General features: G+C 53.2%; 58 protein-coding genes (1 of these 58 cut by a window edge). 20 read left to right on the top strand and 38 right to left on the bottom strand.

Annotation, left to right across the window (positions count from 1 at the left end):
- Positions 1-731: the 5' portion of a DMT family transporter gene (locus B4N58_RS08425; protein ID WP_291748105.1), read on the bottom strand. 145 nt of this gene lie to the left of the window's left edge; only the first 731 of its 876 coding nucleotides appear in the window; it begins with the start codon at positions 729-731; its stop codon lies beyond the left edge, outside the window.
- A gap of 74 nt (positions 732-805) precedes the next feature.
- On the opposite strand from B4N58_RS08425, the gene B4N58_RS08420 reads away from it, so the two are divergent.
- Positions 806-5,791: a PAS domain S-box protein gene (locus B4N58_RS08420; protein WP_291748102.1), complete on the top strand. Its 4,986-nt coding sequence runs from the start codon at positions 806-808 to the stop codon at positions 5,789-5,791.
- 75 nt (positions 5,792-5,866) lie between these two features.
- Positions 5,867-6,211, top strand: coding sequence for a PepSY domain-containing protein (locus B4N58_RS08415; RefSeq protein ID WP_008248369.1), 345 nt, complete (start codon positions 5,867-5,869; stop codon positions 6,209-6,211).
- On the opposite strand, the gene B4N58_RS08410 is transcribed toward B4N58_RS08415, so the two are convergent.
- From B4N58_RS08410 to B4N58_RS08295, 24 genes are all read right to left on the bottom strand, one after another.
- Entirely contained in the window at positions 6,208-7,518 is a 1,311-nt protein-coding gene (locus B4N58_RS08410; RefSeq protein WP_291748097.1) for a sensor histidine kinase, read from the bottom strand. The genes B4N58_RS08415 and B4N58_RS08410 overlap by 4 nt on opposite strands.
- Entirely contained in the window at positions 7,515-8,183 is a 669-nt protein-coding gene (locus tag B4N58_RS08405; protein ID WP_291748094.1) for a response regulator transcription factor, read from the bottom strand. The genes B4N58_RS08410 and B4N58_RS08405 overlap by 4 nt, the downstream gene beginning before the upstream one ends.
- Positions 8,184-8,188: 5 nt before the next feature.
- Positions 8,189-8,497, bottom strand: coding sequence for a PepSY domain-containing protein (locus B4N58_RS08400; protein ID WP_291748090.1), 309 nt, complete (start codon positions 8,495-8,497; stop codon positions 8,189-8,191).
- A gap of 48 nt (positions 8,498-8,545) precedes the next feature.
- The gene (locus tag B4N58_RS08395) at positions 8,546-9,394 is read right to left on the bottom strand and encodes an EamA family transporter (protein WP_291748088.1); all 849 of its coding nucleotides are present in this window, start codon (positions 9,392-9,394) and stop codon (positions 8,546-8,548) included.
- Positions 9,391-10,158 (bottom strand): phosphonate metabolism protein PhnP, encoded by a 768-nt coding sequence (phnP, locus tag B4N58_RS08390; protein WP_291748085.1) that lies wholly within the window; start codon positions 10,156-10,158, stop codon positions 9,391-9,393. Before phnP ends, B4N58_RS08395 begins: the two co-directional genes overlap by 4 nt.
- Positions 10,149-10,715: a phosphonate metabolism protein/1,5-bisphosphokinase (PRPP-forming) PhnN gene (gene phnN / locus B4N58_RS08385; RefSeq protein ID WP_040512270.1), complete on the bottom strand. Its 567-nt coding sequence runs from the start codon at positions 10,713-10,715 to the stop codon at positions 10,149-10,151. Before phnN ends, phnP begins: the two co-directional genes overlap by 10 nt.
- Complete coding sequence (locus B4N58_RS08380; RefSeq protein WP_291748081.1) at positions 10,708-11,907, bottom strand: alpha-D-ribose 1-methylphosphonate 5-triphosphate diphosphatase; 1,200 nt, start codon at positions 11,905-11,907, stop codon at positions 10,708-10,710. Before B4N58_RS08380 ends, phnN begins: the two co-directional genes overlap by 8 nt.
- Complete coding sequence (gene phnL, locus B4N58_RS08375; protein ID WP_008248386.1) at positions 11,904-12,614, bottom strand: phosphonate C-P lyase system protein PhnL; 711 nt, start codon at positions 12,612-12,614, stop codon at positions 11,904-11,906. The genes B4N58_RS08380 and phnL overlap by 4 nt, the downstream gene beginning before the upstream one ends.
- Positions 12,615-12,629: 15 nt before the next feature.
- Positions 12,630-13,460, bottom strand: a complete 831-nt coding sequence (locus B4N58_RS08370; protein WP_291748077.1) for an ATP-binding cassette domain-containing protein — start codon at positions 13,458-13,460, stop codon at positions 12,630-12,632.
- Complete coding sequence (locus B4N58_RS08365; RefSeq protein WP_291742532.1) at positions 13,457-14,395, bottom strand: alpha-D-ribose 1-methylphosphonate 5-phosphate C-P-lyase PhnJ; 939 nt, start codon at positions 14,393-14,395, stop codon at positions 13,457-13,459. The genes B4N58_RS08370 and B4N58_RS08365 overlap by 4 nt, the downstream gene beginning before the upstream one ends.
- Positions 14,382-15,512 (bottom strand): carbon-phosphorus lyase complex subunit PhnI, encoded by a 1,131-nt coding sequence (locus B4N58_RS08360; RefSeq protein WP_291748074.1) that lies wholly within the window; start codon positions 15,510-15,512, stop codon positions 14,382-14,384. Before B4N58_RS08360 ends, B4N58_RS08365 begins: the two co-directional genes overlap by 14 nt.
- Positions 15,512-16,075, bottom strand: a complete 564-nt coding sequence (gene phnH / locus B4N58_RS08355) for a phosphonate C-P lyase system protein PhnH (RefSeq protein ID WP_291748072.1) — start codon at positions 16,073-16,075, stop codon at positions 15,512-15,514. Before phnH ends, B4N58_RS08360 begins: the two co-directional genes overlap by 1 nt.
- A complete protein-coding gene (gene phnG, locus B4N58_RS08350) occupies positions 16,068-16,538 on the bottom strand; it encodes a phosphonate C-P lyase system protein PhnG (RefSeq protein WP_291742541.1) in 471 nt (156 codons plus the stop codon). Before phnG ends, phnH begins: the two co-directional genes overlap by 8 nt.
- Positions 16,539-16,548: 10 nt before the next feature.
- A complete protein-coding gene (phnE, locus tag B4N58_RS08345) occupies positions 16,549-17,574 on the bottom strand; it encodes a phosphonate ABC transporter, permease protein PhnE (protein WP_291748068.1) in 1,026 nt (341 codons plus the stop codon).
- Between the two features lie 23 nt (positions 17,575-17,597).
- Positions 17,598-18,401, bottom strand: a complete 804-nt coding sequence (gene phnC / locus B4N58_RS08340; RefSeq protein ID WP_008248407.1) for a phosphonate ABC transporter ATP-binding protein — start codon at positions 18,399-18,401, stop codon at positions 17,598-17,600.
- Between the two features lie 11 nt (positions 18,402-18,412).
- Positions 18,413-19,357: a phosphate/phosphite/phosphonate ABC transporter substrate-binding protein gene (locus B4N58_RS08335; protein ID WP_291748062.1), complete on the bottom strand. Its 945-nt coding sequence runs from the start codon at positions 19,355-19,357 to the stop codon at positions 18,413-18,415.
- 29 nt (positions 19,358-19,386) lie between these two features.
- Positions 19,387-20,115, bottom strand: coding sequence for a phosphonate metabolism transcriptional regulator PhnF (phnF, locus tag B4N58_RS08330; protein ID WP_105027854.1), 729 nt, complete (start codon positions 20,113-20,115; stop codon positions 19,387-19,389).
- Positions 20,116-20,281: 166 nt separating this feature from the next.
- Complete coding sequence (locus B4N58_RS08325) at positions 20,282-20,797, bottom strand: hypothetical protein (RefSeq protein WP_291748058.1); 516 nt, start codon at positions 20,795-20,797, stop codon at positions 20,282-20,284.
- A gap of 101 nt (positions 20,798-20,898) precedes the next feature.
- Positions 20,899-24,033, bottom strand: coding sequence for an efflux RND transporter permease subunit (locus B4N58_RS08320; RefSeq protein WP_291748055.1), 3,135 nt, complete (start codon positions 24,031-24,033; stop codon positions 20,899-20,901).
- Positions 24,030-25,679 carry an efflux RND transporter periplasmic adaptor subunit gene (locus B4N58_RS08315; RefSeq protein ID WP_291748052.1) on the bottom strand — a complete coding sequence of 550 codons (1,650 nt, stop codon included), beginning with the start codon at positions 25,677-25,679 and terminating at the stop codon, positions 24,030-24,032. Before B4N58_RS08315 ends, B4N58_RS08320 begins: the two co-directional genes overlap by 4 nt.
- Complete coding sequence (locus B4N58_RS08310; protein ID WP_198006788.1) at positions 25,676-27,001, bottom strand: TolC family protein; 1,326 nt, start codon at positions 26,999-27,001, stop codon at positions 25,676-25,678. The genes B4N58_RS08315 and B4N58_RS08310 overlap by 4 nt, the downstream gene beginning before the upstream one ends.
- Before the next feature lie 94 nt (positions 27,002-27,095).
- The gene (locus B4N58_RS08305) at positions 27,096-27,401 is read right to left on the bottom strand and encodes a hypothetical protein (protein WP_291748048.1); all 306 of its coding nucleotides are present in this window, start codon (positions 27,399-27,401) and stop codon (positions 27,096-27,098) included.
- A gap of 47 nt (positions 27,402-27,448) precedes the next feature.
- On the bottom strand, positions 27,449-28,795 hold the full coding sequence (locus B4N58_RS08300) for an ATP-binding protein (protein ID WP_291748045.1): 1,347 nt from the start codon (positions 28,793-28,795) through the stop codon (positions 27,449-27,451).
- On the bottom strand, positions 28,792-29,520 hold the full coding sequence (locus tag B4N58_RS08295) for a heavy metal response regulator transcription factor (RefSeq protein WP_050771112.1): 729 nt from the start codon (positions 29,518-29,520) through the stop codon (positions 28,792-28,794). Before B4N58_RS08295 ends, B4N58_RS08300 begins: the two co-directional genes overlap by 4 nt.
- Positions 29,521-29,707: 187 nt before the next feature.
- On the opposite strand from B4N58_RS08295, the gene B4N58_RS08290 reads away from it, so the two are divergent.
- Both B4N58_RS08290 and B4N58_RS08285 read left to right on the top strand, forming a co-directional pair.
- Positions 29,708-30,019, top strand: coding sequence for a hypothetical protein (locus B4N58_RS08290; RefSeq protein ID WP_008246881.1), 312 nt, complete (start codon positions 29,708-29,710; stop codon positions 30,017-30,019).
- Positions 30,020-30,129: 110 nt separating this feature from the next.
- Positions 30,130-31,449 carry an ABC1 kinase family protein gene (locus tag B4N58_RS08285; protein WP_291748041.1) on the top strand — a complete coding sequence of 440 codons (1,320 nt, stop codon included), beginning with the start codon at positions 30,130-30,132 and terminating at the stop codon, positions 31,447-31,449.
- 6 nt (positions 31,450-31,455) lie between these two features.
- Here B4N58_RS08285 and chrA read toward each other — a convergent pair whose 3' ends face one another.
- Positions 31,456-32,817, bottom strand: a complete 1,362-nt coding sequence (chrA, locus tag B4N58_RS08280) for a chromate efflux transporter (protein WP_291748038.1) — start codon at positions 32,815-32,817, stop codon at positions 31,456-31,458.
- A 2-nt stretch (positions 32,818-32,819) separates the two neighbouring features.
- The gene (locus B4N58_RS08275) at positions 32,820-33,695 is read right to left on the bottom strand and encodes a chromate resistance protein ChrB domain-containing protein (protein ID WP_348680645.1); all 876 of its coding nucleotides are present in this window, start codon (positions 33,693-33,695) and stop codon (positions 32,820-32,822) included.
- A 185-nt stretch (positions 33,696-33,880) separates the two neighbouring features.
- On the opposite strand from B4N58_RS08275, the gene B4N58_RS08270 reads away from it, so the two are divergent.
- From B4N58_RS08270 to B4N58_RS08240, 7 genes are all read left to right on the top strand, one after another.
- A complete protein-coding gene (locus B4N58_RS08270) occupies positions 33,881-34,231 on the top strand; it encodes a DUF3147 family protein (RefSeq protein ID WP_291748033.1) in 351 nt (116 codons plus the stop codon).
- Positions 34,232-34,309: 78 nt separating this feature from the next.
- Positions 34,310-34,663 (top strand): hypothetical protein, encoded by a 354-nt coding sequence (locus B4N58_RS08265; protein WP_291748029.1) that lies wholly within the window; start codon positions 34,310-34,312, stop codon positions 34,661-34,663.
- A gap of 45 nt (positions 34,664-34,708) precedes the next feature.
- A complete protein-coding gene (locus B4N58_RS08260) occupies positions 34,709-35,962 on the top strand; it encodes a TolC family protein (protein WP_291748027.1) in 1,254 nt (417 codons plus the stop codon).
- On the top strand, positions 35,959-36,582 hold the full coding sequence (locus tag B4N58_RS08255; protein ID WP_291748024.1) for a hypothetical protein: 624 nt from the start codon (positions 35,959-35,961) through the stop codon (positions 36,580-36,582). Before B4N58_RS08260 ends, B4N58_RS08255 begins: the two co-directional genes overlap by 4 nt.
- Before the next feature lie 2 nt (positions 36,583-36,584).
- Positions 36,585-37,730, top strand: coding sequence for an efflux RND transporter periplasmic adaptor subunit (locus tag B4N58_RS08250; protein ID WP_291748022.1), 1,146 nt, complete (start codon positions 36,585-36,587; stop codon positions 37,728-37,730).
- A gap of 13 nt (positions 37,731-37,743) precedes the next feature.
- Entirely contained in the window at positions 37,744-40,848 is a 3,105-nt protein-coding gene (locus B4N58_RS08245) for an efflux RND transporter permease subunit (protein WP_291748019.1), read from the top strand.
- Between the two features lie 19 nt (positions 40,849-40,867).
- Entirely contained in the window at positions 40,868-41,239 is a 372-nt protein-coding gene (locus B4N58_RS08240; protein ID WP_291748016.1) for a hypothetical protein, read from the top strand.
- Positions 41,240-41,262: 23 nt separating this feature from the next.
- On the opposite strand, the gene B4N58_RS08235 is transcribed toward B4N58_RS08240, so the two are convergent.
- Both B4N58_RS08235 and B4N58_RS08230 read right to left on the bottom strand, forming a co-directional pair.
- Positions 41,263-41,544 carry a thioredoxin family protein gene (locus B4N58_RS08235; RefSeq protein ID WP_291748012.1) on the bottom strand — a complete coding sequence of 94 codons (282 nt, stop codon included), beginning with the start codon at positions 41,542-41,544 and terminating at the stop codon, positions 41,263-41,265.
- A complete protein-coding gene (locus B4N58_RS08230) occupies positions 41,544-42,113 on the bottom strand; it encodes a carboxymuconolactone decarboxylase family protein (RefSeq protein WP_291748009.1) in 570 nt (189 codons plus the stop codon). Before B4N58_RS08230 ends, B4N58_RS08235 begins: the two co-directional genes overlap by 1 nt.
- A gap of 98 nt (positions 42,114-42,211) precedes the next feature.
- Here B4N58_RS08230 and B4N58_RS08225 point away from each other — a divergent pair, with 98 nt between their 5' ends.
- Positions 42,212-43,078, top strand: a complete 867-nt coding sequence (locus B4N58_RS08225) for a helix-turn-helix domain-containing protein (RefSeq protein WP_291748006.1) — start codon at positions 42,212-42,214, stop codon at positions 43,076-43,078.
- Positions 43,079-43,150: 72 nt separating this feature from the next.
- On the opposite strand, the gene B4N58_RS08220 is transcribed toward B4N58_RS08225, so the two are convergent.
- Entirely contained in the window at positions 43,151-43,558 is a 408-nt protein-coding gene (locus tag B4N58_RS08220) for a MerR family transcriptional regulator (protein ID WP_291748002.1), read from the bottom strand.
- A 71-nt stretch (positions 43,559-43,629) separates the two neighbouring features.
- Between B4N58_RS08220 and B4N58_RS08215 the strand changes: the two genes are divergently transcribed.
- Positions 43,630-43,944: a mercuric transporter MerT family protein gene (locus tag B4N58_RS08215; protein WP_291747998.1), complete on the top strand. Its 315-nt coding sequence runs from the start codon at positions 43,630-43,632 to the stop codon at positions 43,942-43,944.
- Positions 43,945-43,960: 16 nt separating this feature from the next.
- Complete coding sequence (locus tag B4N58_RS08210) at positions 43,961-44,170, top strand: GDCCVxC domain-containing (seleno)protein (RefSeq protein ID WP_291747995.1); 210 nt, start codon at positions 43,961-43,963, stop codon at positions 44,168-44,170.
- A gap of 221 nt (positions 44,171-44,391) precedes the next feature.
- Here B4N58_RS08210 and B4N58_RS08205 read toward each other — a convergent pair whose 3' ends face one another.
- Entirely contained in the window at positions 44,392-44,865 is a 474-nt protein-coding gene (locus tag B4N58_RS08205; RefSeq protein ID WP_291747993.1) for a MerR family transcriptional regulator, read from the bottom strand.
- 27 nt (positions 44,866-44,892) lie between these two features.
- Positions 44,893-45,699: an MBL fold metallo-hydrolase gene (locus B4N58_RS08200; RefSeq protein WP_291747991.1), complete on the bottom strand. Its 807-nt coding sequence runs from the start codon at positions 45,697-45,699 to the stop codon at positions 44,893-44,895.
- A gap of 106 nt (positions 45,700-45,805) precedes the next feature.
- Between B4N58_RS08200 and B4N58_RS08195 the strand changes: the two genes are divergently transcribed.
- On the top strand, positions 45,806-46,762 hold the full coding sequence (locus tag B4N58_RS08195; RefSeq protein WP_008246898.1) for a GlxA family transcriptional regulator: 957 nt from the start codon (positions 45,806-45,808) through the stop codon (positions 46,760-46,762).
- Between the two features lie 12 nt (positions 46,763-46,774).
- Here B4N58_RS08195 and B4N58_RS08190 read toward each other — a convergent pair whose 3' ends face one another.
- The 3 genes from B4N58_RS08190 to B4N58_RS08180 are packed head-to-tail and all read right to left on the bottom strand — an operon-like array spanning position 46,775 to position 50,653.
- Entirely contained in the window at positions 46,775-47,437 is a 663-nt protein-coding gene (locus B4N58_RS08190; RefSeq protein WP_291747985.1) for a cation transporter, read from the bottom strand.
- 33 nt (positions 47,438-47,470) lie between these two features.
- On the bottom strand, positions 47,471-48,745 hold the full coding sequence (locus B4N58_RS08185; RefSeq protein ID WP_291747982.1) for a DsbA family protein: 1,275 nt from the start codon (positions 48,743-48,745) through the stop codon (positions 47,471-47,473).
- A 33-nt stretch (positions 48,746-48,778) separates the two neighbouring features.
- A complete protein-coding gene (locus tag B4N58_RS08180) occupies positions 48,779-50,653 on the bottom strand; it encodes a B12-binding domain-containing radical SAM protein (protein WP_414673824.1) in 1,875 nt (624 codons plus the stop codon).
- 154 nt (positions 50,654-50,807) lie between these two features.
- Between B4N58_RS08180 and B4N58_RS08175 the strand changes: the two genes are divergently transcribed.
- Complete coding sequence (locus tag B4N58_RS08175; protein ID WP_291747979.1) at positions 50,808-51,185, top strand: cupin domain-containing protein; 378 nt, start codon at positions 50,808-50,810, stop codon at positions 51,183-51,185.
- A gap of 1 nt (position 51,186) precedes the next feature.
- Positions 51,187-51,831: a trimeric intracellular cation channel family protein gene (locus tag B4N58_RS08170; RefSeq protein WP_291747976.1), complete on the top strand. Its 645-nt coding sequence runs from the start codon at positions 51,187-51,189 to the stop codon at positions 51,829-51,831.
- Positions 51,832-51,840: 9 nt separating this feature from the next.
- On the opposite strand, the gene B4N58_RS08165 is transcribed toward B4N58_RS08170, so the two are convergent.
- The 3 genes from B4N58_RS08165 to B4N58_RS08155 are packed head-to-tail and all read right to left on the bottom strand — an operon-like array spanning position 51,841 to position 53,931.
- The gene (locus tag B4N58_RS08165; protein ID WP_291747973.1) at positions 51,841-52,332 is read right to left on the bottom strand and encodes a flavodoxin family protein; all 492 of its coding nucleotides are present in this window, start codon (positions 52,330-52,332) and stop codon (positions 51,841-51,843) included.
- On the bottom strand, positions 52,329-53,672 hold the full coding sequence (locus tag B4N58_RS08160; protein ID WP_291747970.1) for a type II toxin-antitoxin system HipA family toxin: 1,344 nt from the start codon (positions 53,670-53,672) through the stop codon (positions 52,329-52,331). The genes B4N58_RS08165 and B4N58_RS08160 overlap by 4 nt, the downstream gene beginning before the upstream one ends.
- A 1-nt stretch (position 53,673) precedes the next feature.
- Positions 53,674-53,931: a helix-turn-helix domain-containing protein gene (locus tag B4N58_RS08155; protein ID WP_291747967.1), complete on the bottom strand. Its 258-nt coding sequence runs from the start codon at positions 53,929-53,931 to the stop codon at positions 53,674-53,676.
- A 77-nt stretch (positions 53,932-54,008) separates the two neighbouring features.
- On the opposite strand from B4N58_RS08155, the gene B4N58_RS08150 reads away from it, so the two are divergent.
- From B4N58_RS08150 to B4N58_RS08140, 3 genes are all read left to right on the top strand, one after another.
- Positions 54,009-54,557 carry a tlde1 domain-containing protein gene (locus B4N58_RS08150; protein WP_291747964.1) on the top strand — a complete coding sequence of 183 codons (549 nt, stop codon included), beginning with the start codon at positions 54,009-54,011 and terminating at the stop codon, positions 54,555-54,557.
- 46 nt (positions 54,558-54,603) lie between these two features.
- The gene (locus B4N58_RS08145; RefSeq protein WP_291747961.1) at positions 54,604-54,948 is read left to right on the top strand and encodes a hypothetical protein; all 345 of its coding nucleotides are present in this window, start codon (positions 54,604-54,606) and stop codon (positions 54,946-54,948) included.
- A 335-nt stretch (positions 54,949-55,283) separates the two neighbouring features.
- Positions 55,284-55,619: a hypothetical protein gene (locus tag B4N58_RS08140; RefSeq protein ID WP_291747958.1), complete on the top strand. Its 336-nt coding sequence runs from the start codon at positions 55,284-55,286 to the stop codon at positions 55,617-55,619.
- The last annotated feature ends 5 nt before the right edge of the window (positions 55,620-55,624 follow it).

Here is a 55,624-nt window from a genome sequence, read left to right as displayed (position 1 = left end):
CTGGCACTGCCGCGCTCCAGCAGGTTAAACCACAGCTGATAACCGGTAATGGACACCACCAACACCAGCCAGGCAAATGCACCTGCGAATGATGGCGTCCAGGCGATTGCAGACCAGTCCTCCATGAATAGCGCCACAGGCAACAGCAACAGACCACTGAGAATGATCTGAAAACCGGTTCCGGTGACGATGTCGGTGCGCACGGGCCATTTTTTATACAGCACGGTACCGAAAGCCAGGGTTAACAAAGCCGCCAATACCAGCAAGAAACCCTCAAGGGTGTCTGTAGTAGAGCCGATTCGGTTGCGAACAATAAAGGCCACACCCAAAAAACCCAGAGCCAGACCCAGCACCTTTTGGCGGGTGAGGGGTTCGCGCAACAAAAACGAAGACAACACGGCAACCACAATAGGGTTTGCACTAATAAGAATGGTGGACAAACCCGAGGACAGGCTGCCCATGCCGGTCCAACTCAGACCCAGATAAAGCGCATGATTCAACAAACCCAAGGCACTCAACACGCCCAACTCTTGCAGGGTTAACTTGCGAAGTGTTCCCCGCCAGTGTGCCCAGGCCAGCATCAAAGCCCCGGCCACCAAAAAACGCAAGGTTAAAAAGAGCAGTGGCGGGCTGTCGATCAAACCAATTTTTGCAGCGGGAAAGGCGCTGGTCCAGATCAGGACGAATGGAAACGCCAATGAAGCGTTTCTCAAAAGAGGGTATTGATTCATTCAAGGAAATCCAGTAATTGTGAGACATTGTAATCAGCGAATCTGCTAAACCTAGCCGACGACCGGAGTTTTAGATGCTCGAGCAGTTCCGAATAATCGTCGTGGATGATGAAAAACCCCAACTTGAAGCGCTGTGCTCGCTGCTGCAGGACGCGGGATTTGAAGTCAAAGGGTTTTCTGAACCAGCCCCCGCCCTGAAGCACCTGAAAAGCCAAAGCTTTGACGTGCTGCTCACCGATCTACGCCTTCCCGGCATGGACGGCATTGAGCTGGTGCAGCGTGCGCGCCAAATCGATCCTGATTTGAGTGCAGTGCTGATGACCGGCCACGGCAGCATTAAAACGGCTGTAGACGCCATGAAACTTGGGGTGCTGGATTACATCCTGAAACCTTTCAAGGTCAGCGAGTTGATGCCGGTGGTGAACCGTGCCATTGAGGTGCGCAAACTAAAACTTCAGAACACGCAGTTGATTCGCGATCTTTCCAGCAGCAATTCACGCTTGCTGGAGATGAACCATGAACTGGACCACTTTGCCGGGCGTGTTGCTCACGACCTGAATTCACTTTGTCACATTATTCAGGGATTTGCGGGCAGCCTGACGCGTCGGGCTCAAAGCAAGCTTGACGAACAGGAGCAACGCTACCTGCTGCGTATCAACGAGGCCAGCGCACGCGGTGGTCAGTTGGTGTCTGATCTTCTGGCTTTTGCGCGACTAGGCTCGGGCGAGTTGAAGTTCAACCAAGTGGTGTTGAACGAGGTAGTGGAAAAAGCACGGGCGTTGGTTGAATCGACCGAAGGTTTGAGACAGGCCGACTGGAGTATTGCCAAACTGCCCGACATTGAAGGCGATGAATCGCTGCTGGAGCAGGTGTTTGTCAACCTGTTTTCAAATGCCCTGAAATTCAGCCAGATCCGCGAACTTCCAGCCATTGTGGTTGAAGCCAATATTCTGAATGACGCTGTTGAAATCAAGGTGATTGACAACGGCGCAGGTTTTGACCCTGACCGGGCCGACGGTCTTTTCAAGCCCTTTCACCGCCTGCACAATGCCCATGATTTTGAAGGGCACGGCATGGGTCTGGCCAATGTCAAACGAATCATTGAACGGCATGGCGGCCACATCAGTGCCGTGTCCGCACCCGACAAGGGCGCCGTGTTTACACTGACCCTGCCAATACTCCGCAGCAACACCAACCCGCACGTGGCCATTGCTGTGGCGGAAACACCAAGCCTGGAGTTGGCCAACACAACTGACGAAAAAATTGACCCGCAACGCTCGGAATTGTTGGGGGCCTGCATAGAACGGCTCAATGACATCGTGATGATTACCGAGGCCACGCCAATTGATGCACCAGGCCCTCGCATTGTGTATGTGAACTCTGCCTTTGAAAAAGTAACGGGCTACCACCGCGATGAAGTGGTTGGCAAAAGCCCGCGCTTGTTACAAGGCCCCGAGACCGACAAAGCCGAGCTGGAAAAAGTTCGAGCTGCCCTGCTCAAGAAAGAATCGGTGCATGTTGAACTGATCAATTATGGCAAAAGTGGCAAGCCCCACTGGCTTGAAATGGACATTGTGCCGGTGGTGAGCTCGAACGGCGAGGTGCCCTACTTTGCATCGATTCAACGCGATGTGACCGAGCGTCGCCGAGCGGAAGACAAACTGAAACGCAACGAAGCGCTGCAGCGCATTGGCGGTCGCCTGGCCAAACTGGGTGCGTGGGCCATTGAATTGGGGCCGGTGCCCCGGCTTTACTGGTCAGAAGAAGTATTCGATATTCTTGAAATTGCCAAAGGCCAACTGCCCACAAGTTATGACGATGCCCTGCGCCATTACCACGGCAAGTGGAAGAAAATTGTAGAGGCTGCGCTGGCCCGCTGCTCAACAGAAGGACTTCCATTTGCGCTGGAGCCTGAAATGCGCTCGGCCAGTGGTCGACGAATTTGGGCGCGTGTGGTGGGCGAGGCTGTGCGCAACGAGAAAGGTGAGATTGTTCGGGTACAGGGTGCCTTTCAGGACATCACCGATTCCAAGCTCGCGGTACTGACCTTGATGCACATGAACCGCTTGCTGGAAGCCCAGCACCGCGTGAACGAAATTACGACCACCCTGGACAAGCCCGAGAAATTGCTTCAAGAAGTGTGCAGCGTGTTTTGCTCGCTCGGTGGACTGCCCTTGGCTTGGGTGTGCGAATTTGGCAAGGATTTAAGCGATCTGAAAGTGACTGCCGCCGACGGATCTCAGCAAGAGTTTGTTTCGCAAATCATGAAGACCACCACCTTGCCCCGCGATCATGAATTGGTGGATCGCCTGCGTGCCGGAAAAATGCACATTTGCCAAAACGTGGCCGAAGAACCGCAAGCGAGAATGTGGCACAAACAGGCCATTGAAGAAGGACTTGAGTCATTTGCCATACTGCCCATTCATGCGCAGGGCAGACTGCGGGCGAGCTTGGTGTTGTTTGGAGCAGGCGTTCATTTTTTCACCAACGAAGTGCGCCAGTTGCTGAAAACTGTGGCCAAGAATTTGTCTTTCGCCTTCGAGAATCTGTTGTTTGCCGAGGAACGAGGCCGCAACGCCGAGCGACTGAAGTTGCTTGAAACCTGTGTGGAACGCCTCAACGACATTGTGCTGATTACAGAGGCCGAGCCTGTGGATGGCGACGGTCCTAAAATTCTCTATGTGAATGATGCTTTCGTCAGACGCACTGGATACTCAAGAGAAGAAGCAATCGGGAAAACACCCCGAATTTTGCAAGGAGAACTCACGCAGCGCGATGCATTGAACCGCATACACAGTGCCTTAAAGGACTGGAAACCAGTTCGTGAAGAACTGATTAACTACACCAAGAGTGGCGAAATGTTTTGGCTGGAATTGGAGATTGTTCCGGTTGCAGACGAAACTGGCTGGTACACCCACTGGGTTGCAATTGAACGTGACATCACGGAAAGAAAACAAGCTGAAGCAGCACTGAAAGAAGGATCTGAACGGTTCCGGTTGTTGGCCAGTGCATCCAGAGATTGCATCTGGGACTGGAATCTGGTCACGGACGAGATTTGGTGGAATGAAGGGTTTGAAAATCTGTTTGGCTTTGACCGAAGCAAAGTTGAACCCAGCAATGACTCGTGGATTAACCGAATTCATCCGGATGATCGGGAACGCGCTGTAAAAAGTATTTTTACCGCAATTAATTCAAGTGTTGAGAGCTGGCAAGATGAATATCGTTTCGCACATGCGAATGGGAATTGGCTGGACGTCATGGATCGAGGTTATGTGATCAGGGACGAACAGGGCAAAGGCATACGCATGATTGGCGGAATGACCGATATGACCCATATTCGACAGGCTGAGCGACGAAGCAATGCCCAGCTGACTCGAATGAGTTTGCTCAATGAAATTACGCGAGCCATAGGCAACCGCCACGATCTGGACAGTATTTACCAGGTGGTCACCAACAGCATTGAAAAAGAATTGCCCGCCGATTTTTGTCTGACTGCGTCGTACTCCCGACAGGACGGCACCATCGCATTCCGCTCACTGGGAAATGTCACTGAGGTTTCTGCAAATCGAATCGGGTTTTTCCTGCACGAGTCGATTCCCGCCAGAGGAGTTCATCTGGAACGAGCATTGTTGGGCGAGTTTGTGTACCAGCCGGACTTGGGTGGCAGCATGTGCCTGACCGGCGAAGGTATGCATGAGCTTGCAGGGCTGGACAGCATGGTGATTGCACCGCTGATGCATGAAAACAAGGTGCTGGGCATTATTACCACAGCGCGCAAAGGGCTGGACGCATTCTCGCCCGACGAACTTGAGTTTCTGCGCCAGCTTGCCGAACACGTGGCCTTGGCATTGGCACAAACCGCCTTGCTTCAGGAGTTGCAGGAAGCCTACTTGAACTTGCAGCGTACGCAACAACTGGTGTTGCAGCAAGAACGACTGCGCGCATTGGCAGAGATGGCGGGTGGCATTGCACACGACATCAACAATGCGATTTCGCCCGTGGCTTTGTACACGGATGCCTTGTTGGGTTCAGAAGTGAATTTGAGCGAACGGGGCCGCAAGCAATTGCAAACCATTCAACTGGCCATTGATGACGTGGCCCGAACTGTAGACCGCATGGGGCAATTTTCCCGACGGCAAGAGGAAGGCGTAGAACTGACACGCGTGAACCTGACCCAGGTGTGTGAACAGGCCATGGAACTGACCAAGGCGCGATGGCATGACATCCCCTTGCGCAACGGTATTTCAATTGATTTTAAGCTGTCGTTCGGCGAGAACGTACCGGACATTGATGCCTCGGAACCCGAGTTGCGAGAAGCGCTCACCAATCTGATTTTCAATGCTGTGGATGCCATGCCCAAAGGAGGTGCCATTACTCTGTCGACCCGGCTGGAAAAAAACAGCGATCATGACCAGGTGGTGATTGAAATACGCGACACCGGCGTAGGCATGAACGAAGAAACGTTAAAGCGATGCCTGGAGCCCTTCTACACCACCAAAGGCGAACGCGGCACAGGCCTTGGGCTGGCCATGGTATACGGCATTGTTAAGCGGATGCGCGGGCAAATAGAAATTGACAGCGAAGAAAATCGCGGTAGCACAGTGCGAATTTTGCTACCCACCGGGTGTCGACAACACAAGGTGCAACCACCTGAGAATCAAGACAAGGAGTTTAGTAATTCGTTTCATGTTTTACTGATTGATGACGACACCAAAGTGCTGGGTGCACTACGCGACGGTTTAAGTGCCAGTGGCCACCGCATTCAAATTGCCAGTTCAGGGCCACACGGTATCGAGCTGTTTACCAAAGCGATTGCAGAGAGTAACCCGTTTGATGCCGTGATTACTGATTTGGGCATGCCAGGCATGGATGGTCGCCAGGTGGCCGAGGCCTTGAAAAATATCAACAAGCAATGCCCTGTCACCTTGCTGACCGGTTGGGGAAAGCAACTGGATGCGCAAACGGCAGTGATACCCCATATTGATGCAGTGTTGGCCAAGCCACCCAAAATTTCTGAAATCCAGGCTTTGCTGCGCAGTCAAATTAAACCAAACAACTAGGCGCTGAATTTTCAGCTTCAATTCATCTCGCTTTTCTACACTGGGAACACATTGAACCCACACTGGAGAAACAAGATGATTCGACGCCCTACCCCCACACTGTCCGCCCTGGCTGTTGCCTTGCTGATTGCAACATTCATCGCTTTGCCCAAAGCCTCCCATGCTGGCGATGATCACCAGGACATGACTCGGGACACTGAAATTGTGAAAGCCTTTGGTTTGATCAATGCAGAGCAGGCCCGCGAAATTGCACTGAAAGAAGCCCCTGGCGTTGTGACTGAACTTGAACTGGACGACCGCGACTATGCCAAAGGCTGGAAGTGGGAAGTGGAAGTTGTGAATGCCGATGGCCGCGAGGTTGAAGTGGACCTGGATGCGAAAACCGGCAAGGTGTTGAAGGTTGACAAAGACTGGTTTTAAATCAAAGTGCCCGGCTTGAAGGTGATACGCACCACAAGCCCGGGCGAGTTGTTGGCAAATTCGAGCGCTGCGCCATAGGTACCTGCAATGTCTTGTGCAATCGCCAAACCCAAACCACTGCCCGGTGTGTTTTCATCTGCACGAAAACCGCGCTGCGTGATTTCGGCCAACATGCCGGGGGGGCAACCCGGGCCGTCATCGCTGATTTCGACGGTGGTGCCCTGAAGTGAAATAAACACCTGCGTATTGGCCCATTTCGATGCATTGTCAATTAAATTACCGAACAGTTCGAACAGGTCTTCGCGATCACCAAGCAGGGTGGCGCCATGGGGTACTTGAACGACAAAGTTTAGTGCCTTGTCACGATAAAGCGCTTTGCAACTGCCCACCAAAGCATTCAGTATTTCAAGCAAGTCAACTCGCTGGCCTGGTCGCAAATCACCCACCACCCGCACGCGGGCAGTTTCGCGATCAATCAGACGAGCCACTTCAACAGTCAGGGTTTGAACTTCTTGAACAAAGTGCTTGCGGTCTGATTCATCGCTGAGTTGCGACAGGCGGGCGAGCCGGGTTTTCAAGGCGTGGGCCAAATTGCCCATGCCCTCGCGGGAACGTTTCAAACGTTGATCGATCGCGGTGAGCAAACGGTTCAGTTCAACAACCAAGGGTTTGATTTCATCGGGTCCCTGAAATTCGAGCTGCGTGATTTCACCTTGTTGCAAACGGGCCAATGCAGCTTGCACCCCACTGAGCGGTTTTAAAGTGTTGATCACAATCCAGCGTTGAATCAATACCAACGCCAATAAAAAGAGGGCCGAGAAACCAGCGTTGGCCAGTTGGTATTGCGCAAGGTTGTTGCGCAACGGTGTAATGTCGCGCGCCATGGCAATCGTGAATTGTTGATTGTCTTTTTCATAGTTGCGGGCATGAACCAAGAGGTATTGACTATCAGGCCCTGGCTGGCGGGTGGTGAATACTTCTGAACCACTGGGTGTTGGCACACTGAAATCAGCATCCCAAAGCGAACGTGAATAGCGAACATCCGCCTGGTGTTGCAGGGCAAAGTAAGTACCTGAATAAGGCTGTTGATAGGCGGGTACCAAACCGCTGGTGCTCAACGCCAGGGCACCAGTGGCATCAAACTCAACACCGGCCAACAAGGCTTCGCTGTCTTGCTGCAACTGGTCGAGCAATTGTTTTTCCAGCAGGTTTTCAATGGCCCTTGATGAAAGCCACCACTGCGCCAGCAACAACACCATGAGGCTGACAATCAAACCAAACGACAAACGGTTGCGCAGTGAATTCATGGTGCGGGCTCGCCAAACACATAGCCTTGCCCTTTGCGGGTTTGTATCCACTGCGCGCCGATTTTCTTGCGCAGGCGATTCACATACACCTCCATCACATTGCTGTCTTTGTCGGCGTCGTATTCATACACATGCTCGGTCAACCTTGTTTTGCTCAAGGGCTGCCCGGGGTGCAACATGAAATAGCGCAGCAAGCGGAATTCTGTGCCGGTGAGTTGTTGGGGTTCTTCATTGTCGACCTTCACGGTTTGCAGTGTTTCGTCGAGCAGCAGTCCTTTGGCCTTGAGTGACTCGGGTGCAGTGCCCACGGCGCGTTTCAGAACGGCACCAATGCGGGCCAGCAGTTCTTCGGTTTGAAAGGGCTTGGGTACATAGTCGTCGGCGCCGGCATTAAAACCTTCCACTTTTTCCTGCCAGGTGCCCCGTGCGGTCAGCACGATGACTGGCAACTTCAGGCCTTGTGCACGCCAGCCTTTCAACACATCCAAACCTGATTTTCCTGGCAGGCCCAGGTCGAGCACCACCAAATCATAAGGTTCGATGCAGCCTTGCGCCTCGGCCTCGGTGCCATTTTGCACCCAGTCGGCGGCGTACCCAGCCTTGCCCAGTTGTTTGTGCAACTGGGCGCCCAATACCGGGTCATCTTCTACCAACAGCAATCGCATGGCGCTTAATCGTCCTGTTCCAGTTGCAGAAGTTCACCCGTGCGGGCATCGAACTCCATTTCCCACACCTTGCCACTGCTTTCAAGCAATTCTATTTCATAGAGGTAACGTCCATCGTCTTTGTCGAGATCGACATCGACGATGCGCCCTGGCTTGACCTTGCGTGCCCGATCAAAAATTTGCTCAAGCGAGAGAATTTCGCCACTGCGCTGCAGTTGGCGAATACGTTTGTCGTCATCTGCATGCGCAAAGGGCGATAGCGCCGAGGCAGAGCAGAGCAGAACAAGCAGAAAAGTGAGGGCACGGGCTTTCATGATGAAAGTAATGTACCCGATTCACCTGAATTGAAACTTAAAAAGTGCCTAGAAACGCAACACCACCAAACCACCGACAATAGTTGCCGCAGCGGCCAAACGCATTTTCCAGTGTGCATTTTCCTTGAACAGGAAGATGGACGCCAAAGTGGCCAACACGATGCCCGCATTGGTGAAGGCCACCACCACAGCAGCAGGCATGCTGCGCATGGCCGCGATGACCAACACATAAGCCAGGCCCACACACAGGCCACCCACTGCAATCACCCACAGGGGAGGACGCTCCGCAGGAACCCAACGACCTGTGCTGTGTTTCAGTTCAAGGGTAAGCACCAACCATGCAGCAAAATAGCCAAACGACACAAAGCCCAAAAGCCCTGCAAAGCTGTCGATGTGTGCCGTGGCGAACTTGTCGCTGAGCGAATACACGCTGGTGCAGAGCATGGCGAGAAAGGCCCAAGGCAATGCAGATTTGTTGGCACTGCCGCGCCCGGTGTCGGCGAGCAAGGCCAAACCCAAAACACTGATGGCAATGCCCACCCAGGCGGCCATGCTGAGTTGCTGATCAAACAGCCACAAGCCCCACAAGGCAATTAGCAAGGGCGAGCTGCGCACCAAGGGATACACCAAAGCGACAGGCGCATGGTCGTAGGCCTTTTTCAAACCCAGAAAGTACAAGGCGTTGGCTGAGGCTGAGGTGGCGGCGAGGGCAAGAAATTCAGGCGTGAAACGGGTGTGCTGAAACAGCGTGTAAAGCCCCCACGGAGCAAGAAGCACCAAGTGACCGATTAACACCCACCACAGCACATAACGCGCTTTGGGCTGCTGGCGGGCCATGAGGTTCCACACCACATGCATGCACACCGAAAGGCCAATGAACAGGGCGGCCTGGGTCATTGAAGTTCGATGATGGCATTGTCGCAGGCCACCTGCACCCCTTGCGGCAACACCGGGTTATTCAACATTTGCCAGGTGTCGCTGCGGTGATTCAGGTGGGTTAGCCACGCACGTACCGGTTTGATTTGTTCAATCAAGGTCAGCGCCTGATTCCAGTCGTTGTGATTGCCGCCAGGCGCACTGGCGTTGTTGCTGGGCGGGTCGGTGGCATCAATCGCCAAACCTTGCGGTTTGCTCTGTTGAAGCAATTCCAGTGTTTTGGGTGGCAGGCCCACTGTATCGGTAAGGTATGCAAAGCGAACACCCTGGCGATTTTCGATCAAGTAACCGAAAGTGACTTTGGAATGAATCAAGGGCAAAGGTGTGAAAGTCAAAGACCCGATTAGAAAAGGCTTGAACTTGGTTTGAGGTTTGAACTCGAGAATGCCCGGATGCTTGAACAGATCAGCACATCCTTCAGAGTCGGGTGGACAGTACACAGGCACCTGACCCGACACACCCCAACGCAGGTGAAACAAACCCTGCACGTGATCGGGATGAAAGTGGGTGAGTACGATTGCGCTGTAGCTGCCCAGTGGAAAACGATCGTGCAGATTCATTAAACCGGCATCGAGTACCACGCGTGTGTCTTCATCTTCGATCAGGGCAGAACAGGGCCTGCGCACAAACACACGGTTGTTTTCGGCACGCTCGCAGGCTGCGCAGTTACAACCGTAACGCGGCACACCACCGGCTGCGCCGGTTCCCAGATAAGTTATTCGCACAAGGTCACCTTGCTGTGTTGTTCGATCAAATTGACCAATGCTGCGCCTGCATCTTCAAGTGATCCATTGTTGGACACAGTGATGCCCGCCGGGTGGCTAAGCTGCAGAATCATGTTGCGGCTGATTCGCGCATCAATCTCGGCTTCAGATTCGCGAGCGCGTTGCATCAAACGCGCTTTCAAAACATCATGCGCCACCTCGATGGTGACCGGCAACAGTTCGGGGTAGTTCTGCATGGCCTGGGGCAGGTATTCACGTGAACCATTCACCACCACGGTGATGCCCTTGCTCAGCCATTGATTGATTTCAGCGCCAATGCCGTAGCTGTTGCCATGGCTGTGCCAATACATGGCAAACAAGCCTGCCTGAATGCGGGCATTGAATTCAGCCTGCGACAGGGCAATGTGATTTTCACCCCCTGAATTGGCTGGCCGCGTGATGTAGCGGTGCGCAAACTGCACCATGGGCTGCCCGGCAAGCTGCGCACGGGCATGGGCCATGATGGAATCTTTCCCGCTGCCGCTGGGCCCCACCACATAAAGCAGGCGGTTAGACAAGCGAATGCTCCGCACTGGGTACTGGGTTGACTACGGGGTGCAGGTTGGCGAACTGTGCGCTGAATACGGGTTTGCCGGCCACCCACACGCGTTCCACTTGCGGCAAGTTGTCGGGGTGGGCCACTGCAATCAAATCGGCCCGCTTGCCCACAGCAATTTGCCCACGGTCATTCAGGCCTGCCGCGCGCGCGGGGTTCAATGTAACCAATGCCACGGCTTCGCTGATTGAAATACCCGCCAGTGCAGGCAAGGCCAAAGCCGCTGGCAGCAAGGCTGCAGGTGAGTAATCGCCACACAAACAATCGGCCACCTTGTTGATGACTGCATCGAGTGCGCGCATGGAACCCGATTGCGATTTGCCGCGCAGAATATTGGGTGCACCAAACAAAGTGGCCAAGCCTTTGGCTTTCGCAGCCTGCGCAGTTTCCAGATTGATTGGAAATTCGGAAATAACCGCACCCAGGCTGTGAACAATGCTGACCTTCTCAGGGCTGTCGTCGTCGTGGCTGGCAATGGAAACACCGTGGGCTTTTGCCACACTGGCCAATGCTTCCATGCGGGCCGTTGCACCCTGTGCTGCTTTCAATTTTTGTTGCAGTATGGCGTCGAATTCTTCATCGCTTTTTTTGTAGGTTTTGCCCAGGTAATTGCGATAGGCCTCCACGCTTTTGAACTGACCCTGACCAGGTGTATGGTCCATGAAAGAAATCAAATGTGCATCGCCATGCACCAGCAAATCGGTGAGCACTGGCACCGCAGTTTCGTCGGTGACTTCATAACGGGCGTGCACGCGATTGTCGACCAAGGCATACTTTTGCCAGGCATGCACGGCGCGGGCCAGTTCGGCTGCGAAGGTGTTGTTGCGCACCCCCAGCTCGTGATTGGCAAATGACAGGGAATGGTAAATGGTGGTGACACCCGCTGCAGCATTGCGCTTGTCGGCCTGTGCACAGGCAAAATTCACTGGAAAGTGCACACCCGGTCGTGGCTCCACTTCTTTTTCAAGTGCGTCGCAGTGCAAATCGACCAGACCAGGCATCAGCATGGCGCCCTTCAGGTCAATGGTTTGTGCGCCGCTTGTTGAATCAGGATCCAGGGCAGTAATCACCCCGTTTTCGATCAACACGGCCATGTTGTTGAATACACCGTGTGGCAGCACCACGCGGGCGTTGATTAAAAGTTGCTTGTTCATGCGTGTAACTCCAGTGTGTGTTTGGCCATGGCCAGTTCAACCACGTTGTCGGCCAGGCGTTCAACCAGTGCCGGGTGGTGAAAAATTGCCAACATGGCCACGCCTTGTTGTTTAATGCTGTTCAGTAAATCGACCACACGGTCGGTGGTGTCGGGGTCCAGGCTGGCCGTGGGCTCATCCAGCAACAACAAGCGTGGCTTGGCAATCAAACCACGGGCCAGGTTGACGCGCTGTTTTTCTCCACCCGAAAACGTGGCCGGTGGTACGTTCCACAGCCTTTCCGGCACATTCAGTGTGCTGAGTAATTCGCATGCCTTGTTGCGTGCACTGCTCGCGCTTTCGCCCTGCCGCACCAGTGGTGCTGCCACAATGTCAACAGCAGCCTTGCGCGGCAGGCAGTGCAGAAACTGGGTGACAAAACCAATGTCACGTTCGCGAAGCTGAAGCATTTCACTTTCGCTGGCACCGCTTAAATCAATGGTGCTTCCATCTTCTTGCGTAAAAAGCATGCTGCCGCTGCTGGGCAAATAGGTGCGATAAACACACTTCAACACCGACGACTTGCCGGCGCCTGTGGGGCCCACCAAGGCGGTCAACTGCCCTGGCGTTGCGCTTAAATTCACCTGGCTGCACGAGGGTATTCGCGTACCCTGTTCATGCAAGGTGAAGTGCTTGCTGAGGTTTTGAATGTCAAGAATCGGATTCATGTGTATTGCCAACCTTTACAAGGCAGAAGCCACCAGGCGTTGCGTATACGCATGCTGGGGGTCTTCAAGAATTTGATCGGTCAGCCCGGTTTCAATCACGCGGCCGTACTTCATGACCATGGCCCGGCTGGTCAACAGGCGGATCACGCCCAAATCGTGAGTGACCACTACCATGGCGGTTTTCAGTTCCTGCTGAATTTCAAGAATCAAGTCGAGAATGCGGGCTTGAACAGAAAGATCCAGACCCGTGGTGACTTCGTCGAGAAACAGCAGGGGCGGTTGTGTGGCCAGGGCCTTGGCAATTTGCACACGCTGCTGCATGCCACCTGAAAACTTCTTCGGCGAATCGTCGATACGGTCGGCCAGTACTTCCGTACGGGCCAGCAAATCGAGCGCGCGTTCGCGAATGGCTTTGTAGTTCACCAGGTCGCTCATCAACAAACGCTCTGCGATATTGCCACCGGCTGACACATTGAAATTCAAGCCCAGGTGTGGGTTTTGATACACCATGCCGAAGCGGTGGTTGCGCAGCCAGCGGCGTTGCGCGGCGTTCAGGTCGAACAGGTTCCATGCATGGTCGTGCTCAAAAAATTGCGCCGAACCCCGGGTGGGTTCTTCATCGAAGAACAGGGTTTTCACCACAGTGGATTTGCCACTGCCCGACTCGCCCATGATGCCCAGAATTTCACCGGGGTGAAGCTCGAAGCTGACATCGTGCGCCGCCACCACCGAGCCACACCAACTGCAAATATTGGTCTCTTGCTCGGGGCCTGTGGTCTCGATGCACTTGGAGCAACCACGGCCATGAATTTTGCTTAAGCCTTGAACACTGAGAATTGGCTTCATGCATTGACCCCTTCAGCCTGATTCAACTTGAGCACCGCCAGTTGATCGTTGCAGTAATCGCTGTCAGAACATTGGTACTGACGCTCGCCCTGTTCACTGATTACTTCATCCAGAAAACTGTGTGTACAGCCACACCGCATGCAAGCATGGCGATTTCCCTGCGAATCCAGAAAGTTTTCCGTGCGGAACGGCACGTCTTCGAATGCCAAAGGCACTGCGCTTGTGTAAGGCGGTACTGCGTATATTTTCTTTTCGCGACCAGCGCCCAGCAAAACCAGATTGGGGCAATGGTGCAAACGCGGCACGTCGTATCGCGGAATCGGGCTGGGATCGATGACGTAATGGCCATTGATTTTGGTGGGGTAGCGGTGCGAAATCGTGATCTCGTTGAACTGCACAATGTCTTCGTACAGCTTGGTCAACAGGCGCGAGTAATCACCCTCGCCGTGCATGGTTTTGCGTTTTTCTTCAGAAGGCTCAACCACCACCAGTGGGTCGGGGTACGGTACTTGTAACACCAGCACCTGGTCTTCGCGCAACATCACTTCGGGTATGCGGTGGCGCGATTGAATAATGGTGGCTTCCACAGTGCGCTCGGTGGTCGAAACACCGGGACAGGTCAGTTCAACAAAATGCCGCAGGTTGACGGCATTCACGGAATCATCTGCACCTTGATCAATCACTTTCAAATTGTCATTTTGACCGATCAGCGACAAGGTAAGCTGCAAGCCGCCGGTACCAAACCCACGCCCCATTGGCATTTCACGACTGGCGTAAGGTGTTTGGTAACCGGGAATGGCAATGGCCTTCAAAATGGTGCGGCGTACTTCACGCTTGGCATATTCATCCAGAAAACCAAAGTTGTAGGCAGTGCCCTCATGCAGGTCGCTGTCTGCCTCTTGTTCGTCAATTGCGGGCAGTTCATAGTGGCGCATCGTGCAGGTCTCCTCTTGCTTTCATCTGTGTGGCGCGCAGGCGGTCCATGTCACTTTGGAAGGTGACGTAGTGCGGCATTTTGTAGTGGTTGGCAAAACCCATGGAGTCCACACCATCGATGTGAAGCAGCACAAACTCTGGGTCTTCCGACGGGTTGGATGGGCCATCGCGCATGCCTTTTTGCAAGGCACGGTCCAGAATAGCCATGGAAATGGCCTTGGTTTCGTTGTGACCCAGGCAAGCGCCGTAACCCAGTGTAAAAGTGGGCAGTTCGCCCGGCTCGGCACCTTCGTACATGGCCACCACTTCGCATTCGGTGATCAGCACTTCGCCCGCCTCGGTGGGCTCTCCAGTGACCGGGTGGGGCAGCAACACGGGCAGATAGCCCACGCGCAGCTCGGCAATGGTGGGGTGAATGTCGCCATAGCCCCGCATATTGGAATAGGCCATGGCCAGCAGTGAACCTGTTTCTGCACGCGCCATGGTCGCCAACGCAGCAGAGCGATTAACCGGAAACACCAAAGGTTCGCGCGTAATGTCGAACGCCTGTTCAGGCCTGTTTTTTGAAGCAGCACTGATTCCTGGAATCAGTCCTTCGGCGCGCAATGAATCGAGCACTTTGGGAAACGTGTCGGGCAAGCTTGCATGGGCTGCATGGTTTTTCAAGAACCGGCGTGCCATGTTCTGAAACACCTCGGCACTTTCATCCACCAGATCAAGCCGCATCAGGCGCAAAGCATAATCGGTTGTGGGGCCCAACATTTGGCCACCTGGAATGTCTTTGAATGCGCTGGAGATGCGGCGAATCAATCGCATACTGCCGGTGCTTTGCACGGGTGTTTCAAGCACGCGCGGTTTCGTCGAACGGTAGGCGCGCAATGCAAATGCGGCCTCCAGCGTATCGCCCTGCATTTGCTTGATGGCCAATGCAGCCAGACGCGGGTGGTACAAGCCACCTTCAGACACAATGCGACTGGTCAACAGGCGCAGCTGGTTTTCAATGGCATTAAGGCTGATTGGTGTGCCTTGTTCGCCTTCGGCGGTGCGCAGTGCTTCAAAGGCCAGTTCGGCGCCTTCAATGGCTTTTGCGCCACCTTTAATGGCCACATAACCCATCAGAATTCTCCTTGAACTTGTGTGGTGCGTGGCAAGGCCACCACCTGGTTTTCACCCACCAGAATGAAATCCACACCGGTGGGAAAAGCAGCGTTCCAGAATGCCCTTCGTTGCAACCAGGCCTCATTCAAGCCAGTCACGTGCAGTGTGTTTTCCTGCTCAATGCCGGGGCCTTTCAACACCATGGGGAGGGCCGCATCCGAGTTGTCAAAACCGTGCACCTGCAAAATCAGGGTGGCACCGTATTCGGGTTCTTCCAGCGTGCCCAGCATGGGCTGAAATGCCGGCGACTTACCGCCGTTGCAAACCACAAAATTTGCGTGGTCTGCCACAACCATTCTGGCCTCCAGCCGCATGCGAACATCCCCATTCAGCAAGGCATCGGGATCGGCCAAACCAACTTCGCCATCAATCAAGGTGGCCAGCACCTGTTCCAGCGCTGGGCCCTGGCCATGCAGGTTTTGAATACGGCCCGGATAGGCAAAGGCATTCATCAAGGCTTTGAAATTGAGCTGCTGCAGTTGAGGTGTGTAGGTTTTCAAAGCATCCGGATTTTCAAACATGCTCGTCCTCGTCCAGGGTGCTTAACAATGAAAAGTCCACCTTGGTGGCACTCAAATTGGCACGGCGAAGTGCCGCATCGGCCTGTACCTGGGTTGCGCCTACCTGCAGGCTGTGTTCAACCAGTTCCCAGCCGGGTAGTTGTGCCGCCAATACACCATCGAGAATTGCCATGGCGCGGGTCAGGCCCACACGGTCGTCCATGCAAATGGCCGCACCTTCTGCCACTTTGCCGTTCGGGCTGTGAATGCGGACATGCGCTTTGGTCACCGGAATTTCGCCCAGAAAATAAGCATCGCCCATGGCGCTGTCGCGCAGCTGTAGCAAGCCCAAACCTGCTTTCGGAATGTGAAGGTCGGTGATGGTGCAAGCGGCACTCACTTCTTTGGCCAAAGCCTTGATGCGTGCAGGCTCGCTGGCCTGCCACATGCGCAACCACTGGCTGCGGGGAATGTTGTTCGTCATGTCGCTTCCCTTAAATCAACTTGGCGCGAATGCGTGCCGACAATTGATCGAGCACAAACACGAAGATGAAAATTGCAATCAAAATGGTCATGACATGGCCATACTGGAACAGATCAAATCGGCCTTTCAGTTCCTGACCAATACCGCCGGCACCCACCAAGCCAATTACAGTGGCCATGCGCAAATTGCGATCCAGAATGTAGGCGGTGTAGGCGATGTACTGTGGAAACACTTGTGGAATCACGCCGTACCACAAGGTTTTCAACTTGCCGGAACCAATCGCCTCGAGCGCTTCCTGAGGTTTACGGTCTGCATTTTCAATGTCTTCTGCGTAAAACTTGCCCAAAAAACCCGCTGCATGAAAACCCAGGGCCAGTACCCCGGCGATAGGGCCGAACCCGTAAGCCAGCACCAAAAAAAGCGCCACAATGAGTTCGGGCATTGATCGCAACAAACTGATCAGGCCACGTGTTGCCGTGTATGTGAATTTGTTGGGGCTGTAATTCACCGCCGCGAAATAAGCCAGTGGAATGGACAGCACCACAGAAATAATCGTGCCCCAAAACGCAATTTCCAGTGTTTGAATCATTTTCACAAACACGTCCCACACATAACCCAATGGGCGCACCAGCACCTCTCGGGTTTCTGTCACGCTTTCCATTTCCAGCGTGTCGGTGTTCATGCGTTGCGTGGTAATTTCCTGCGTTTCAATGTACGCAAAGCCGGGTAAGTTCTCGCGATCCAGATCGGGCAGGCGGTTGGTTTCTTCCTGCGTGGCCACAACGGGTGGCCACATCACCTCGCCCACGCGGGAGAAGCCGCGCACCACTTGGGAATCGTCGTTGAATCCCATCAAATTGCCAAAAGCCTGGCTGGTCATGTTGACCATTTTGTCCATCTCGGTGCGGTGGCCGGTCACCAACAACAAAGCGAACACACAAATCAGAATCAACAGGTGTTTGGCGCTGTAGGGGGCTTCAAGCCGCCAACGCAGCTCCGTACCCGGGGGCGGCATGGGAATGGGTTTGCTACTCATGGTTGTTTTTCCGTATGGGGTATTCAAGCAGTGGCCAGGCGCAAACCCGGGACTTGCAGTTCAATTTCTTCATCATCGGCAGGGGTATCTTCCCAACGCGCGCCGTGGTACAGGTCGTTCACTTTGGCATCGGTGAATTCAGCCGGGGTGCCATCAAACACCACCTTGCCGTTGCGCATGCCCACAATTCGATCGCCAAACTCACGTGCCAAATCCACTTGGTGCAAGCTGCACAACACCGTGGCACCGCGCTCGCGTGCAGCGTCCCGAATCAGGCCAAGAATGTCGGCAGAAATTTTCGGATCCAGACTGGCCACGGGTTCATCGGCCAATACCACTTCGGGATCCAGCATGAAGGCGCGGGCAATGCCCACGCGCTGCTGCTGCCCGCCCGACAAATCGCCTGCACGGCGGGTCAGGTGTTCAGGCCTTAAGCCGACTTGCTCAACCAGTGCGCACGCCTTGTCGCGTTGTTCAGGTTCAAACCAACCCGACAATGCACGCGCCATGCTGACCTTGGGCAACATACCTGCCAACACATTGGAGGCCACGCTTAAACGGGGCGACAAATTGAAGTGCTGGTGAATCATGGCCACACGTTGGCGCAACATTTTTTCCGTACTTGAGTTCAACACCTCGCCATCAATTTTCACAAAACCCTCTGTGGGCTTGACCAAGCCGTTGACTGCACGCAGCAAAGTGGATTTGCCCGCGCCGGAAGGGCCGAGAATGACGCAAAACTGACCTTTTGGAATCTGCAAGGAAATATTGCTCAGTGCATGCGTGCCATCGACCCACTGCTTGGAAATGGTGTTGAACTCAATCATGGTGTACTCCTTTATCGCTTGCTGGCCTTGGCCATCAGGTCTTGCTTCACGTTCTCGGTAACCAGGTCGAACAACTTGCCGGCGTTGGCCATGTCTTCTTCGCTCACCTTCGAGGTGTAGGCATCCACACGCGTGCCGCCGTAACCGCGGATTTGGTCTTTGGTAATGCCGGGCATGGTATGCACGGTGTCAAATGCGGTGCGAAGCTTGGTCTTCACATCGGCATTCACCTTTGGGTGAATGGCCAGTGGTGGGTAAGGAATGGGCGCGCTTTTGGCGACCACCTTGAATTTGTTGGGGTCGATGGCCTTGGCGTTCACCGCTTTTTCGAATGAATCAAAAGAAGCACCACCCACATCGGAAAGACCTTCATTCAAGGCATTCAGCACATTGGCGTGGCTGCCCGCCATGTTCACGGTTTTCGCATCCAACCAAGGCTTCACGCCACCTTGCATCATCATAGCCACTGGCACGTTAAAGCTTGAAGTACTGTTCACATCACCCAGCGCAATGCGTTTTCCTTTGATGTCGGTGATGCTGTTCACATTGGCGTCTTTGCGCGCAAAAATGCCGCTGTAGTACACCGATCCACCGCCACGTACAGCGAGTGCCAACAACTCGGCACAATTTCGCGCTTTGGCTTGCAGGTAAGTGGCCGGGCCATAAAAGGCAATGTCGGCCGCGCCACTGCACATGGCCTCTACAGCAGCGGAATAGCTTTGCCCCACCTTGATGTCAAAGTTGATGCCAGTGGCCTGTGTAATTGCGCTGAACACGGGTTGGAAGTCTTTCTTGGTGCCGTCTTCGGTACCGCCATCGGCGGGAATCAAAACCACACGCAGGGGTTTGTTGGCGCTGCCGTCGTTTTGAACCTGGGCCGTGGCCAAGCCAGGTGCAAAGGTTGCTGCAACAGCCAGCGCGGTGAGTGTTTTCAGGGTGTTGCGTTTTGAAATCATGAAAGTTCTCCGGGTTTAATAAGGAGTGATTAAGGATTAATGCGCAGTTGAATTCGATCCGCGCGGAATCGCGTGATGGCGTACTCCACGGGTTCACCGGTTTTGCTACACAGGTTCAGGCTTTTCACGCGAAGCACTGGGCGGTTTTGCGGCATGCTTAACAGCCGTGCGTCATCGCCTTGGGGCAACACGGAAGTCACCAAGCTTTCAGTACGGCGCGGCGTGCAGCCATATTCTTTTTTCAGCAAGGCGTGCAGCGACCCGCCCTCGTACAGGTTTTCAAGATTCGGAAATTTTGCGGCGGGTAAAAAATGTGAAATCACACATAGCGGGCGCCCTTCACCAGTGCGGACAGATTCAATCCACACCACAGGGTCGGCCACTGCAATGTTCAAACGCTCGGCGACACGGTGAATGGCAGGTATCACTTGTCGTTTGTGAACAATGTCCTCGGCCTGCATGCCATGCGCCGCCAGGTTCTCGGTAAACCGGGTGCCCTGCCCAATTTGGTAATCAAGATAGGTGTCGAGCACAAAAACGCCCTTGCCATGGCGACGCTCCAGAAGACCCGAATCAACCAGTTCATCAATGGCACGGCGCAGGGTATGGCGGTTGACGCCGTAGTTTTTTGCCAGCTCGCCCTCGGCGGGCAAACCATCACCGGGTTGGTAGTTGCGCAGCACTTCCTGCTCCAGTTGGCGGGCAATCTGGAAGTAAAGGGCTTCACCGGTATCTCGGGCAAGGGCATACAGGGTCATGGCAGTGATCTAGACATGTAGACAATGCACGCAGTGTACGAAGAGGCTGTGAAGTTTTTATGACGCTGGCTGTAACAAGCCGAAGCAAGGGCGTAGAACTACGCCGAAAGGCCCATGAAACGGACCTTCCGGAGATTTTTTAAATTATTGTGAATCAGAATTTAGTTCAGGATTTATTGGACGTGCTACTGCTTTCAACCAAACGCGGTTGTTCATCCCGAGGCCATTCAAAACTGTAAAAACCCTGTTTGCCATTGATCGTGTAATCAAACTGACCACTGATCACACGGGGTTTCATTTCCAGATTGAACACGCACTGGTTGGGGGCTTCGCAACCGTGCTGCTTCACCAAGGTGCTAACTTCCGGATCAATTAAGGGCGCAGTGTGCAAGCCCTGAGGTGTCATGAAATACACCCCGGCATTGTTGCCGCAGTGGTTTTCGATCAGGGTATGGCCAACGCCCTCAAACCGGAATTCGCAATTGTTTTTCGATGCGTACGACAATACCTGCTGAGCCGCGGCTTTTTCCTGACACGAGGACACCCCGAACAAAGTGAGTGCGGTGGCAACCATCAAACTGAACACTACAAAAAGAAATTTACTGGCTTTGCCCAGAAATGAGCCCTGCCGCCGATGTGAATCGAACGACAGGGAGCGCGACCTGCTGCTTTTGTTGAACATGGCTGGTTGACCTTCTGTGAGTGAGGTTGGGATATTGGCAATCAAGCTGCACCTTTCTCAACGTCAAACTTCGGTCTGGGTTTACACAGCACACACCCAATTCACGCAGGTTTGCGAGTTTGCCCACGCCGAATCAGCAAAAACACCGCTGGAATGACAAACATGGACAACAATGGTGCACTCACCATACCACCTACCATGGGTGCGGCAATGCGTTGCATGACCTCACTTCCTGTACCGGTACCCCACATAATCGGTATTAACCCAGCAAGAATAGTAAGAACTGTCATGGCTTTGGGACGTACCCGAAGCACAGCGCCTTCGCGAATCGCATCCAGCAAATCTTCTTCGTTGATATTTCCGCGCTTCACCCGGTTGGCCCAGCTTTGGTTCAGGTACAGCAACATGATGACGCCAAATTCTGCCGCTACACCAGCCAGTGCAATAAAACCCACCGCGCCCGCCACTGACAAATTGAACTCAAGCATCCACAACAACCACGCACCACCAATCAGTGCAAAAGGCAATGTGGCCATGATCAGCAGGGCTTCATCCACCTGTTTAAAGGTCATGTACAACAGCACGAAAATGATCAGAACAGTAAACGGCACCACCAGTTTCAATTTCTCGGTCGCGCGTTCCAGATACTCAAACTGGCCCGACCACGACATGGAATAGCCCGCAGGCAAATTGACTTGCTCGGCCACCGCACTTTGCATGTCGAGTACCGCAGAACGCAGGTCGCGCCCCCGAATATCGATGTACACATAGCCCGCCAATCGTGAATTTTCACTGCGCAACATGGGTGGGCCATCTGTGATTTGAATGGTGGCCACATCGGCCAGCACAATGCGCTGCCCGGAATCGGTGTACACAGGTAGAGCACGCAGACGGGTCAAGGAATCACGCAATTCACGCGGATAACGCACATTGATTGGAAAACGCTGCAAACCCTCCACAGTTTCGCCAATGTTCATGCCGCCCACTGCGCTTGAAATAATCGACTGAACGTCAGAAATATTCATGCCATAACGCGCAGCCTTGTCGCGGTCGATGTCGACATCGATATAACGCCCACCGGTCAACCGCTCTGCAAAGGCACTACTCACACCCTCAATATTTTTGACCGCCTTTTCAACCTGCACTGACAGTTTATTGATGGTGGCGAGATCAGGGCCCGTGACTTTCACGCCCACTGGGCTTTTAATACCCGTGGCCAGCATGTCAATCCGGTTGCGAATGGGTGGCACCCAAATATTCGTTAAGCCGGGTACCCGAACAATTTTGTCGAGTTCATCAACCAGCATGTCTGCCGTCATACCGTCTCGCCATTCATCTTTGGGCTTGAACTGAATGGTGGTTTCAAACATTTCAAGCGGAGCCGGATCAGTGGCGGTTTCTGCACGCCCCGCCTTGCCATAAACACTTTCAACTTCAGGCAAAGTTTTAATCAAGCGGTCAGTTTGTTGCAGTAACTCGGCCGCCTTGCCCACCGACAAACCAGGCAGTGCAGTAGGCATATAAAGCAAATCGCCCTCGTCTAGCGGCGGCATGAACTCAGTGCCCAACTGGCTAAGTGGATAAATACTAATGCCCAACAACACCATGGCCACAGCCACGGTAGTTTTGGGAAACTTCAACACCGCGTCCAGTGCAGGTCGATAGGCGGCGATCAAACCTCGATTGATGGGATTGGCTGTCTCACTTGGAATTTTGCCGCGGATCAAATACCCCATTAGCACCGGTATCAAGGTGACTGCCAAGCCGGCAGAAGCTGCCATGGCATAGGTTTTTGTGTAGGCCAAAGGCGCAAACAGGCGGCCTTCCTGCGCTTCCAGTGTGAACACCGGAATGAAACTGAGCGTAATCACCAGCAAAGAAGAAAACAGCGCAGGGCCGACTTCAACAGCAGCGTCGCCGATCACCTGCCAGCGTGCCGCCCCCTCAAGGTTTTGGCCAGGATTGTCGTGAGCCCATTGCTCCAGATGTTTGTGTGCGTTTTCAATCATGACCAGTGCCGCATCCACCATGGCACCAATCGCAATCGCGATGCCACCCAAGGACATCACATTCGCGTTCACCCCTTGCTGCTGCATCACGATGAAGGAGATCAACACACCCAATGGCAAGGAAACAATCGCCACGAAAGCCGAGCGGAAGTGCAGCAGAAACACAAAACACACCAGCGCCACCACAATGAATTCTTCCAGCAATTTAAAGCTGAGGTTGTCGATGGCATTGTTGATCAGCGTTGAACGGTCATACACCTCAACAATTTCCACGCCCTGAGGTAGCCCCAGTTTCAGGCTTTCCAGCTTCGCTTTCACCGCGTCAATTGTTTGCAATGCGTTTTTCCCCGAACGCATCACCACGATGCCGCCCACCGATTCACCATTGCCATTCAGTTCGCCAATGCCCCGGCGTATTTCAGGCCCGGTTTGAATGCGGGCCACTTCATCCAGTTGCACGGGAATCCCGGTTGCGCTGGTTTTCAAAGGCACTGCACGAAAGTCTTCAAGGTTTTCAAGATAGCCCGTGGCGCGCACCATGTATTCGGCCTCACCCAACTCGATGACCGACCCACCTGCCTCTTGATTGGCGTTGTTGATCGCCTCAATGACCTGGTTCAAAGTGATGCCATACCCTGCCAATTTCTGCGGATCAATCTCGACCTGGTACTGCTTCACAAAACCACCCACAGAAGCCACTTCAGCCACGTCTTCCACGGTTTTCAATTCATAGCGTAGAAACCAGTCTTGCAGTGCCCGCAGTTGTGACACATCCAGATTGCCTGTGGTATCCCGTAGCGCGTATTGGTAAATCCAGCCCACGCCCGTAGCATCGGGCCCCAACACACTTTTTGCCGACGCAGGCAATTGGCTTTGTGCCTGGTTCAAATACTCCAGCACTCGGGAACGAGCCCAATACAAGTCCACGCCATCTTCAAAAATAATGTAGACAAAACTGTCACCGAAAAACGAGAAGCCACGCACGTCCTTCGCCCCAGGCACAGAGAGCATGGTGGTAGTTAGCGGGTAGGTCACCTGATTCTCGACAATCTGTGGCGCCTGCCCCGGGTAACTGGTGCGCACAATTACTTGTACATCCGATAAATCGGGCAGGGCATCCAGCGGCGTTTTGTAGACCGACACCACGCCCCAGGCGCTCACCATCACGGTGGCAATCAGCACCAACAGCCTGTTGGCAATCGACCAGCGAATCAGCGCAGCTATCATGGTCGTGCTCCTGCGGGACTTACGCCCAACATCAAGGGAATGTCTTCGTTTTGCAATTGAAATTCCATTTCAATCTTTTCGCCCACTTTCAGTTGCTCACGCTGCAGTTGATCGGGCGCAGGCAGCATGAAGTCCATGGTCATCTCAGGCCACCCCAAGCCTGGAATGGGCGCATGCGTTACGGTAACTGAGTCCTCATGTATGGCTTCAACCACTGCTGATGTAATGTACTTGGTGGGCTTCTTCGCGGCCTGTTCAGCTTGCGCAGCGGCAGAACCCTCAGGCTCATTCAATCGTGCTTCCAGCCCACGCAAGCTGGCCTCGGAATCAATCAGGAACTGACCTGAAAGCACCACTTCTTGCCCCGCCTGCAAACCGGCAAGCACTTCGGTTTGCCCGTCAAACTCAATGCCGGTCTTGATTTCAACTGGCGAGAAGCGACCATCCTCACCAGCCAGCATCACCACTGCACGGCGACCAGTCTGTATCACGGCCTCAGACGAGATAATCATTGTTTCGGGTCGGCGAGTGTCCATGAAGCGGGTTTGCACAAACATGCCTGGCAGCAATTTGTTGCCCGGGTTGCTCAACACCAAACGCGCCAGTACAGTGCGCGAATTGGCGTTGACCTGTGGCAACACCGTTTGCACCTGTCCCTCAAACACCTGTCCCGGCATGGCCTGCGCTGTGGCACGCACAGAAACACCGGGCTGAACATAGGCTGCCTGGCTTTCGGGCACTTCGGCCTGCACCCACACGGTGGAAAGCCCATTGATTTCCATCAGGGTACTGCCAGGCTGCACAGTCATGCCTTCGCGCACCATCAGGTCGGTGACTACGCCGCTTCGGGGCGCAGCAATTGCCACGCGGGGCTGCACTTGTCCACTTTGTTCCACTTGTCGAATTTGCGCGCTGCTCATGCCCACTTGCAACATACGCTGGCGTGCGGCGTCCACCAAAGGTTGCAGGTTTTCACCTCGCATTTTTCGCAGCGACAAAAACTCTTCTTGCGCTGCAATCCAGTCGGGCACATACACCGTTAACAAGGTTTGGCCCTGTTTCACAGGGTCAAGCGTGGCGGTGACATTCAACTTTTCCACATACCCCATGGCGCGCGACTGCACCACCACCCGGTCACGTTCATTCCACTGCACGGCACCACTTGCAGTCACTTCGGGCGCCAACATGCCCATGGCAACTTTGGCTGTGCGTATGCCCAGGTTCTGCTGAATTCGGGGGCTCACCTTCACACTGCTGGTGTCGGCAGAATCAGCGCCCGAGTAGGCGGGTACCAGCATCATGTCCATGAAGGGGCTTTTGCCCGGTGAATCAAACTTGCGGCCCGGCACCATGGGGTCGTGGTAATACTGCACAGTCAAGCCGGTTTCCGGGTCGACATCGCCCGCCTTGATTCCACTTTCCATGTGCCTGCGTGTGGCCGCTTCTCCTTGAGGAATATTCCAGGTTGAAGGGTCTTGGCCACCTGCTGCACTGGTTTCTCCGTCAGCAGCACCCTCAGTGGCTGCACCAATGGGTGCCGACATCATGTCCATGCCCTGGCTCATGCCCAGTGCCCACAGGCCATAGCCCCCACCCGCCAGCGCGGCCAATGCGAGCACGCCAACTGCAATATGCGTCTTTTTCATTGTTGGTCCTCTTGTGGAATCAGGTATTCCAGTTGTGCCCAAAGGCGGGCCGTGTCCATTTGAATGCGCAGTTTTTCCATGCGCATGTCCAGTTCCATGCGGCGGGCTGCCAACACCTCACTCAGGGTGCCGGTGTTGCCACGGTAGGCGTCCAGCGCAGCTTGCGTGCGTTGTTGGGTCAGCGGAATCAGGCTTTGGTCGAAATCCCCCACACGCTTCACATTGCTTTTCCAGGTTTGTTGCCAGCGCTGTGTTTGCGCCAAATACTCGCGGTACAACTCAATTCGCTCTGAACGGGCTTTGGCAGCCATGGAATTGGCTGCGGCAACAGCCTGGTCTTGCCTGGAAGACTGATCTACAAACAAGGGGCGAGAAGCGCCCAGCGTCAGCATTTCAGAAAACTCGGGGCCTCGGCCTGCGTACATCACCGACAAGGTCCAGTCGGCCGACTTTTCCTGCAGCTTCACCTCGGCATTGGCCAAGGCTGCATCTTCTGCCTTTTGAAGCGCAATGATTTCCGGGTGCCTGTTCAGGCTTTCGCTCAAATCAGCTGTACCCAAGCGCGACTGGGCCAGGTTGGTGTTGTCGAGCAATTCACCACTGGCACCGCCACCCACCCAACGCTGCAAATCCGCGCGGGCATTGGCCAACATGGCCTGCGTGTCCTGTATTCGCAAATCGAGTAAACCCAGTTCCGTGCGCGCTGCAAACACCTCGGTTTGCGCGGCCTTGCCAGCCCGAAACAAGGCGTCTGCTGCGTCAATTTGCAATTGCAACTCGGTGCGCTGGCTTTGCAGCAGTTCAAGCATTTGCTGCAAATACACACTGTCCAGATAAGCCTGCGCCGTGCCGGTTCGCAATCGACTTAAAGCCAGCAACTCGCTGGCTTGCGCCACTTCCGCATTTTTGGAAAACACATTGGCCTGTGCTTTGCGTTTGTCTTGTCGCGTGAAGGTTTGCGAAATGCCCACCCCCCGCATGGTCATGAAATCAGCAGCAAGGCTGAATTGATCGGGTCCGTTGGCTGGAATGTTGCTCACCTCCAGCATCAACATGGGATCGGGCAACTCGCCTGCGGCCACTGCTTCGCTTTGGGCAGCCTGTGCTGCGGCCTTTTGGGCTTGCAACGCCTCGGAACGCTGTTCAGCGAGTTCAATGGCCCGGTTCAGGCTAAGTGGCGCAGCAGAAACAGAAGTTTCTGGCGCGGCCAAGGCTTGCTCCAATGTGTATTGCTGTGCGGCAAGTACGCCGCCAAAATTCAACAACACAAACAACGCAAGCACGGCCAGTGCAATTTTCATTAAAAAATGTTTACCCGGCATGGGGTTCTCCTGCATGGCGTTCAAGCCATGAGAAACAATCACGCAGTTGGGGTGGCAACAAGCCATCCCAACCCTCAATACAATTCAGGCGTGATCAAGCCCGGGGTGGGCGCTCAGGAGAAGTTTGCTGAAAGGAAATTCGAAGTACCTGCTCGACCGCTACATACACCGGTGAGGGGTTTTGAGAAGCAACAACAGCCGCAGAAAACGGCAAGGATGGCACGGCGCAACACAAGGGAGAACCCGCGAAGCAACCCTCATCCAGTTGCATCGCTTCAATGGTGTGCTGAGCGTGGGGCTGCGTGCTTTGCGTCTCGGCGCAGCATGGCATTGCGTGGGCCATGCTTTGAAACATGAGCGCACACAGCAACAAAACATGAACACCAATTCGACGCATCATTGGGTGAGAGAACCAGACTGCAGTAACTTAAGTTTAGCACAGACCATTCATGCCTCGGCAAGCACGGGTTTGGCTCCCTGCTTTAGTGAAAACCCGATACGCACCCAATCCCCATCGCACTGGGCAAAGGGTTCACCCCCGTGCAATCGTGCAATGGCCGCCACGATCGCCAAGCCCAAGCCATGGTTGTGGCCGCTTTCATTTCTCGATTGATCAACCCGGTAAAAAGGCTCAAACAAATGCGGCACGCTGCGCTCGGGAATACACACACCCTTGTTGCTCACCGTCACGCCAACCCGACCACTCGCGTCTGCTGGTTCAATGTGAATGTGAATGGTGCTGCTTTCTTCAGCATAGCGAATGGCATTCGACACAAGGTTGGACAAAGCCCGCTTGATCAATTCGGAATCAATGCGTGCGGAGGCATCGCCATGCATTTCAAAATGCAAATGCTTTTCCTCCAGCATCGCCTCCATGTAGTCCATCACGGTCATCACCGGTTCACTCAACTTTTCAACCCAGCGAAAATCGTTGTACTGCCCCTGGCTGGCATGCGACAAAAACAGCATGCTTTGAATAATGCGGTTCATGCGCTGCAGTTCTTCAAGGTGGCTGTGCAGGGCCTCTTTCAAATGTTCGGGATCCGGGTTTTTTTCACGCAACAACAACTCGTGGCTTACTGTGAGGCTGGACAACGGTGTATTCAGCTCATGCGCAACATTGGAGTTAAACGACCGCAATTGCTCTTGGTACTGGCCCACCTTGCCCATCAGCTTGTTGAACTGTTCAACCACTGGGTAAAGCTCTTCGGGTTCATGGTCACTCTTGATTCTTGCGTTCACATCGGAGGGGTCAAAGTCTGCAATTTTCCGACCAAACTTGTTCAGGGGTTTCAATTCAAACCGCGCCAGGGTGCCGCTCAGCAACATGATGAAGAAACCCCAAACCACCGTCACCGCCGTAAACAACAGGGCAATGAACTTCAAAAACCGTTTGTCTTCCGACACATCCATGGCCAGCTCAAGGTCGTTCATGGGCATGCTGCCACCCAGCCCACTCAAGGGGTGCATGTAAGTAACCTTGTGTTTTACCTGACTCAGCAACACCTGCGGACCATACAGCACCTGCCCGTTTTCGCCGTGCACTTTGGCACGTACGTTGCCAAGGCTGAGCAGCAGTTCATCCACCCGACCCCACATTTCAGTGGGCAGAAGTTCGCTGTTGCGGGACAACACCTGTTCCACACTGGAAGCCGCTCGGCTTAGCGTGTCCTGGTGGCGCATGTCTTGCCACATACAAATGGCCTGGTAACTGATGATGGCGATAATGCCCACACCCAGAATGCTGAGTATCGACATTTGCAGGGAGGATCGCCGCGCAATGGAACGTCTCACGATGAATAGTCCCCTGCGGTCTGCTCATTGGTCTGCTCAACGGCGCGTTGCTCCAGCACATAGCCCATGCCACGCACCGTGTGCAACAAAGGCTGGTCAAAAGGTTCGTCCATCTTGCTGCGCAAGCGGCGTACCGCCACATCCACCACATTGGTTTCGCTGTCAAAGTGCATGTCCCACACCAATTCAGCCAATTCAGTGCGGGAAAGCACCTCGCCTTTGCGGCGCAGCAGCAACCACAACAGGCTGAACTCTTTCGCGGTCAGGCGCAGGTCTTGCCCGGCACGCTTGGCCTGACGTTTTACAGCATCCAGTTCAAGGTCTGCCAGGCTTAAGTGGCTGCTGTCAGCGGTGGCGCTCGGTTGACCTTGCGCACGGCGCGCCAGTGCATGCACACGGGCCACCAACTCGGAGAATGCAAAAGGCTTGGTGAGGTAATCATCGGCACCCGCCTGCAAGCCCTTGACGCGGTCTTCAACCATGGAGCGTGCCGTCAGCATCAGTACAGGGATGTTCATGGTTTGGCGCAAGGCAGCCAGCACGCCCAAGCCATCCAGATCGGGCAGCATGCCATCCAGAATAATGAGTTCGTAATGGCCCTCGGTGGCCAGGTGCAAACCATCAATGCCATTGTGGGCAACATCCACCACAAAGCCTTCCGAGCTCAGCCCTTTTTGAAGGTAGCTGGCCAGTTTTTTTTCGTCTTCAATCACCAGAATTTTCATCGAAACTGCACCGCTGTAGCCGAGTCAACACAACCCGCAGTATAGAAGCAGGGCCCATATTTTTAAATTACAAATTTGTAATGTGCCTGTGGGCGCTTGGTAATTCGACCCTGCGTAAAGTACAACTCATGCCAACGCAATACTGCAACGGCAAAATTTGATGAAGTACCTCACAAGGAGATTTACCATGAACGCACGTCAATTGATCGCTACTTCCGTATTGGCCATTTCAGCATCTGTACCAGCCGTGGTCATGGCCAACCCCTCAACACAGCAAGGCGACGGTACCAGCCACGTGGTTGCAGTTGAAAGCCAGCGTAACCAGGCTTCTCGCCAGGCCGTGTTGAATGAATACCAGAAAGCAGTGCAAACCGGCGAATTCAGCCCAGTTGCAGGCGACCCAAGCGAAACAGCGCAAGCCGCAACTTCTACAGCAACACGCGCTGAAGTGCTGAGCAAGATCAACGGTGTAGACCTCACCGAAGGTGATGCCAGCTAATTGTTAAAAACCGGGTAGTTTTCCGGTTTTCAAAGGGCGCCTGTGATTCCCCGCACAGGCGCCTTTTGTTTTAAGATGAAGTTCATCTTTGCTTCAAAGCAGTGCCTCCCATGTCGTCCAGCCAGAAACCTCCCAAGAACAACAACGAATCTGCAGTGCCTTCGGGGCGCTTTGCGCGACTAAGCCGTTTCGGCGCGCTGGCCACCACAGTGGCAGGTTCGGTCGTGAAGAATGGCACCAAACAATTGGCACAGGGCAAACGACCCAAACTAAGCAGCTTGTTGCTAACCCCAAAAAACGCTCTGCGTGTGGCCGATCAACTGGCCCAGCTGCGCGGTGCTGCCATGAAACTGGGTCAATTGGTGTCGATGGACGCAGGCGACATGTTGCCACCGCAACTGGCCGAAATTATGGCCAAGCTGCGCCAAGACGCCAAACACATGCCGCGTAAACAACTGCTGGCTGTGCTTGAGAAAGAGTGGGGCGAGAATTGGGATGAACGCGTGCGTGAATTCAACCTGACCCCAATTGCCGCCGCATCAATTGGGCAAGTACATGAGGCCATTTCACTGGATGGTGAAAAACTCGCCATCAAAATTCAATACCCCGGTGTTCGCGACAGCATCGACAGCGACATTGACAATGTGGCCACTATTTTGCGCTTCACAGGCTTGGTACCCAAAACTTTTGATTTGGCTGCATTGCTGGCAGAAGCCAAAAAGCAACTGCATGAGGAGGCGGACTACCTGCGAGAAGCTGAGTACATCGCGAAGTACACCGAAGCATTGGGCGAAGACGAACGGTTCGAAATTCCCACGGTAAATACCGACCTGACCACACACGGTATTTTGGCCATGCGCTATGTGGAAGGCGTGCCAATTGAACAAATGGTCCACGCCACCCAACCAGTTCGGGACAAAATTGCCACCACCATGTTCCAGTTGTTGTTCAAGGAATTGCTGGGCATGCGCCTGATGCAAACCGACCCCAACTTTGCGAACTACCGCTACAATCCCAAAACAGGCCGAGTGGTGTTGCTTGATTTTGGCGCCACCCGTAGTTTTGATGAAGAATTGGTGAACGGATACATCGATGTCATGAAGGCGGCGCAAGCGGGAAGCCGCGAGTTAATGCAAAAAGCGGGCATGCGCATTGGTTACTTCGATTCCACCACAAAACCTTACCACCGCGACCTGGTACTGGACCTCATGGAACTGGCCTGCGAGCCCTATTGCACCGAGGGTTGTTTCGATTTTGGCAACACCGACCTGGCTGCGCGAATTCGCGACAAAGGCTTTGAGCTGGGCGAAGACCGAAAATTCTGGCACGCCCCGCCCATTGACTGCCTGTTCATACACCGCAAACTGGGTGGCCTTTTTTTGCTGGTCACCCGCTTGAAGGCAAGGGTGGATGTAAAAGGTTGCGTTTAAGCTTGGTCATGCAACCCACAGTGACCACAACAAACCCAATACACCACAACTCACAATGACCTCAATCACGCCACGCTTGTACTTGAAAAGTGCGACAGACGCCAACAATGCAATAACTGCGGCAGACCATTGAAACTGACCTTCAAACCCCGAGGGCCAAAGCACGTGATAGCCAAAGAACAATGCGAGATTTACGATCACCCCTACCACCGCAGCAGTAATACCTGTGAGTGGTGCCGTAAACTTCAACTGGTTGTGAGTGGTTTCTATCAGAGGTCCGCCCAACAAAATGAACACAAATGAAGGCAAGAAAGTGAACCAAGTCACGATGCTCGCGCCAGCCACACCTGCCAAAAAAAGTTGTTCAGGGCCGAACACTTCTTTCAGGTAAGCCCCCACAAAACCCACAAAAGCAACAATCATGATAAGAGGTCCAGGCGTGGTCTCTCCAAGTGCCAAGCCATCAATCATCTGCGTAGCATTCAGCCAGCCATAGTGTTCAACTGCACCGTCGTACACGTACGGCAATACTGCGTAAGCGCCGCCAAATGTAAGTAATGCCGCCTTGGTAAAAAACCATGACATTTGAGTTAAAGTGTTGTCCCAACCAAGGATCAGGAACAATGCGGTGATTGGCAAAGCCCACAAAAGCAAGCCGATGGTAGACACCGTCGCAAACCGAGACCACGTAAAAAGCGCATGCTTTGGGGTAGGCGTGTGGTCATCAATCAATGCGGGCGCATGCTGCTTTTCGGAGGCCGAATGCCCACCACCTACGCTGAATTTGCCGGGAGAATAACGCCCGCCAAAATATCCAAACAGAGCCGCTGCTGCGACAATTAGTGGAAACGGAATATTAAACACCGCCGAGGCGAGAAACGAAAATATTGCCACCCCCCACAGCAGGTTATTCTTCAGAACCCTTGAACCAATTCTGTGCGCTGCTTGAAAAACAATCGCAGTAACTGCGGGTTTGATACCGTAGAACAGCCCTGCCACCAAGGGCGTTTCACCAAACACCAAGTAAACCCACGACAAAGCAATCAGCAATATCAGCGACGGCATTACAAACAACACCCCAGCGACAATTCCTCCCCATGTTCGGTGCATTAACCAGCCAATGTAAGTTGCTAACTGCTGAGCCTCTGGCCCAGGCAACACCATGCAATAGTTGAGCGCGTGCAAAAATCGGCGTTCTGAAAGCCAACGTTTGTTCTCCACAAGCTCCTGATGCATGATTGCAATTTGCCCCGCAGGCCCACCAAAACTGATAAAGCCCAGTTTGAGCCAGAACTTAAATGCCTCCCAAAAGGTCACTTGATTAGGCGCAATTTTGGTGTCGGGCAACACTGAATGATTGATAGACATGGTCAAACAGACTCATTTTGAAAGGTAAGATAAAGTGCATCGAAAAGGGAAGATGCAATGTTGAGTAAAGCGTGATCATCGGTCAGTTGCGCACGCAGCCCAGCCAGCATGCTCTCGACTCCAGGTGCTTCTGGCGGCTGCAATCCACCTGCATCCAGGTAATGAACAATGGTGGCTATCCTTGACAACGCGGCGTCATTCAAACCGAAACTTTCCATCAGGACTTCAAAAGTGACCAAACCAGCGCTGTGAGTAAAGGCAGCTCCATCAAAATCGAATCCGATGACATTCGCAGGACAATCTGCTGGGTCTTCCAACCAAACAAACTGCGCTTTAGGGTCAATAAAACGTCGAATCAACCACGCACTTGCCATGCGATCAACCCACAAATGCTGACGTGTGGCCCAAGTCTTTTTTTGATAATCAGCAGTGTTACAAACATGAATAGCCTGATTCAGCTCTTTGGGCTCGTGGGGGCTGACTTTTTGAATAAGTCGCCGCTCAACCTCCTGCAACATGGCTTTGGTTTGCGCCAATGACTTGCCTGGAAAATAATCAATTGACTCGAGTCGGTTTAAAACTTTGTGCAACTTCCTGATTTGCTTGAATACCACCACGTAATTCTCTGAAAGTTCACTCTCCAACTTCAGCAAATCCTGCTGAAATTCTAGATACTCAGCAGTCCGATCAAATAATTCAGCGAAATTGTCGTTGACCTGCGCCTGCGTGGTCAGCAACCATGCATGCCCTTTGGCCTGAAAAACCTCTGCTTGGGTTTCGACCAACAAATCAACGCACTCAGGCCGATCCGGCAAGATATAGACCCCGTCTTTCAATACCGCAGCTCCTGCTGTTTTCAATGCCCTCCACACCCGCATGCGTGGTGTGGCTTGGTCGGCAGGAAAAGTCGTAATCAAAACAAGCCAATTATTATTCATAGCACACTCAACAAATTTTGTTGAGCATACTACATATTTAATTGCTTACACAGTACACAGAGTCCCTATAAAATTGCGAGGCTGGCGATTTCACAGCATTGTCATCATTTTCGAATGGAGATTACATGACCTGGATTATTACCAAATACATGATCACCGCTGGATTGATCGTATTGATTTCCGAAGTGGTGAAACGCAGCGACAAACTTGGTGCATTGATCGCAGCGCTGCCCATAGTCACCGTGCTCACACTGATTTGGTTGTATGTTGAAAAGGAACCCGCCGAAAAACTCAGCAACCACGCTTTTCTAACTTTCTGGTATGTGCTGCCCACCCTGCCGATGTTCCTTGTTTTTCCCTCGCTGCTTGGCAAACTAGGATTTTGGCCAACGCTGGGGGTTTGCGTATTGATCACTTTTGCATTTTTCCTGCTGACCGTTAAAATCGCGCAACTGTTTGGCGTTGAACTTATGTAGCAGACGGACAGGCCAATTGCATCGAACAAACCCTGTGCTACACTAATTCCATGAAAAAAAATTGGATTCATTTTGTTGATGATGTTGTTGCCGCTTCAGTCCGCCTGGGCTGCGGTGCAGCTTTATCACAGCCATGGTTCCAGTGACTCATTGGTTGAAGTGGTCTTTCATGATCATTTTGACAAGGCGCATAGCCATTCTCACACGCATGGCGAACATGCACATGAGCAAGACAACAACTTGGATCAATCCAGCCCAGATCAATCCAACGCAACCGATCACCACCATCACTTTCACGTGCACACGGTTTCAGTGCTCAGTGAAGTAAACCTGCCCGATTTCCCCTCGCCTTCCGCTGTTCAGCTCAGCAGCATTCCTGCTTGGCAGGAAACACTTCTTTCTCAGAGAATCGAACGGCCCAACTGGCGTTAATCAACCGTCAACCCACTTATTGACTTTTGATTAACGGAGTAGTCCATGAACACACCACATTGCGTGGTGCGGCTTGGTATGGTGCTCGGAGCCATTTTTACGCTGGCGTACACACCATTACAAGCTGCCGAACGGGGTATTAGTGTTGCAACGGCTTTTGAATCAGCACTTGCAATAGACCCCGAACTTCAAGCCGCCGAAAAACGGCTTGAGTCAGCACGATATGCCACAGAAGCTGCCAGCAGCCTGACCCCGGAGCCTCTTAGCCTGGAGGGCTCGTACCGGTCTGATCGAAACTTTGACAACCAGGGCTTGAGGGAAGTGGAGCTGGGTATTGTTGCCCCGGTTTGGCTGTGGGGCGAACGCAAAGGTTCGCAAAACCTGGCCAATGCAGAACTTCAAATGGCCAGCCTGACCAAAACCCTACAGAAACTGGAATTGGCACAACAGGTTCGGCAGGCCTACTGGGACACCATCGCGGCGCACCTTGATGTGGAAATTGCGCAAGCACGCCTGGTGGGCACACAACGTTTGCTGAGCGATGTTGAGAAACGGGTTGTGGCTGGAGATTTGGCACCTGTTGATCGGCTTCAGGCCCAGGCACTGCATGCGCAAGCCAAAGCAGATTTTGGTACTGCTGTATCGAATGTATCGCTGTTGGCCGCTGAATTCACAGCATTGACAGGGCTTCCAGCCAGCGCATTAAGCGATCCGAAGATCGAAGGTATGCCGGCTTTCCAAAGTACGCCCGATTTTTCAGATCACCCGGCCTTGCTTCATGCCAAACAACGGGTCAATCTTGCGCAACTGAAAGGCGAACTTGCTGCAATTCAAAGCCGACCAAATCCAGAGATCAGCTTGGGCCTGGTGAGCGACAAAGGAGGCTTTGCCGCCCCTGAAGAAAAATCGTTGATGATCGGCACCCGAATTCCGCTTGGGTCCAATGCGAAGCACCAAAGCAGAATATTGACAACGCAGGCCGATGAACTGTCGGCGCAGGCCAGTTTGCGCAAGCTGGAAGGCAGGCTGAAGGCCAGGGCGCAAGCCATGGCTTCCGGCGTCAATCTGTATGAAGAACTCAAAAGAACTGCCGAGGAAAGAGCAAAGGCCAATCAGGAAGCCTTCGCACTCATTCAAAAGTCATTCGAGCTGGGTGAAACCGATTTGCCCACCCTGCTACGGTTTGAACAGCAGGCTTTTGAAGCACAGCGCCTTTCACGCAAAGCGACTGTTGAACATGCCGCCAAGGTGTCGGACTACAAACAGGCTCTTGGAATTTTGCCGGAGAACAATCCATGAAGAACATTTCACTTTTATTCATCGGTTCATTGCTGATGACTCAACTCGCCATGGCGGCGCCCGGTGCACATGGTCCCAACGGCGAACATTTGGACGCACCAGGCACTGGCAGTACAGTGGCCGATGTCACACCACGCACGGAAACCTTTACAGAAAATTTTGAATTGGTGGCGCGGCTTTACAGCACTGAACTGTCTGTACTGGTAGACGATTACAACACCAACGCACCGGTGTTGAACGCCACACTGGAACTGGAAGTAGGCGACTTGAAAGGCACTGCAGTGTTTCATGAAGACGCGGGCGACTATGCCTTTGATGACCCCGCCATGCTGGAGTTGTTACAGAAACCCGGCGATCACGAACTGATTTTTACGCTGACCACACCCACACAAAACGACCTGTTGCTGGCGACACTGGAATCGAACGGTGCTGCAACAGAACATGTAGAACATGGCCACCCACATCACGATAACCACGAACACGATGGCCACGGCCATATTCAAGAGCTGTTCCATTCCCCCTATGCATGGCTGGCGTTGGTGCTGGGACTGGGCGTACTCGTTCTGATCGTAGGGCGCATTCGTCGCGCTGGTTCAAACCCGGTTTCTAAAAAGATTTAATCATGAAGCAAACTCTCATTTCTACGTTTGTTGTTGCTACTTTGACAACACTATCGCTCGGGCTTTTTTCCAGCCCATTGTTGGCTGCACCTGGTGCGCATGGCCCCAATGGCGAACACCTGGACGCACCTGCGAATGCCAACCCCGGTGGGCTGGCGCGCCTCCCCGACGGCAGTGTGAACGTACCAAAACTGGCCCAGCGCCGCATGGAAATTCGCACACAAATGGTGTTCCAAAAGGATCACACCCAAACCACCGAACTGAATGGCAAAGTGGACATTGACCCCAATGCGGGTGGTCGTGTTCAAGCCCCGTTTCAAGGTCGGGTGGAACCACCCGCCAAAGGATTTCCTTCGCTGGGGCAAGCTGTTCGCAAAGGTGAAGTTCTTGCCTATTTGCACCCGCTGGCCGATGCAATTTCCTTAGGCTCACAACGGGCTGAACTGGCTGAAGTGAAAGCCAACCTAACACTGGCCCAACAACGCGTGGAACGGATGAAGGCACTACAAGGCACTGTTCCCAAAAAAGAACTGGAAGCCGCACAAGCGCAACTTTCTGCATTGCAGGGGCGCGAAAGGGCCTTGAACAACAGCGTGTCCGGCAGGCACACCTTGCTGGCACCCGCCAACGGCGTGGTCGCCAAAACCAATGCACTCAACGGGCAAGTCATTGAACCCAGCCACGTGTTATTTGAAGTCATTGACCCACGCCGATTGCTGATTGAAGCCAATACCGCCGACGCTGCGGTTGCACAGCAAGTGCAAGGGGGAAGCCTGGCTGGAATTGAAGGCGTCGAGTTGACCCTGGTGGGTGCTGGGCACAGTTTGGTGAATGGCGCCATTCCAATCACCTTCCGCGCCAACGCCACCCAAGGCAACGCCTCGGTACCACTGGCTGTGGGCCAACCGGTCACAGTGCTGGCTCGCTTGAAAACCACAGTCAAAGGCATCGTTCTGCCCAGTGAAGCAGTGGTGCGCAACCCGAACAACGAAACGATAGTGTGGATCAAATCAGGCGCTGAGCGGTTCATCGCGCAGCCAGTGGAATATCAGGCACTGAACGCTCGGGAAGTGGTGATCACCAAAGGCTTGGCCGATGAAAACCGGGTTGTAATTTCAGGCACCAACCTGATCAACCAGATCCGATAAGGGGCGATGCATCATGTTTAATTGGATCGTCCGGTTCAGCCTGCACAACCGGTTATTTGTATTGGCTGCAGCGATGCTTGCCATGGCCTACGGGGCTTATGTGTCCACCCAAACACCGGTGGATGTGTTTCCCGACCTGAACAAACCCTTGATTACGGTACTGACCGAAGCAGGTGGCATGGCCCCCGAGGAAGTGGAACAACTGGTGTCATTTCCCATTGAAACTGCGCTCAACGGCATGCCGGGGGTCACCCGCGTGCGATCCGTTTCCGGTGTCGGACTTTCCATTGTGTACGCGGAATTCGACTGGGGCACCGATGTTTACCGCAACCGCCAACTCGTGGCTGAACGGCTGACTTTGGTGAAGGAGCAACTACCCGAGAGCATCACCCCCGTGATGGGGCCAGTCAGTTCCATCATGGGCGAGATCATGTTGATTGCCTTGCCGATCGACACGGGAATAACCAACCCGATGCAGGCACGAGAGTATGCCGACTTTGTGTTGCGTCCGCGCCTGTTATCCATCCCCGGTGTGTCACAAGTCATTCCAATTGGCGGAGAGGTTCGCCAATTGAGGGTGGAACCCGACACAGCCCGTATGGCGCAATTTGGTATTTCCTTGAGTGAACTGAAAAGTGCACTTCAAGCCTTTTCTGCAAACACCAGTGGCGGTTTCATCGACCTGAACAACCGCGAATACCTGATTCGAAACCTGGGGCGCACCAATCAGCTTGAGGATTTGCAAGGCCTGGCAGTGGCCTATCAAAACGGCACCCCAGTGCTGCTGGAACAAGTGGCTGATGTACGTTATGCGGCCGCCTTCAAGCGCGGTGATGCAGGCTTGAATGGCAAACCTGCCGTTATTTTGAGTGTGCAAAAACAACCCGCCGCCGACACGGTTGAGCTGACCCTGCAGGTTGAAAACGCTCTCACTGAATTGAAGCAAGGTTTGCCCAACGGTTTGCTGGCACCCGAGGTGTTGTTCCGACAGGCCGACTTCATTGAAGCATCCATTGGCAATGTGGTGGAAGCCCTGCGGGATGGTGCCATCATGGTCACCATTATCCTGTTTGCATTTCTGCTCAGCGCTCGCACCACCGCCATCTCCTTGATTGCGATTCCATTGTCGCTGGCTGTGGCTGTGATTGTTTTCAAACTGTTGGGCCAATCGATCAACGTGATGACCCTGGGCGGCTTGGCGATTGCCATCGGCGAACTGGTGGACGACGCCGTGGTGGATGTGGAAAACATTCTGCGCCGCCTGAAAATGCGCGGGCAACAAACCAACCCAGAGTCGATTCTGAACACCATTCTGAAAGCGTCAGTAGAAGTACGTTCCGGCATTGTGTACGCCACTCTCATTGTGGTGCTCGTCTTCGTTCCACTGTTCGCCCTGCCTGGTATTGAAGGCCGTTTGTTTGCGCCCTTGGGCATTGCATACATTGTGTCCATTCTGGCTTCGATGCTGGTTTCTATGACCGTGATCCCGGTGTTGTCGTATTACCTGCTGCCCAACATCAAAACACTGGGCCACGGCGACAGCCCTTTGGTAAAGCGCTTGAAGGCGTGGGACACCAAGGCACTGCACTGGTCATTCCCGCGTGCCAAGCAGGTGTTGATTGCAGCTGCAATTGTGGTTGCAGGGGCAGCGGCTACTGTGCCGTTTTTTCCGAAAGCGTTTTTGCCGGCATTCAATGAAGGTTCGCTGGTGATGGGTTTGATTTTCAACCCAGGCATTTCGCTTGAAGAATCGAACCGAATTGGTGCCCTGGCTGAAAAACTGATTGCCGAAATACCCGAGGTCGAGAAAGTAGGTCGCCGCACCGGGCGTGCTGAACTGGATGAACACGCTGAAGGCGTGCACGCTGCGGAAATTGATGTAGACCTGAAAGAGTCGGATCGGGATCGCGAAGAAATCATGGCTGATATTCGAAAACAACTTGCCGTCATTCCTGGCTCGGTGGCGATTGGTCAACCCATTTCTCACCGGCTTGATCACCTGTTATCAGGTGTTCGGGCGCAAGTGGCCATCAAGATTTTCGGTGACGACATGGACACCTTAAGAGGCCTGGCCGAAGACCTTCGAGGTCGCTTGAGCACAGTTGATGGGCTAGTCGATTTGTCCGTTGAAAAACAGGTGTTGATTCCGCAAGTGAAAGTGCGGGTGGACTATCGCAAGGCGGCGCAATACGGCCTTGCACCTGGCGAAATACTGACCGCGCTTGAATCGCTGTCGCAAGGCGAGCGAATTACACAGGTGGTCGATGGTGCCAAGCGATTCGACTTGGTGCTGCGCCTGCCCGATTCTGCACGCACGCCCCAAGACCTTGCGCGCGTGATGCTGGACAGCCCGGCGGGTCCCATACCACTCTCCAGTGTGGCCACGGTGGAAGAAGGCGATGGCCCCAATCAGATTGGCCGTGAAAACAGCCGCCGCCGAATTGTGGTGTATGCCAACACCGACGGCAGCGACATGTCGGCGATCATCGAACAAGTGCGAAATTCGGTGGCCAACACGGCATTGCCCGGTGGTTACTTCGTCAGCATTGAAGGCCAATTCCAGGCTCAAGAGCAAGCCACACGATTGATTGCCGTGTTGTCGCTTTTGTCCCTGGCTTTCATTTTTCTGGTGCTGTACACCCGATACCAATCCACCACATTGGCCTTGGTGATCATGGGCAACATTCCATTCGCGCTCATTGGCAGTGTGGCTGCCATGTGGATTGCGGGGGTGTCGCTTTCAGTGGCCTCCATGGTGGGTTTCATTACCTTGGCGGGCATCGCCACGCGCAACGGCATTTTGAAAGTTAGCCACTACATCAACCTGTGCAAATTCGAAGGTGAAACCTTTGGCATTCCAATGATTGTGCGTGGGTCGCTGGAAAGGCTCACCCCAGTGTTGATGACCGCCCTGACCGCCGCTTTGGCGCTTACCCCTTTGCTGCTCTCAGCCGACGCACCGGGCAAAGAAATTTTGCACCCAGTGGCTGTGGTTATTTTTGGTGGTTTGGTCAGTTCCACCATTCTGGACACTTTGCTGACCCCTTTGATGTTCTGGCTGGTGGGCAAACAACCACTAGAAAAAATTCTGACCGAACAAGATCAGGAAGCGTATTAATTTTTTGCAGGAGTAAACCATGAAAAAACGATTGAATGGATTGGCCTTGGTGCTCACCTTTGCACTTGTGCAACCGGTGTTGAGTCATGAAGAAAAACCGCGCCACGGCGGCGTAGTTTCGGAGGCCAAAGACTTGAATTTTGAACTGGTGAACCAGAATGGAAATGCGGTCATTTACATTCTGGACCACGACCAACCCGTGGATACTGCCAAAGCCAGCGGCAAGTTGACCGTACTGAACGGCAGCGAAAAAACAGAGGCCGACCTGCAGCCGGCTGGTGAAAACCGGCTGACCAGTGCAGGCAAGGTATCACTGGGCAAAGGTGCCAAAGCAATTGCCTCGCTTACACTGGGCGAGATGAAAGTCAGTGTTCGGTTTGCGGTAAAGTGATGCCCCAAGGCATTGGTTGCACTTTATAAACGAGTTATTAATCGAACCAGCTGCTCTGCATCAGGTTCAATGCTGCCAGAGAACACCACCCGACCGTCGGTGGTTTCTACATGCAGCGTTGGAAATGATTCGATGTCGACCTTGTCTTCCCATTCCGGAAAGTCTTCGATGTCGACCCATTGCGCCTGAACGAAGCTCAGCCTTTGGATGGCTTCATTGAATGGCATTTCAAATGTGCGGCAAACACCGCACCATTGTGCGCACAGCAAATACACGTGATGGCGAGTCGACATCGAATCAATCATTAATCCAGTTTGTAAGCAGCGAATTTTTCATCGAGCTCGGTTTCAAAAAAGTGGTTCGAAAAGTTTGACAGGGTTTTAACCGACGCGGCTAGAATCACGCCCATGACATGTTTGTCAGTGAAACCAGCCGCCTTGAATTTCTCGCCAGTTGCAGGACTGACCTTGCCTTTTTCATTGACCAGTTCGACAGTGAAATCATAAAGCGTTTGCAGCCTGGTGTCAGGAATCGGTTTGCCTTCCCGAATGGCCGCAAGTACGTTGGCAGGTACACCCGACATTTTGTCGGCCAGCATGCTGTGCGCCGCACCACAGTACTTGCAACCATTGCTCAGGCTCAATGCCAAGAACACAACCTCTTGTTCAACGGGGCCAAAGCCGCTTTTGTTGCGAAACTCGTCGTAACCATGAAGATAGGTGGACAGCACTGGGGCGAGGTTCACCATGTTTGCATACATATTGGGAATGAAGCCAACCTGCTTCAGCGCAAGGCTCAACACCTCTTGTTGATCGGCATCACCCGATTCAGCGGTGACAGGCTTCAAGCTGGAATTCACGAAATGGTTTGCCATGTTGATCTCCTGATTGGTGAAACTGACCCAACATAATGCGCAGTCATCAGCTACATTAGATATCAATTCGTCTATTTTCATACCAATTTGTTCGTTCCATGAGCCAATCGCCTTTTTATCACCTGATTCAGCAAGTCGGCTTGAAAGCCAGCGTGTTTTACAGTGGTGGCCTGTGTGGCCAACACCCGTTTGTTGAAAACAATGACAGCGGGCATTTGCATGTTGTCATGCAGGGTCAGTTTGATTTGGTGGACCGCCATGGGCGCTGCACACGCCATCGAGAGCCCTCACTGATTCTTTTCAAGGCCTTCGCGCCACATCATTTAAACATTCCACCCGGCGAGGAGGCACAGGTCATGTGCGCAGACATCACCTACGCCAGCGGCATGAACAACATGATCACAGCGGGTTTGCCTGACATCGTGCTGATTCCCCTAAGTGAACTACCACTCGTGCGTAACACCATGAATGTGCTGGAGGAGACCTCGCAGCTATCGCAACTGGTTCGAGGGCAAATTGACAACAAGTTGTGCGAAGTGGTTTTACTTCAGGTCATTGCCTATTTGGTTGAACATGGCCGTGTTGAAAAAGGCGTGCTGAGTGGGCTTGCACACCCTATTATTGGCCCCTTGCTTGCAAACATTCTTCAGAATCCAGGAGGCCAATGGAAGGTGGAGAATATGGCGCACTCGGTCGCCATGTCAAAAACCCGATTCACGCAGCAATTTGTTGCGAGCGTGGGCGAAGCGCCGGGCCTGTTTGTTCGCCGTGAGCGCATCAATCTGGCGAAAACATGGCTGCTTGAAGGCAAACCACTGGAGCTTATTGCTCAACATTGCGGCTATGCTTCGCAGTCCTCCTTTTCGAGGGCATTTTTACAACAGACCGGTCAATACCCCAGCCACTGGACAAGCATTCAGAAAGGAATACAGTTTCAATCAGCTGGGCGCGCCGAAAACGGCTAAATTGATTTCGGCACGTACCTGCTTCATTACGCCCACCGACAATGACAAAACTGGCGGAGTGGCCAGGTAAAGCTATTCATCACCCACCAATGCATCAATGATGGGGCAACCGGTCGATTGGCACATGGCATTGCACCGCGCCACAAGCTGCAGCAAGGTTTCTTGCATTTTTATCAGGTCGTTGATTCGTGCACCAATCGACTCCAGCTTGATTTCAGCCAAAGCCTGCGTTTCACGGCAGGAACTTACTTTGCCTAGCGCCAGAAGTTCACCCACCTCGGACAAGGTAAAACCCAAGGCCTGTGCGCGTTTGATAAAACGGATCTGCTTGATGTCTCCGGGACCATATTTGCGGGCACCCTGCAAGGGTTTGGCGGGCTGTGACAACATGCCCACGCGTTGGTAGTAGCGAACTGTTTCAACATTCACGCCTGCTGCCTGGGCCAACCCGCCAATGCTCAATGTGTGTTTCTGAATCATGCCTATTGACTCCGTACTTGGGTACGGCTTTCACAATAGCATCTCCGCCCTGTAAGCAGAGAAATCAATACATGAAACCACTTGAAAATACCGGTACCCTGATCGCTAGCGCGCTGGCGGCATTCGGCGCATCCATTTGCTGCCTTGGCCCTTTTTTACTACTGGCCGCAGGCGTAGGTGGCAGTTCGTCGCTGGGAATGGTCACCACCTTGGAGCCCTATCGACCTGTTTTTATCGCCATCACGCTCGGTTTGTTGGCGTTGTCTTATTACAAAATGTTCTGGCGCAAAGCGGATTGCGAAAGCTGCAGCCGTGGCCAGAAAATGGTTTTCTGGGTAATCGCAGTGCTTTCTTTGCTCACGCTGGCCTCGCCATGGTTCATGTAAGAACAGGAGAAATACAATGACTGACGTTGTACTTGAGTCGATTCTGATCTGCCCAAACTGCGATGCAAACACCTCGTGCATCATGCCCACCAACGCATGCCAGTTTTTTTTCCAGTGTGGGCACTGCAATATTTTGCTCAAGCCCAAACCGGGCGATTGCTGTGTTTTTTGCTCATATGGGTCGGTGAAATGCCCACCCATCCAGCAAGGCAACTCATGTTGCTAGAGCATTCAGCTCCACTCAATGAATACACGAAAAAACCGGGCCTGAAATGACCCGGCACTTTTACCGTTTTATGCGCAAAGCGGGCATACAGCCATCGCAACACCCACAAGGCCAAACACGCCAACGGCAGCAGCAAATAATTTAACTTTCATAAAAAACTCCTTTAACAACAAATGGGAACATTCCCGTATTTCATGGTGCATGTTCCAGCAACTGGAAGGTCAAGCCTTGTCGTTATTTTTATTTGATGCGGGCAAAATATAATCTGCAATCAAAAACTCGCCCTCAGGTTCTTGGGGTTCGTCCACCAGCGTGGATGCAATCCTGGCATTGTTCGCCTGAATATCGAGTAATTTTTTTTCCAATTCCACCAGGCTTTGCTTCAAATGCCTGACTTCAACTAGTTTTCGCTCGATCAACTCGTCGACCCGAGTTCTTGAACCACATCCGCAAGCGGGACCTTGATCGTAAAAATCAAGCACAGATTGTATTTCCTTGATCGAGAAATCCAATTCCCGGGCCTTCTTGACAAAATCAAGTCTGGAGAGGTCTTCTTGCCCGAATACACGATTTTTGCCAGTTGGAAACCACGATTGCGAATCGGCGCGCTTGGGGGCAATTAAACCCTGTTCTTCATAAAATCGAATGGTCTTTGGATTTAATCCGAGTCGTTTGGCAACATCACTGATTTTCATGGCATTCAAGCTTGAGGCGTTCAAAGGTTATTGATACCGTAAAATTTCTTGATGGGCAACAAGGTCAACCGTTTCACCATCCAACGGCACGATCAATCGATCGCTGAGCCCTGCATGCTGTGCAGCAATCAGCAATTGATCCCGAGTCACCGGGCAGTGGCTGATCGCCTCGAGGTGGTTGGCAATTACCGTGCCGCTGGCAGCCCGCGTGAACTCAAGCACATCACTGACACCCATAATAATTTCACCGCCCACATCAAATTGCGCCCCTCCGGCAGGCACCACACTAACTTCCGGCTTTCGGGTCCACAAGAACTCTTGAATGCGGGGTGTGAAAATGGTGTCCCCACTCAGGTAAAGCGAGGGCTCACCCGGAAGCTGAATGAAGTAACCCACCCCGTGTTCCATCAATGAACCCACAAAACCCCGCCCATGCACACACGGCACAGTGCTGATCAAACCGCCCAGAAAAGGGGCCTTCTTGCTGCCTGCATCGGGCGGCAAGGACTGTACATTCAAACCCTTGCCAACCAAATGTGGCGCATCGTGTGCGGTACAAATCACAGGTATTTGACGCTCTCGAAGCCATGCTTTGCCAAAACGGTCCAGGTGATCAAAGTGGCCTTTCTGGCAATGGGTAATCAAGCAATGGGTCACTCCCAGAAGGGCCAAGTCGGCTTGGGGTGGCAAATCCACCGTGGGGTTTCGCAACATGCCGCCAGAAAGTTTGAGCGGCGGCAGTGCGTTCTTCGGAGACAACATGGGATCAACCAACACCCGGTATTCTCCGAATTCCAGAATAAAGGTGGCATTGCGCAGTTGCTGAATTTTCATGACTCTTCTCCGGTATGGGATGCTGAATCATGGCAAAAAAACACATTCTCCAGTTATGGCATAGAATGACAACTTTCAGTCATTTTCTGCCACACCCGGAAAACTTATGAAAATTGGACTTTTGCTGTACGACCAATGCATGCCTGCGGGCTTGATGGCATTCAATGACCTGCTACAAGCCAGCAACCGACTGTCGGGCAAACTGCTGTTTGAAACCTGCTTGGTGGGTACCGGCCTGAAACCTGTGCAATGCGCCAATCAAATGGTGCTGACTGCCAACTCACTGCTTCAAGACACGCCACTGGATGTGCTGCTGGTGCCCGGCATGTGGACTGAATCGCCCAGCCAGTTGCCGGAGCTGCTTGCCCAACACGCCAAGCTGATTGAGCAAATTCGACAACTGCCCGATCACACCAAAGTGTGGAGCTACTGCACAGGTGTGTGCTTCCTGGCCGAAAGCGGCCGGCTTCGCCGCCAACGCGCCACAGTCACTTGGTGGCTGGCCAATGCCATGCAAAAAAACTACCCCAACGTGAATTGGCTGATTGACAGCGATTGCGTGGTAACCCCAAAAACCGCCACGGCTGCAGGTGTTCACGGTTACCTGCTTCTTGCGCAGCAATTGATCGAAAAGTCGCTGAGTAAACCCGCGTTTCAGGAGTTCATCAAACTGATGGTGCTACCCAGGCCAGTGCAGCAGCACCCTGCTTTCAGATCGTTTGCCTTTATGGAGCAGGCTGACCCTTTGCTCAGAAAACTGGCAGCGATCGTGGCGCAAATGCCTGCAGAACAGATCACCGTGCAAACACTGGCGGGAAAACTAAATTTGAGCGAACGCACTTTGGCCCGAAAGGTGAGCGCTTTGACTGAAATACCCGTGGCCAGTTATGCCCGGCAGCTGAAACTTCACCAAGTGAGCGAACAACTGATTTGGTCAAGCCTTCCAGTCAACACCATTAGCGAAGAACTGGGCTACAGCGACGAATCGAATTTAAGGCGACAATTCAAACAAGCCACCGGGCTTTCACCGGTTCAATATCGCAAGAAGTACGCTCGAGCCTGACCTTGAATTGAATCAGTGAGAATGACCATGCGAATGTGCAGCACCCGCAGTGGCTTCACCCCGCAACTCAGCCCGCGCCTGTTTGATCACGCTGAACGAGGCCGTTAAACCGAGTGTGGCCATGAGCGCAGCCACCGCAAGATCGGGCCAGGCGGTTTGAGTAACACCCACCAACAATGCAGCGCCCAACACAGCCAGGTTACCGATTGCATCGTTGCGGCTGCACAACCAAACCGAACGCATATTGGAATCGCCATTGCGGTAGCGGTACTGAATGGCAGCCACACCCACGTTCACACTCAAGGCCATCACACCCACCACACCCATGGTTGCGTAAGAGGGAACCTCGCCATGCAGGGCTGCATAGCCCGCGAAACCCAACACACCCACGCCATACAAACCCATGGACACACCCTTGAGCAAGGCTGCCTTGGCCCGGGTTTGAAGCGCCATGCCCAACACAAACAGGGACAAGGCATAGTTGGCCGCATCGCCACCAAAATCGAGTGAATCGGCAAGTAGCGACACCGAACCACCCGACCAACTGGCACCCACTTCAATAAAAAACATCGCGGCGTTCGCAATCAGCGCGATCCACAGCACCTTGCGAAAGCCAGGGTTGTTTGCTGCGGACTTGGCCGCTTGATCGGATGGGCAATGGTTGCAACCGGGCATGATGTGTCCTGGATTGAGTACTTGATAACTGTATTAGAAACCCTGACACAGTGGCAAGGTCAAGGCCCACAACCGGTCTTGCCCCCAAACCACCGTGTTGCCCACTTTGAATGAAGGCACGCCCCAAAGCCCGGCGGCAAACAACTCCTCCCGATTGGCTGTAGCCCGCTCGCGCCAGGCCTCGTGCTGCAAAGCCACCTGTGCGCCTTCCCAGCGCAAGCCAGCGCGTTCTACAATTTTTCTCAGGCCTTTGTCGCTGCCCGCATCAATGCCTTCAGCCCAAACACCTTGCATATAAGAAAGCACAAATTCCTGCCCTTTGCTGTGCTGTTCGGCGAACGGGATTAGGGCCAAACCCCGCTCGGTGGGTTTGCCCACGGGGTCATTCAAGCGACCAAATGGAATACCACGCACATGCGCCTCTCGCGCTGTGTCGTACACAATGTATTCCCGTTTCACTTTGGGCACGGGCAGGCCGCGCATCACCATGGGCAACACAAAACGCAAATTGACTTTTGCGCCAGTCCGCCGACCCAACTCGAAAATGCGAGGGGCCACAATGGCGGAGTAAGGGCTGCGAAACGAGAAGAAAAAATCAATGTCGGGCGGGTTGTTCAGCGGCTTGGCGTGCTCAAGGCCGTCGTCTGCGGGAAACAGCAGGGCAATGGCCCCATTGGTTTGCGCACCCAGTGCCTGCAAACGCTGCTCCAGGTGGTACAGGCGGTCAATACCCCAATACCATTCGCCCTCGTAATACAACATGCCGCCCAGGTAGTGCCCAAGCTTTTCTCGCAAAGCGTCGGCTTGTGCAATGTGGGTTTGTACGTCCATTTGCCCGGACGTAAGCTGGGGTTCATCGCTGCCCCACAACCATTGGCCCACCGAGGCGGCCTGCTCAACAAACTGACCCGCTTGAATGGCGGCCACCAAGCTTTGCGTGGCTTGAAGTACACGCGGTGCGGCAGGCTGCTGGCCACAATCCACAAAACTCAAACCATGACGCTGCGCCAGCAAAGCCGCATCCACGCGGCTGTAGGCCACCAGTTTTTCGCGTTCAGGCGCGGCTGAATCGGGCGGCGGGCTGACCACATAGGGCTTCAGTTCAACCTGGTAACGCGCCAGAAAACGTGGCAAAGCCTGGGCCAGCAAATGGCTGTAGGGGTCGTCAACCTGGTGAAAGTAGTAAACCTGGTGGGGGCGGCCCGAGGCCAACCGTGCCTTCTCGGCTTTGGCGCGTTGGGCCAGCAAGGTGCTGCGCGCAAAGCGGTGTTGGGTGATCATGGGCATCAACAGGGTTTTTAAACTCATGGTGCCACCTTTGAAGTTTACACACTGTCAATATTAAGCTGTTTTCACTGGTTTGCCATACAAGGCCTGCTCAACGAAGTTTTTTTGCACCGTGGCGCGGGGTACTTTTTGATCAAACCAGCTGCGCACGTTCTGGTCCAGTCCAATGCCGTGCATGTAGTTGTACAGCGCGCGGTTCAGGCCTTCGCCCAGTGCGGCGTGGTCAACCCCGGTGGGGTCGATAAAACCAATGTCGTTTTTCGCAAAAGTGCCCTGGGGCAGCGGCTTCAATTGAATGCCGTATTCTTCCGGGTTTTTGCCCACAGGCGAATGCACCGTGCAGGCAAAGCGGTGAAAATACCCCGATTGAATACAGCCTTCTGCAAACAGCTGGCGCACATATTCCAGCGCATCCACGGTGTCTTGCACGGTTTGGGTCGGGAAGCCATACATCAGGTAGGCATGCACCAACACACCGGCGTCGGTGAAGCCTTTGGTTACCCGCGCCACTTGTTCAACCGAAACACCCTTCTTCATCAAGTTCAACAAGCGGTCAGATGCCACCTCCAGCCCACCACTGACTGCAATGCAACCACTGTCGGCCAGCAACTGGCACAGCTCGGGTGTGAAGGATTTTTCAAACCGAATATTGCCCCACCAGGAAATGGACACATTGCGTGCAATCAATTCTTGCGCCAAGGCCTTCAAGGCTTTGGGGGGCGCGGCTTCATCCACAAAATGAAAACCGGTTTGCCCGGTTTCCGCCACAATTTGTTCAATTCGGTTTACCAGCTCGGTGGCCGTGGCGTTTTCATAGCGGGAAATGTAGTCAAGCGACACATCGCAGAAACTGCATTTTTTCCAATAACAACCATGGGCCACAGTCAGCTTGTTCCAGCGCCCGTCGCTCCACAGCCGGTGCATAGGGTTCAGCATGTCGAGCAGGCTAAGGTAATTGTGCAGGGGCAGGCCGTCCCAAGTGGGGGTGCCCACGTCACCAAACGGCACATCGGGTTCGGCCCAATTGGTGTACTGCACTTTGCCCTCGGCATTGCGCGTGAAAGTACGCACCAGCCGCTGCGGGCCGCGCTTGCCTTGCAGGTGTTCAATCAAACACAGCAGGGGGCGCTCGCCAGAATCGAGCGTAACAAAATCAACAAAGTCGAACAATCGGGGCTCGGCGAGTTCGCGCAATTCAGTGTTCACATACCCACCGCCCAAACCAATTTTGATAGCCGGGTTTTCGGCCTTCATGGCTTGCGCCATGCGAAGCGCGGCATACACCGCACCGGGAAACGGCACAGACAACAACACCAGCTGAGGCTGTTGGCGCTTGAATTCTTCCAGGGTCAATTCCACCAAAATTTCATCAATCAAGGTGAAGGGTTGCTGCAAGGCAGTGGCCAGCGGGTCGAAACTGGGCTGGCTGCCGGCCAGCGATTCCGCGTAGCGCACAAACTCAAAGCGCTCGTCAATTGCGTCGGCAATGACATCGGCTAGGTCATTCAGGTACAGCGTGGCCAGGTGGCGGGCTTTGTCTTGCGCGCCCAGGGCACCAAAAGCCCAAGCCAGCGGGTCGCCACCTTCCTCGTCCACATACACATCCAGCGATTCAAACCGCGGGCCTTCCGGCAAAAAAGCGCGGCTGTTGATGCGGTGCGCCAAGGTTGAATCACCCCCCTGCAAAAATCGAATGGTGGGGGCAATGGTGGCGCGGTAACGGCTGAACTGGTCCATGAACAGGGCCACACGCTCGGTGACTTCCTCGTACTGCTCAACTTCTGCTGCAATTCTGTCCAGCCCCTCGGGTGAAAACAGCTTGAGTACCAGGCCCAGCGCAATGTCAGCCTGCACCGCATCAATGCCCTGCTTGCGCAGAAAGCCGGTGATGTAGGCGGTTGAGGGATAGGGCGTGTTGAGCTGCGTCATCGGCGGGATGAAGGACAACACACGGAAAGGGGTAGACACGATAAAACCTCGGGCTGAACGTGCCTAGATTCTACACCGGGTGGAAAAGGCGAGTTTGCTTATGCGCTTGGCGCGGCTGGTAATACAATGGGCAAAAACCTGTCATCCAAACCACATGAACCAAAAACTGACCGTATTTGCCAAGTGCAACACACCGCTTGAACACGACCGCCCCCGCCCCGACCGGCTGGAAAATGGCAACCCCCTGCGCAGCACCTGGAACCACTATGAACACCATGGCGTGAGTGCAGGCGTGTGGGCCTGCGAACCCGGCGCTTGGCGAATCGCTTTTGCACCGGGCAAAGACGAGTTTTTTCATGTGCTGGAAGGGCGCATTCAAATTACGAATGCCCAAGGGCAGGCCGAGCAGTTTGGCCCGGGTGATGCGGGGGTAATACCCGCCGAATTCACCGGTGTATTCGAAGTGCTGGAACCTGTACGCAAACATTATGTGATCGTTGATCGCGCGGCAATGCAAGCGGTGGGGCAATAAGATGGCTGCGCTCAACCCCGGCGAATTCAGCCAGAACATTCAACTGGGCATTGAAGTTGTGGCCACGCTGGCCTTTGCCCTTAGCGGCATTCTGGAAGGTGCACGCAAGCGGCTGGATGCCGTGGGTGTGTGCGTGGTGGCATTTCTTGCTGCCTTTGGTGGCGGTACCCTGCGCGACCTGTTGCTCGATGTGCGGCCCTTCTTCTGGGTGAAATACATTGAACTGCTGTGGGCCGTGTTTGTGCTGTGCATTGTGGCCATGCTGTTTATGCGGCAGCGGCATTTCAGGTTCACTGAAAAAGCCATTCTGTGGCCCGATACTTTGGGGCTGGGCCTGTTCACCGCTGCAGGCGTTTTCGCGGCCATTCAGGCCGGCATGCCCAGCCTGGTGGCCGTGTTCATGGGTGTCATTACAGGCGTATTTGGTGGTGTGCTTCGCGACATTGTGTGCAATGAAATTCCCCAAGCCTTCAAAGACCACCGCCCCTATGCCATTTGCGCTTTTTTCGGCGGCTGGGCCTACATCGGCCTGCGCGAACTGGACAACCCGGCGTATGTGAACATGCTGGGTTGCGTGCTGGTGACTGTGGGTTTGCGCGCATTTGCCGTGTGGAAAAACATACGGCTTCCGGAGTGGAGAAGTTAGGGTGGTGGCTTAAAACAAACCCATGGCCAGGCCACTCGCAAACGCGGCACCCAATTCATGGCAACGCTGTAAATCAGCTTCGTTGATTGTTTTGCTTGCCAGAATTTTTTCTGGCGTTTGTGCGTGGGTACACACAATGTGTGGCGGCGCCATTTCCGTTAAACGCCACCCCGTGGCAATGCGCTGAATTTGCTTCACAGCGCCCTGCCCATCGCTGCCGGCGCACACCAACACGGTGTAGGGCCGCCCGTTGATTTGATCCAGCGCAGCATAGTAAGTGCGGTCGAAAAAGTCTTTCATCAAACCCGCCATGCTGCCCAAGGTTTCAGGGGCAATGAACACATAACCGTGTGCATTCAAAACATGTTCAGCGCTTGTATCACTGGCGTGCAACAGCAAGGTGCGTGTGTTGAGCTCAGTGCCCGCCCCTTCAGCCACCGCCTGGGCCATGGCTTTGGAACCCCCAGTGATGGAGTGGTAAGTGATGAGCAGGGTTTTCATGATGTTTGCATTGATCCAAGTTTTTTTGCGGCTTTTTCCAAGCCACCCAACACAGTTTCAGCAACATGGCTGGAGAACCCATCGGGTAGTTTTTTGCTAACACGTTCTATTACCGCAGGCGTGCGCGCCAACAAGTCTTCAATCAGTGGCTCAATATACTCTTCATAGCCAAGGTGCTTGGCTGTGCTTTTGAAGTGTCGTCGAACAATTGAATCCATACTGTAGTGTCTGTTTTTGCCAAGTAAAGCCATTGACAACTTAATCTGTTTGGATGACCACTGATGGGGGCCTTTCCCCATTACAGGATAGGCAGACATCACGTCGTACAAGGGCGCCAATCGAAACCGCCCCCGCGGCAATAGTTGAACACTGAAGTTCTTGGCATGCCCGTCGGGCGCGCGCAGAAGCCAAAAAAGAATTTGAGTGGCCATGAGAGTCCGAAGATCGGTGGCTGAGTTCTCTGACTGTTGAAGAGTATTAAATAAGGTTTGTAAACCTGGACCACCATCACTTTCGTATTTAAGAATCGAGGGCATACCAGTTACCTGGCAAAAGTCTTCTTGGGGCAGACGCATAATCCACTCACCATTCGGGGCAATCTTTCTGTCAAATCGCTCAACCACCAAAACCCGCTGAGTGCCAAAAGTTTCGATGTCCACATTCGCCACGGGCAAACCATATGCCTTCAGCAAGTTCATACAAAGCCATTCGTTGTCGACCGACGTTGTGAAATCTGCCTTTTGCCCGCCCATTAAACCCAAAGGTAATTTAAGAATGTGAGTGGTAGGGGTTGAACCTTGCGGTATGCACCACTTGCCCTTCCAACGCAGCAACGCCGTTTTCTCTTGAGCCCCGGCAATTGAAATACGTAAATCGGTGTGGGGGTTCACGTTTGTACCGAAACCAGTTGGTGACACCGTTTCAATCAAAAGACTCTCGATCTCTTTTTTGCTTATCGCTTGGCTTTGCACACTCTCGATATGCTCAGGTTCCTCATGTTCACCCAATAGTTGAACAGCACCCACGCAATCTCGACCAATCGCTTTAAGCAAATCGAACGCATCGATAGATCCGGTTTTGAACCGTTCCGCAACCCGCTTGCGAATTGCTTCGCTGTCGGGAAGCAGATTGTCAAAGTAATTCAGAACTTTGTCACCCTTGATGGGCAAGTTTTGAATGTTGAACTGTAAAGACAATGATAGGGGCCGCCCAAGTTCTGAAGCTTGCCAGTCAGGATCGTACTGAAGCTGCATGTCGCCACGTGCAGGTATGGTCCAAAGCCCAACACGCTGGCCATTGGACCAAATCGACAAACTTTGACTGTGTGATCTGCGCCCCATATTACCAATCCGTCAAAGTTTGTTCGTGACGGGTTTCACGCAGCCCAACCGAAAGCTCTAAACCCAAAACTGCACACCATTTTATTAACTGGGCAAAGCTAAGTTCTTCGGCATGCAACTCCAAATGAGATACACGTGACTGGCTAAGACCCAACTTGTTCGCCAACTGGGCTTGTGACCACTTCTTTGACTTGCGAGAGGCTTGCAAAATTTGCCCTAGCTGAGAACTGGTGGAAAGAACGTGATTGTGTGTTGGCATTACAAGTTACCTGAAATACAGATAAATTGAATTTATGTGATTTTCAGGTAAATTGCAATTAGTTGTTATACAAATAATTGAAAACCGTTCTATACGGTGATGTAAGCCGCAAAAACACAGATCCAAGTATCTTTTTGATTAAGTTTCAAGTCAAAAGTAGGCTCACAGGGTTTCCAAATTTAGTGAGCGGCTGTGAAGTGGCGACTTTAGTTTTCTATGTAAACCAAGGCATGTTTGTTGCAAAAGGCAAATCTCAAAAGCTGGCTACTTATGCCACCAGTGGGCGTAATGACTGCACCAATCAAACGATTTGCCAAAGCAAGAAATCAACAGGGCCGCTTCCGAAAGGTCGCTACCGCGTTGTCTCTGCTGAACTAAGCGACCCGAGCCTGCTCCGGGACCTGATTAGAAACTCAACTGGTGATTGGGGAGATTGGCGAGTGCCCTTGCATCCCCTAGAAGACAACGTCATGTTTGGTCGAGATGACTTCTTCATTCACTGTGGTCGGCGCAGTGGCTCTAAAGGCTGCATCGACATAGGTGGGGGAATAATGGGAAGCAAATCCACCGAATTGATCAAGTCGATCATCCTCGAAGAAGCCGAGAGTATTTTGTATGTTCGCTAAATATTCGCTTAGCAAGCATCAAGGAGTAGCTGCTGGGCTTGCATTTTTGTTGTTAGCCCTACTGTACGGCCTGGATTTCTTGCAGATTCAAAACACCGACTCACGCAGTTTGATCTTTTTGGAGGCCTTGGTGATTACTGCCTCCTTCCTGGCTGGTGCAGTTGCGCAGCATTTAAAGCAAGCGATCGTGTTTCTGTTTATCTTGATCATTGGCAAGCTCACGTTCGACTACTTGATCTTTGCTGTGAAGCTGGAGACTTTCTACTCCGATATTCCTGTGGTGTTGTCGGACTGGGTGCCGATTGCTGTGCTGCGTTTGGTTCTGCCTGTGTTTTTCGCTTTGTTGGGTTTAGTCACTTACGTTGTATTGGCCAAGCTATTTAAGAAATAGCAGCAAAGATAACCTTCGGGCGGTTTGGGAGCGGTGTTAGGAAGCAAAGTGGATTGAAAAGGGTGACAGCTTTTCGGCCGAAGCGGTCTTTAGGACTGACCGTTGAACGGTCTGAGTTATCGGTGAAAGCGGTCTTTGAAACTTATGTGGTAGTCGAGATCGCGCTGATCTTCCGAATCTAGTCCCTTACTCGCCGTTTGGTGGCGAATAACCAAGGTTTATTTTTCGTACTGTTCATGCGATGCTTTATAAATATCTGAAATAGTTAATTTAAAGAAATCATGTACGATGTGCGGATAAATGGATATCGCCGCTATTGTTCGATAAATCAATTTATGCCTATTCGTATGCACCGTCTAAAGAAATTTGCACTCGGCCTTATTGGTCTTTCCTTACTTGCAGGATTAATCGCAATCTTGGCGTGGAGCATCAGTACCTTCTTCAGCTACTTAGCAAGTATCCCTAAAGAATTGGCTGCCCCGCTCATTGCTGCGTCAGCAACGATCCTCGTTGCCACCCTCACAGTGATGATTGGGCGCTACTATGAGCGCAAAAAAGAATTAGATGCCTTATATAGAGACAAAAAGACGGAAATCTACGATGAATTCCTAAAAGAGTTCTTTTCTCTTTTCTTTAATGCAGGAGAGGGCAGTTTGTTGAGTTGCATCTAAAATTG

Origin of the sequence: Limnobacter sp. UBA3528 (assembly GCF_002377005.1) — a bacterium.
Taxonomy (GTDB): domain Bacteria; phylum Pseudomonadota; class Gammaproteobacteria; order Burkholderiales; family Burkholderiaceae_B; genus Limnobacter.
This window is presented reverse-complemented; position numbering and strand designations above follow the sequence as displayed.

Bases quoted from the DNA above. Each gene is read 5' to 3' on its own strand.
- B4N58_RS08420 (WP_291748102.1), top strand. From the start codon at position 806: ATGCTCGAGCAGTTCCGAATAATCGTCGTGGATGATGAAAAACCCCAA.
- B4N58_RS08415 (WP_008248369.1), top strand. From the start codon at position 5,867: ATGATTCGACGCCCTACCCCCACACTGTCCGCCCTGGCTGTTGCCTTG.
- B4N58_RS08410 (WP_291748097.1), bottom strand. From the start codon at position 7,518: ATGAATTCACTGCGCAACCGTTTGTCGTTTGGTTTGATTGTCAGCCTC.
- B4N58_RS08405 (WP_291748094.1), bottom strand. From the start codon at position 8,183: ATGCGATTGCTGTTGGTAGAAGATGACCCGGTATTGGGCGCCCAGTTG.
- B4N58_RS08400 (WP_291748090.1), bottom strand. From the start codon at position 8,497: ATGAAAGCCCGTGCCCTCACTTTTCTGCTTGTTCTGCTCTGCTCTGCC.
- B4N58_RS08395 (WP_291748088.1), bottom strand. From the start codon at position 9,394: ATGACCCAGGCCGCCCTGTTCATTGGCCTTTCGGTGTGCATGCATGTG.
- B4N58_RS08380 (WP_291748081.1), bottom strand. From the start codon at position 11,907: ATGAACAAGCAACTTTTAATCAACGCCCGCGTGGTGCTGCCACACGGT.
- phnL (WP_008248386.1), bottom strand. From the start codon at position 12,614: ATGAATCCGATTCTTGACATTCAAAACCTCAGCAAGCACTTCACCTTG.
- B4N58_RS08370 (WP_291748077.1), bottom strand. From the start codon at position 13,460: ATGAAGCCAATTCTCAGTGTTCAAGGCTTAAGCAAAATTCATGGCCGT.
- B4N58_RS08365 (WP_291742532.1), bottom strand. From the start codon at position 14,395: ATGCGCCACTATGAACTGCCCGCAATTGACGAACAAGAGGCAGACAGC.
- B4N58_RS08360 (WP_291748074.1), bottom strand. From the start codon at position 15,512: ATGGGTTATGTGGCCATTAAAGGTGGCGCAAAAGCCATTGAAGGCGCC.
- phnH (WP_291748072.1), bottom strand. From the start codon at position 16,075: ATGTTTGAAAATCCGGATGCTTTGAAAACCTACACACCTCAACTGCAG.
- phnG (WP_291742541.1), bottom strand. From the start codon at position 16,538: ATGACGAACAACATTCCCCGCAGCCAGTGGTTGCGCATGTGGCAGGCC.
- phnE (WP_291748068.1), bottom strand. From the start codon at position 17,574: ATGAGTAGCAAACCCATTCCCATGCCGCCCCCGGGTACGGAGCTGCGT.
- phnC (WP_008248407.1), bottom strand. From the start codon at position 18,401: ATGATTGAGTTCAACACCATTTCCAAGCAGTGGGTCGATGGCACGCAT.
- B4N58_RS08335 (WP_291748062.1), bottom strand. From the start codon at position 19,357: ATGATTTCAAAACGCAACACCCTGAAAACACTCACCGCGCTGGCTGTT.
- phnF (WP_105027854.1), bottom strand. From the start codon at position 20,115: ATGACCCTGTATGCCCTTGCCCGAGATACCGGTGAAGCCCTTTACTTC.
- B4N58_RS08325 (WP_291748058.1), bottom strand. From the start codon at position 20,797: ATGTTCAACAAAAGCAGCAGGTCGCGCTCCCTGTCGTTCGATTCACAT.
- B4N58_RS08320 (WP_291748055.1), bottom strand. From the start codon at position 24,033: ATGATAGCTGCGCTGATTCGCTGGTCGATTGCCAACAGGCTGTTGGTG.
- B4N58_RS08315 (WP_291748052.1), bottom strand. From the start codon at position 25,679: ATGAAAAAGACGCATATTGCAGTTGGCGTGCTCGCATTGGCCGCGCTG.
- B4N58_RS08310 (WP_198006788.1), bottom strand. From the start codon at position 27,001: ATGCCGGGTAAACATTTTTTAATGAAAATTGCACTGGCCGTGCTTGCG.
- B4N58_RS08305 (WP_291748048.1), bottom strand. From the start codon at position 27,401: ATGATGCGTCGAATTGGTGTTCATGTTTTGTTGCTGTGTGCGCTCATG.
- B4N58_RS08295 (WP_050771112.1), bottom strand. From the start codon at position 29,520: ATGAAAATTCTGGTGATTGAAGACGAAAAAAAACTGGCCAGCTACCTT.
- B4N58_RS08290 (WP_008246881.1), top strand. From the start codon at position 29,708: ATGAACGCACGTCAATTGATCGCTACTTCCGTATTGGCCATTTCAGCA.
- B4N58_RS08285 (WP_291748041.1), top strand. From the start codon at position 30,130: ATGTCGTCCAGCCAGAAACCTCCCAAGAACAACAACGAATCTGCAGTG.
- chrA (WP_291748038.1), bottom strand. From the start codon at position 32,817: ATGTCTATCAATCATTCAGTGTTGCCCGACACCAAAATTGCGCCTAAT.
- B4N58_RS08275 (WP_348680645.1), bottom strand. From the start codon at position 33,695: ATGCGGGTGTGGAGGGCATTGAAAACAGCAGGAGCTGCGGTATTGAAA.
- B4N58_RS08270 (WP_291748033.1), top strand. From the start codon at position 33,881: ATGACCTGGATTATTACCAAATACATGATCACCGCTGGATTGATCGTA.
- B4N58_RS08265 (WP_291748029.1), top strand. From the start codon at position 34,310: ATGATGTTGTTGCCGCTTCAGTCCGCCTGGGCTGCGGTGCAGCTTTAT.
- B4N58_RS08260 (WP_291748027.1), top strand. From the start codon at position 34,709: ATGAACACACCACATTGCGTGGTGCGGCTTGGTATGGTGCTCGGAGCC.
- B4N58_RS08255 (WP_291748024.1), top strand. From the start codon at position 35,959: ATGAAGAACATTTCACTTTTATTCATCGGTTCATTGCTGATGACTCAA.
- B4N58_RS08250 (WP_291748022.1), top strand. From the start codon at position 36,585: ATGAAGCAAACTCTCATTTCTACGTTTGTTGTTGCTACTTTGACAACA.
- B4N58_RS08245 (WP_291748019.1), top strand. From the start codon at position 37,744: ATGTTTAATTGGATCGTCCGGTTCAGCCTGCACAACCGGTTATTTGTA.
- B4N58_RS08240 (WP_291748016.1), top strand. From the start codon at position 40,868: ATGAAAAAACGATTGAATGGATTGGCCTTGGTGCTCACCTTTGCACTT.
- B4N58_RS08235 (WP_291748012.1), bottom strand. From the start codon at position 41,544: ATGATTGATTCGATGTCGACTCGCCATCACGTGTATTTGCTGTGCGCA.
- B4N58_RS08230 (WP_291748009.1), bottom strand. From the start codon at position 42,113: ATGGCAAACCATTTCGTGAATTCCAGCTTGAAGCCTGTCACCGCTGAA.
- B4N58_RS08225 (WP_291748006.1), top strand. From the start codon at position 42,212: ATGAGCCAATCGCCTTTTTATCACCTGATTCAGCAAGTCGGCTTGAAA.
- B4N58_RS08220 (WP_291748002.1), bottom strand. From the start codon at position 43,558: ATGATTCAGAAACACACATTGAGCATTGGCGGGTTGGCCCAGGCAGCA.
- B4N58_RS08215 (WP_291747998.1), top strand. From the start codon at position 43,630: ATGAAACCACTTGAAAATACCGGTACCCTGATCGCTAGCGCGCTGGCG.
- B4N58_RS08210 (WP_291747995.1), top strand. From the start codon at position 43,961: ATGACTGACGTTGTACTTGAGTCGATTCTGATCTGCCCAAACTGCGAT.
- B4N58_RS08205 (WP_291747993.1), bottom strand. From the start codon at position 44,865: ATGAAAATCAGTGATGTTGCCAAACGACTCGGATTAAATCCAAAGACC.
- B4N58_RS08200 (WP_291747991.1), bottom strand. From the start codon at position 45,699: ATGAAAATTCAGCAACTGCGCAATGCCACCTTTATTCTGGAATTCGGA.
- B4N58_RS08195 (WP_008246898.1), top strand. From the start codon at position 45,806: ATGAAAATTGGACTTTTGCTGTACGACCAATGCATGCCTGCGGGCTTG.
- B4N58_RS08190 (WP_291747985.1), bottom strand. From the start codon at position 47,437: ATGCCCGGTTGCAACCATTGCCCATCCGATCAAGCGGCCAAGTCCGCA.
- B4N58_RS08185 (WP_291747982.1), bottom strand. From the start codon at position 48,745: ATGAGTTTAAAAACCCTGTTGATGCCCATGATCACCCAACACCGCTTT.
- B4N58_RS08180 (WP_414673824.1), bottom strand. From the start codon at position 50,653: ATGACGCAGCTCAACACGCCCTATCCCTCAACCGCCTACATCACCGGC.
- B4N58_RS08175 (WP_291747979.1), top strand. From the start codon at position 50,808: ATGAACCAAAAACTGACCGTATTTGCCAAGTGCAACACACCGCTTGAA.
- B4N58_RS08170 (WP_291747976.1), top strand. From the start codon at position 51,187: ATGGCTGCGCTCAACCCCGGCGAATTCAGCCAGAACATTCAACTGGGC.
- B4N58_RS08165 (WP_291747973.1), bottom strand. From the start codon at position 52,332: ATGAAAACCCTGCTCATCACTTACCACTCCATCACTGGGGGTTCCAAA.
- B4N58_RS08160 (WP_291747970.1), bottom strand. From the start codon at position 53,672: ATGGGGCGCAGATCACACAGTCAAAGTTTGTCGATTTGGTCCAATGGC.
- B4N58_RS08155 (WP_291747967.1), bottom strand. From the start codon at position 53,931: ATGCCAACACACAATCACGTTCTTTCCACCAGTTCTCAGCTAGGGCAA.
- B4N58_RS08140 (WP_291747958.1), top strand. From the start codon at position 55,284: ATGCCTATTCGTATGCACCGTCTAAAGAAATTTGCACTCGGCCTTATT.